Raw genomic sequence first — 56,548 nt, 5'->3', positions numbered from 1 at the left:
CGTTGTCGCCGACCAGAATTTCCGTCAACGCGTTGGTGAAATTCACCTGGGCGTGTTCGTCGGAGCCGTAGTGCTCAACAACGGTAGCATCCGCACCGGTTTCCATCACCAGCAATATACGGGCGGTTACCGCAAACGGGTTAGCATTCTGCGTGGTCAGGTAGCTGATCTGCAGTGGTTGCTGCAGACGCTCATTTTTACCGACATGAATTAACACGCCTTCGTTCACGTTGGCATTGTTCAGGTCGTTAAACAGATGCTCAGAACCTTGTGCCTGAGTCAGTACGCTGTTCAGTTTTTCGCTGATCAGCGCCTGCTGGCCATCGTTTGCCTGACTGAACAGCGTGACTTGTTGCAGTGCTAAAGCATCGGATAACTCATTGCTCAGCTGGCCGTTAACGAATACCAGACGCGCGGCATCCAGACCATTAATGGTTGCTGCTGCAGTCAGTTGTTCATTGCTGCCAGCTACTGCCGGAGCGCCGTACTCATTGGCCAGCAGAGCGGTTAGCGAGGTGTATTTCCACGCTTCGGTTTTACGCGTTGGCATAGCGGCTTCTGCAAAAGCCTCGCGGCCCTGAGCATTGAGGGTGGTCAGCAGTGGCAGCTGCGCGACACTGTTGGCCAGTGCCAGCTGTTGTGTCTGAAATTGCTCTGCCATCTTACGCTGCTCCGTTATCGGAATTTTCCAGCCAGCCGTAGCCTTTTTCTTCCAGCTCCAGAGCCAGCTCTTTACCGCCGGATTTCACGATGCGGCCATTGGCCAGAACGTGAACGTAATCAGGCACGATGTAGTCAAGCAGACGCTGATAGTGGGTAACCACAATAAAGCTGCGCTTAGGATCACGCATAGCGTTAACGCCTTCAGCAACCACCTGCAGCGCATCGATATCCAGACCTGAGTCGGTTTCATCGAGGATGCACAGCTCAGGCTCGAGCAGCATCATCTGCATCAGCTCGTTGCGCTTTTTCTCACCACCGGAGAAACCTTCGTTTACGCCACGCTTAAGGAAGCTGGCATCCAGATTCACGGCTTTGCACTTTTCACGCGCCAGTTTCAGGAACTGCACGGAATCCAGTGCGTCTTTACCCTGATGTGCGCGTACGGCGTCAACTGATGCTTTCAGGAATTCGAGGTTAGATACCCCCGGAATTTCTACCGGATACTGGAACGCCAGAAACAGACCTTCGCGAGCACGTTCTTCCGGCTCCATTTCCAGAATGTCTTTACCGTTCAGTACTACAGAACCTTCGGTCACTTCGTAGCCATCACGGCCAGACAGTACGTTACCCAGCGTACTTTTACCCGCACCGTTCGGACCCATAATGGCGTGCACTTCACCTGGACCAATTTCCAGATTCAGGCCTTTCAGAATTTGTTTGTCTTCTACGTTAGCGTGCAGGTTTTTAATGCTGATCATGGTTGTATCTCGTTTAATCTGGCGCCCGGTGTCTGGCGTCGGGCGCTTTCGTTTAATTCTGGTCGGACGACTGAAGTCAGGCGTCTGGCGCTGATTCGATATGTGTTCCGTTGAAGCGCAGTAGCTTCAAATTAACCAACAGAGCCTTCCAATGAAACTTCCAATAATTTGCCCGCTTCTACGGCAAATTCCATCGGCAGCTCTTTAAACACCTCTTTACAGAAACCGTTAACGATCATGGATACAGCTTTTTCTGTATCGATACCGCGCTGACGGCAGAGGAATAACTGATCGTCGCTGACGGTAGAGGTGGTGGCTTCGTGCTCAACAACCGCAGAAGGGTGCTTACTTTCAATGTACGGGAAGGTATGCGCGCCACACTGGTCGCCAATTAACAGCGAGTCACACTGGGTGTAGTTACGGGCGCCTTCGGCGTTCGGATTCATACGCACCAGGCCACGGTAGGCGTTCTGACTTTTACCGGCAGAAATACCCTTGGAAATAATGGTCGAGCGTGTGTTTTTGCCCAGGTGAACCATCTTGGTGCCGGTGTCAGCCTGTTGGAAATTATTGGTCAGAGCAACGGAATAAAACTCGCCAACCGAGTTGTCGCCTTTAAGAATACAACTTGGATACTTCCAGGTAACGGCAGAGCCGGTTTCAACCTGAGTCCAGCTGACTTTCGCATTGGTGTGTGCGACTGCGCGTTTGGTCACGAAGTTATAAATGCCGCCTTTACCTTCTTTATCACCCGGATACCAGTTCTGCACGGTGCTGTATTTAATTTCAGCATTGTCCATGGCGACCAGCTCTACCACCGCGGCGTGCAGCTGGTTTTCGTCGCGCATTGGTGCGGTGCAGCCCTCAAGATAGGACACATGAGAACCTTCGTCGGCAACAATCAGAGTACGTTCGAACTGGCCGGTCTTAGCTTCGTTGATACGGAAGTAAGTCGACAGTTCCATCGGGCAGCGAACGCCTTTTGGAATGTAAACAAAGGAGCCGTCGGAGAATACGGCAGAGTTCAGTGCCGCATAGAAGTTGTCGCGCTGTGGCACGACACTGCCCAGATATTTCTTAACCAGTTCCGGATGTTCGTGTACTGCTTCGGAAATCGGCATAAAAATAACGCCAGCTTCAGCCAGTTTTTCGCGGAATGTGGTGGCAACGGATACCGAATCGAATACTGCATCCACAGCAACACCGGCCAGTGCCATTTGTTCGTGCAGTGGGATACCCAGCTTTTCGTAGGTGGCCAGCAGTTCCGGGTCGACTTCGTCGAGACTTTTAGGCTTGTCAGCCATGCTCTTCGGCGCAGAGTAGTAGGACAGTGCCTGAAAGTCCGGCTTAGGATAGGTGACGTGAGCCCAGTCAGGCTCAACCATTTCCTGCCATGCACGGAAAGCCTTCAGACGCCATTCGGTCAGCCATTCAGGCTCACCTTTCTTGGCGGAAATAAAGCGCACAACATCTTCGTCCAGGCCTGGCGCAAGGGTGTCGGATTCGATGTTGGTGACAAAACCAGCCTGGTAGTCATTACCAATGCGGCGTTCAATTTCAGCGTTGCTGCTCATAGCGAAGTCTCTCTTCGAAGGGCCCGGCGGCGTCCTGCCTGCTCTGGCGGCCTTGCGCTGTCTGCCTGAGCAGGTGTCTTTCCTGCAGCAGTCCAGTCGCTTGATTCATTCCGGATACGCCGATTATAACCGATTCTGAAGTAATATCAGAGTGTTTTACTCGGGTATATTGTTAATCAATACCGGATTAGTATGCTTTAATGGTTGGGCATTCTAGCAAAGTGGATGAAATCTGACCAATTGCGACAGATTCTCATTATGATGGACGGGCCTCATGCTTAAAATCAGCAAGCTCACTGACTACGGTGTAGTGGTTCTGAACGTACTGGCAGAAGCCGGTGCGGTAAAACTCTCGGGAGAGGAGATTGCGGGCAAAACCGGTCTGGCGATGCCCACCGTGCGTAAGGTTATGAAAGCACTGGCCGATAGTGGTCTGGTGATTGCTCAGCGTGGAGCACGTGGAGGATATCGTATCGCCCGGGCGCCAGCGCAGATTCGTATGCTGGATGTTGTGCAGGCTTTCGAAGGGCCGGTGGCGCTGACCGACTGCGCGGCAGAAGAGGATGCCTGCGATATCACGCACAGCTGTTCTCTGTCCTCTAACTGGGGGGGCGTAAATCAGTTGATTACTCAGGTTCTTGCCCGGGTAACCCTTAACGATATCCGCCAACCTGAGCGCCAGCAGCAGCTGGTGCGGGATTCGATACCACATACTTCATTCATTGATCTGATTGATCTCTCCTGACCTGATATCCGTATACAGTGCTATTGAGGTTCTGTTTTTAACCAAATGGTCAAGTGTGAATTGAGGGTTTATTGAGCTGGGTGACAAAAATTGTCAACCAGTTATCAAAATTGTCACCATGGCGTAAAGCGTCGTTGTAAAGAAAGGGTGATTTGCCAGAATGGCCCCAACGAACAACAACTCTACGCTTTGGAGTCATCTGTGAGATTGTTAACGCCGTTACTGCTGTTGCTGTCTTTTTCGTGTTCTGCCCTGAGTCAGTCGACTGAACTGAAAGGGGTGGGGCGCTTTGAAACGCTGGATAACCCCTGGTTTCTGGTGGCTCTTTACGGAGAAACTAATCAACAGGACAAGCTGGTTGCCGACAAGCTTGAACTGAAGGTGGTTGAGGAAAAGGTCAGTGTTCGTCGTTTTCGCCAGTTGTGGCAGGACGTGTTTGCGGTCGGTGCTGACCGCCAGCAGTGGCTCAAACATTCCGATGATCTCAGTCGTTTCCTGGAACTGACGCGTGGCCCTCTGAAGACTAACGACTACGTCGTAATCGAGCGTCAGGGAGATGAAGCAGTGGTCAGTATCAATTACCGGGAACACGCCCGTCTGTCTGCTGAGTTCCTGACGTTGATGGTAGATACCCTCACTGCGCGTATAGCTCCGATTCCTGAACTGCGTGAAGGGTTATTGGGTATGCTGCCGGATGCCGAGCAGGATCAGTTGGTACGTCAGTTTATCCGTGGCGAACCAAGCCTTGGTCGTATCAGTGAAACAGCTCGCTGGCTGCGTCGTATGCCTGCCTCTGACAAGCAGGAACAGGTTACTCAGCTCTGATATAATTCTGCGCCTTAGCCCGCGGTGATGTCCGCAGAGTACAGAGGTTTGCAGTTGAGTCCGGAATACACAGATCGTTTTGGCGGTATTGGCCGCTTATATGGCGTACAGGGCCTGAGCCGATTACAGGCGGCACATGTATGTGTCGTTGGCATTGGTGGTGTTGGAACCTGGGCTGCAGAGGCGCTGGCGCGTTCCGGTATCGGTGAAATCACTCTGATTGATATGGATGATATCTGCGTCACCAATACTAATCGTCAGATTCACGCAATGGACGGCGAAATTGGCAAGCTGAAGGTTGAAGCGGTTGCTGAACGTATTCGTCGCATTAACCCTGAATGTCAGGTACATGCGATTATGGATTTCGTTACCGAAAAGAATCAAACAACTCTGATTCACACCGGCCTGGATTACGTTATTGATTGCATTGATAGCGTAAAAAGTAAGGCCGCGTTAATTGCTCACTGCAAGCGTAATAAAATCCGCATTGTCACAACCGGAGCTGCGGGCGGCCAGATCGATCCGACTCAGATTCAGGTGGCGGATCTGAATAAAACATTCAATGATCCTCTGGCGCGCAAAGTACGTTCTTTGCTGCGTCGGGAATACAACTTCTCGCGTAATCCTTCGCGCAATTATTCGATTCCCTGCGTTTTCTCCACTGAGCAGCTGGTCTATCCACAACCGGATGGCAGCGTGTGTCAGGCGAAGCCAAGTGAAGGAGAGAGCACCCGCCTGGATTGCGCTTCAGGTTTTGGTTCCGCCACCATGGTGACCGGTACGTTCGGTTTTGTTGCTGCTGCACGGGTTGTGAAGCGCATTGCTGAAGGTGCCGGCAAAAAAAGCTGACACCTTGCTCGCAGTTTACAGGGGGAAGGGCTTATTTGAGGTGAGCAGGGCCATTCCCTTGACGATGCGGTACACCGACCAGATAAATACGCCCAACAGTATAAAGTAGCCGATAATAAACGGGCTCAGCACAAAGCCGATGATGGTGAGTCCAAGCCCCCACCAGAAAATACTGATCAGATTATTCAGGTGCCCGGCGTAGCGACTGCCATCAGCATCGCTGCGTTTGACCATGCACCAGATTCCACCAATCAGCCAGAAAATGCCGGTGAAGTAGCCAGCAATCATGCACAGGTAACCAACCAGTGCGGCGGTGCGTACGGCATCGTTCTGGTCAGAGTCCGGTTCCGGGAGTTGTGCAGGGTTCTGTTCGCTCATAAGGTCACTCAGAGTGATGCGCCATCAAACACTTCGACTGGCAAAGAGAATGGGTCAGTACCTTCAAGACAACCAATGTTGATGCGGTAATGATCTTTTTTTCTCAGTGTCTGGTGGAAAGGGTAGATGCCGCATTGTTTGCAGAAGTAGTGTGCCGCAATCCCACTACCGAAGCGGTAGACCTGAAGTGCGTCGTTTCTGACCTCCAGCTGCAGGGATTCCGGTGCGATGACATAGGGAGTCATCAGTGCTCCTTTGCGTCGGCATACCGAGCAATTACAGCGCACACCTGAGGTAATCTCGTCTGCATCAAACTGAAATGAAACAGACCCGCAGTGACAGCTTCCCTGATACTTCATCGACAATCTCCTTATGACTTCTGGTTAACCGGACAATCGGGTTCCAGACAGGTATTCACCTCGATGGTGACGTGTGCCAGTTGACGATAACCGCTTAGCAGCTGTTTGTAATGCGACACGTCCTGAGGCGTGTGTGTCATCAACGATATCATGGCTGCGTAGTGATTGCCGCTGACGCGCCAGATATGGATGTCTGTGACAATATTATCGGCATCCTGTTCCAGGGTTTTGCGAATAGCGGTTCGTTTTTCTTCGGCAAGACTGGCATCCAGCAGCACCGGAGCGCTTTCCTTCACCAGCCCAACTGCCCAGCGAGCAATAATCACCGCACCAACAATGCCCATCAATGGATCCAGCCAGTTCAGCCCCATATATTTACCTGCCAGCAATGCAGCAATGGCAAGCACTGACGTCAAAGCATCCGCCAGCACATGCATGTAGGCCGCGTATAAATTCATATCATGATGATGGTCGTGGTCATGCTTGTGATGATTGTCGTGGTCGTGGTCGTGGTCGTGGTCGTGATGGTGATCATGACCGTGATGATGATCATGACCCAGCAACATGGCGCTGATCAGATTAATCGCCAAACCCAGAACGGCTACCCAGATGGCCTGGGTAAACTGAATGGTCTGAGGTTCAAACAGACGCACAACGGATTCAACTGCCATAACCAGCGCAACCACTGCCAGAGCGACCGCGCTGGCAAAGCCACCCAGCACATTCACTTTACCAGTACCAAAACTGAATTCCGGATTGCTGGCATGACGACGGGCATAGCGATAGGCAAACAGGGTGATAAGGAAGGCCGCAACGTGGGTGCCCATATGCCAACCGTCCGCCAGCAAGGCCATAGAGCCATACCAGGCTCCGGCAACGATTTCCGCCACCATGGTAATGGCGGTCAGAATCAGTACCCAAAGCGTACGCTTTTCGCCTTCATTGTTCGTTGAGTTGAAGTCATGGCTGTGTTGCCACTTCTTTATGGAATGTGTATTCGCCATTGTGCTGATAATACTGCGTTGGATCGGAGGTCATCTGAAAGTATCAGGGTTGGCCGTGTTGTATCACAGGGGCTGACAGCTGGCCAGCAGACGCCCGTCTGTCAGTTGCGGTCATTTACCGACAGAGGCAATCGACTACTGGTACTGGCATCGTATTTTTCGTATGGTCAGAGGATAAATAAGAGCCGGGCACGAGTGATGCCGTACAGGCCATAAATTCTCACCATTAACCTGTATTTCTTTGGGGGATACCGCTTTGAAAATTGTGACATTTCTGCTGTTGTTATGTTTTGGCGGCTCTGCGATTGCGTCGGTGGCTGACGATGCGCAGCGTAAACGAGAATTGCTCGAGACTTATGCGCATCGCGTGACAACGGAAATGTGTCTGATTACCCGTAACGGGGGCGATAAGGCTGCCAGTCAGCGTTTGCAGGACGTTTTGTCTGAGGCAACAGTACTGAGTCGCGATATCGCAGGAATCTGGCCGGACATAAACAGTGAATGGCAAAAGACCGCGCAGTTTGTTGCTGATAATAAAGCCGCTGCTGACAGCGGTGACGTGGTCAATGTGTTACCTAACCTGCAGATCCGCCAGGAAGCTTTGTATCAGGCGTTTGATCAGGATCGCCCGGCCAGTCGCAGTGGAGCTGATGAGCAGGCAGTGATGGTGATGCTCGACAGTCTTGAGCGCATGCTGGCCAGCTATGTGATGTTTCAGACCAGTATGTTTGGTGGCCACGGCTTTACTGAGGTCGGGATTGAAAGCCAGAGCAAGCGTTTCGATGAAGCGCTGGCCTCTCTGCATGATGAAAAACTGAAAACCGATATTGCCGGTAAGTGGAAGTTCGTGAAGGGAGCCTTGCTGGCTTACAACGAAAAGGCCGCCGTGTTTATTGTTGACCGTACTGGCCGCTCAATCCGTGATCTCCTGGTGAATAACCTGCAAATGCCGCAGGTGGCAGCGGAATAATGATGCTTCGGGCCAGGCAGCAGCATCTGACTGACCCGTATACTTGCTCAGGACTGTTTTAACTGTTTCAGCAGGGACTCCGGTACCTTCGTGATACGCAATTCGTTACTGACGCCATCAAAAACAATTTCCTGTTTTTCCAGCATACTGGCCGAGAAACTCAGGCTGAGGTCTTTGTTCTTGCCACTGTAGCGGATAAAGCCTTTCAGTTTTTTACGGTCCGGAATCAGTTCTGTTTTTATCGCTTCTGCCACGACTTCCGTACTCGCACCCTGTGCGGCCAGTTGTTCCGGCGACAACGATTGCCGGGCTTCAGCCTGACGTTCTTTCTGTTTGTCGATGATGTAATGGGAAAACGCCTTGGCCGGCTCTGCCTTGATTTCGTTCGACAGATAATCGGCCAGCTCTTCGAATACCACGGGTTCGCCGCGCATATCCTGTTCCATGCAGTAATCCACAACCTTGGCCTTGCATTCGAAGCCCTGCTCCGGCGGCAGAGTGTGGCTGAACTGGTCAACAATTTCGAGGAAAGCTTCAGTCTCGGCTGCCGTATTCAATGTATCGGTAAAGCCAATACATTCGGCAAAGTGATTCTGCACTGGCTTATCGCCGCGCCCGAAACTGAAGGTCAGGTATTTGCTGTCATCATCGGCCAGCCAGTCTGTCAGGTTGAGCATCACGCCGAAGCCGGTGTTTGAGAAGTCGAGGTAGTGCGTTTCTGTCAGCGTCATATCCGGATTGATGGAGACACTGGTTTTGCGGCGCAGGTGAAAAATATACAGGCGATCGCTGTCGGCCAGCTGTTCCAGAAAGAACGCAAGATAGCCCTCGATGGCCAGTTCACTGTTGTCGAGGCTGTTGGCAAACTGCTTACTGATACGCCGGGTCAGAGCGATAAAGGTCTGGCGATCTGCCTGCCAGTCCTGAATCAGGGCTCTGACCTGGGTGATCTCCGGATGAAACACGCCGTAGCGTTTCCCTGAGCGCTGGGTAAAAACCCCTTTCAGCTGAGCGCTGGTCTGCGCATAGAAGTGCGCCAGGCTGTCATGCTCAAGATCGGCTTCCTGTTCACTGCTGACCAGGGTGGCGGCCGGATCTTTGCTTTCCTTGCTGATTTGATGCGTTACGAAGTGTTTCAGGCTCATAGTGGCGATCTCAATTCCGGGTTGTATCAGTGACCGTCGAATTCACAGATGGCGTAGACATCAAAACCAGCCTGCTTCAGGCGCTGGCTACCGTTCAGATCAGGCAGATCGATAATGGCGGCAACTTCGACCACTTCGGCCTGCAGGCGCTTAACCAGCTCACAAGCGGCCAGCATGGTGCCTCCGGTGGCAATGAGGTCGTCCATCACCAGAACACGATCGCCTGGAGCAAATGCATCGGTGTGCAGCTCAATGGTGGCGCTACAGTATTCCAGGTCGTAGCTTTGAGTGACGGTTTCGAACGGTAGTTTACCTTTCTTGCGTACCGGTACCAGGCTGATGCCCAGTTCGTAGGCCAATGGTGCTCCGAGAATGAAGCCACGCGCATCGATGGCGGCAATGGCATCCAGCTTCTGGTTCTGGTAACGATGAACAAAGCTGTCGATCAGCTTGCGAAAGACCGCCGCATCCTGCAGCAAGGGCATGATGTCGCGGAACATAACGCCTTTCTCAGGCCAGTCTGCTACGGTTCGGATGGCATTCCGGATATCGTCTGAATAAGCGCTCATAGTCTTCTCTGCGGTCAAAAGCGCCGCATTATAAACGCAAGGAGGCTAAACAGCATGGGGCTGGCTGTATCTTTTCGTTGCCTGATGTCCGGGGCGTTCATACAATCCGGCCTTTGATATCTACCAGGCCCGGATGGGATCCTCTCTCATGACATATGCGCTATCCCGTAGCGAGCACCTCGCGACTCTCAAATTGTCAAATCATCAGCGTTATCAGCACTTTATTGCCAAAGTGGTGGCTAATGGCGAAATCTGGAGCCTGGCAAACTCAGACGGTTGGGTGACATTGACGTCAGATGGCGACAATTGTCTGCCCGTTTGGCCACACGCCGACTATGCTTCAGAGTGGGCTAACGGAGATTGGGCAGATTGTGCTCCCAAAGCGGTGGCTCTCGATGTCTGGCTGGAACGCTGGACTAAAGGTCTTACAGACGATGAAACCTGGTTAGTGGTCTTCCCGAATCTGAAGGAAGAGGCTTTGCTGGTGGAACCGTCTGAGCTGGATGATGACCTGCGAGATGCGCTGTAAGGGGGTTGCCGTAAAACGGTAACACTCTGTCTGTACGCTTGGCCCATTCATCCAATTTGAGTGGAGACGGATCATGCGTACAGGGATTCAGATATCGCTATTCAGTGCAGTAATGACAGCCAGCGCGTTTGTTAGTGCGGAATGTCCTGCAATTTTTCAGCAGCCTATCAAGGCGCTGAATAATGAGGCCAGCATCGACCTCTGTGCTGTGACGGCCGGTAAGCCGGTGTTGCTGGTGAATACTGCCAGTCGGGGTGGTTTCGTCGAGCAACTGGCTGAACTTGAAGCCATTCATGAACGCTACAAAGATCACGGGCTGGTCGTGATCGGTGTTTCATCCGATAGCTTTGATGGCAAAGCTGATGAAAATGCTGCCGCTGACATCTATTTCCACAATTACGGTGTGACCTTCACTATGGCTGGCAATGTCGATGTCGCCGGAGATAACGCGCATCCTTTGTATCAGGAAGTCGCCCGGCAGTACTACGCACCGAAATGGAGTTTCTATAAGTATCTGGTAACAGCAGAAGGGCAGGTTGTGGCTACCAACAGCAGCTTTACCATGCCCAGTACTGAAACGCTTGATGCTCTGATCCGTGGCGAACTGCAGGCACCTCTGCAAATCGGATATCTTTCGGCTCGTTAATCAACGGGCTGGTGCTCATGCAGTGACTTTTCTATAGTTAGGGATATTCTCTTTCTATCGTGGAGTCACTCATGCTTCGTGTCTTGGTTACCCTGCTTTTTTCTACGCACATCGGCTTTGCGGCAGCAGCTGAATGCCCAGCCGTTTTTCAGCATGAAATGAAACAGTTACACAGCTCTAAAATACTGAATCTGTGTGACGTTGTGGATGGCCATCCGGTGATGCTGGTTAACACTGCCAGTCATTGCGGTTTCACTGACCAATTCTCGGACCTCGAAGCCATTCATGAGAAATACAAAGATCAGGGACTGGTGGTGATTGGCGTGTCATCGGATTCATTTAATCAGGAAGCTGATGATGAGGCCGAAGCCGCAGATGTGTGTTTCAAAAACTTTGGCGTGACTTTCACCATGCTGGCGACCGTGCCGGTGAAAGGGAAAGAAGCGCACCCATTGTTTAAGGAAATTGCGCGTCAGGACGTTGCTCCTAAGTGGAACTTCTATAAGTACCTGATCGATCGCAATGGCAAGGTTGTCAGTTCCAACAGCAGCTTTGGTATGCCGTCGGACGACGATATTAAGGCATTGCTGAAACCCTGACTGGCGCCTGAATTAACCATGACATTATCTGAATTACTGTCAATTGAGCCGCTGGACTGGTGGCACATCAGCTCCGCATTGATCTGCGGCACAGTCGTAGGGCTAGAGCGCCAGTTACGTGGTAAACCGGTCGGTATCCGCACGTCATCGCTGATCGTGCTGGGAACCTATGTGTTTGTGACACTGGCCCAGTCGGTTTCCAATGATGCCACTGATGCCTCGCGTATTATCGGTCAGGTGGTTACCGGCGTTGGTTTTCTTGGAGCTGGTGTGATGCTGGCAAAGGATGGCATCGTACTGGGTGTCACCTCTGCGGCTACCATCTGGGCGCTGGCTTCAGTGGGAGTTGCCTTGTCGTTGGCAGAGCCGAGAGTAGCAATCAAGTTGTCTTTTCTGATTGTAGTGATTCTGGTGGGAGTGGACCTGCTGGAGAACTACTCGTCTGCCTTCACCCGAGGCGTGCATTCACGCTACAGCAACTGGCGTTCACGTCGCTGAATCTGCAATTCTCTGTGCCGCTGAAGGTGGTTTTGTAACCTCGCCAGCTTGTGGTACCTTGCGCGGCTTTTTTCAGTGGTAAGAGAGACTGCGTTATGATCTGCGGCTTTGACTACGGCACTTCCAATTGTGCCATCGGTGTAAAAGACGGTGGCGCCATTCGCCTGGCACAGGTCGATGGTGATAAGACCTTTATGCCATCCGCATTGTACTCTCTGGGGCGTGAGCTGATCTGCGAACAGGTCGCCCATCATTTACCGCCATCACTCAAAGATGAGTTTGTTGCTATTCGTCGTGGCCAGCTGCAGTCTGCTCTGCGAGTGCGGCGTGAGCTGGATATTGCCACTGACGAGCAGGTGATGTTTGTCGGTCACCAGGCTTTTGCCCATTATTTTGCCGACCCGGAAGAAGGCTATTTCGTTAAGTCTCCGAAATCGTTTCTCGGTGCCAGTGGCCTGCGTCCCGAGTTTATGCACTTCTTCGAAGATATCGTCACTGCCATGATGCTGTCGGTTAAACAGCGTGCTGAGCTATCACTTGGACGTGAGTTGAAGCAGACCGTCATCGGCCGTCCGGTGAATTTTCAGGGGGCTCCAGCCAACGACACGGGTGCTGAGCTGAGTAACCAGCAAGCGCTGGATATTCTTGGTCGGGCAGCGACGCGTGCAGGTTTCACCGATGTTGAGTTTCTCTATGAACCGATCGCAGCGGGTTTAAGTTTTGAGCGTAGTCTGGATAAAAACCAGACCGTATTGGTGGTGGATATCGGCGGTGGTACCAGTGACTGTGCCATGGTACGCATGGGCCCGCAGCACCGGGTTAAAGATGACCGCCGTGATGATTTTCTCGGCCATAGTGGTGAGCGGGTGGGCGGTAATGATCTGGATATTCAGTTAGCCGGACGTCAGTTAATGCCGCTGTTTGGCATGAACGCCTTACTCAAAACCGGCAAGCCGATGCCAACCAAAACCTTTCTGGACGCCGTGTGTACCAACGACGTTGGTGCTCTGGGACGCTTTGCCAGCCTGGAAACCGGTTTGTATCTGGAACAACTGCAGCGTGATTGTGCCGAGCCGCAGCTTATCGAACGCCTGATCCGACTGCGCGAGAATAAACAGAATCAGCAGCTGGTGCGTAGTGCAGAAGAATGCAAAATTGCCTTATCTGAACAGGATCCGGTTGCTCCGGATCTCAGCTACATAGAGGCGGGACTGACGACGCAGATTTCAGCAGCGCAGCTGGAACAGGCCATTGCCCGCCCGTTAGAGCGAATTACCCGCCTGATGGAAGAAGCCATCGCCCAGGCAGGCGAACAGCCAGATGTGATTTTTGTTACCGGTGGTAGTGCCCGTTCGCCGCTTATTCGCCAGGCGGTAGCGCGTACGCTGGGTGATATTCCTATTCTCGATGGAGACCATTTCGGTAGTGTTACCGCTGGCCTGACTGAATGGGCTGATAAAATTTTTCGCTGAAAAAAGGGCACGCAGTGCGTGCCCGAAAAGTCTACCGACAGATAAGTGCTCTACAGCTGATCGTTGATGGCACGGATACTGCGCCAGTCGACCAGTTTGAAGTTCTGGGTGGTATCCGGCAGCAGATTACGACCATCCTGCACCACCAACATGCCTTCAGGGTAGTTATCGCCTAATGCCTGCGAGCTGACTGTTAAGCCGTCAGTTTCTGAGGCACCATCGATGGCTGAGCTGGCGTTCAGGCCGACGCGAAAACGATCGATATACTGGTAGGGTGCTTCGGCATTAAACAGCACATAGCTGTCATTGCCCTGACTGGAAACGAGCAGGAATGCTTTGCCATCTCGGCGATAGACGTCCATACCTTCGATGTCGTCGACCAGAATGTCAGATACCGCAGCAACCTGGACAAGCTCGGTAGCGTCGCTGGCTTCAGCTCCCAGAGTCCATACAGCGACATCCTCTTCTCCGATAAATAAACGCTTCATCTGGTCGTCGGCAGCACAACCTTCCGGCTGACTTTGTACGGCAAATTCGCGCACTTTGCGGCCGCTCCAGCCGTTCGCGCTGTCGATGATCTGATACTGCTCAAAGCGGCCATCTTTATCGTTGATAAAGACATAGACCTGGGACGACGGGCTGCGGTACATACAGAGTCCGTATACATCATTTAGCGATGTTTCGATTTCATTAACCGCAGTGACGATGCCGTTGTCCGGGTGAATATGGAACAGGGAAATCGCATGGCGGTCACGCTGGCTGGCGGCGGCGATATCCGCTTTTTTCCCTTTAAAAGTAAACCCCTGGCGTACATCAACATTGTTGACTCGACCAACCAGCAGTTCCTGTTTTTCCTCACCGAGCAGGTCATAAACATACAGACCACGCTTTTTATTGGTACCGAGAATCCGGCTCTCTTCTGGAGCGTGAGTATTTACCCATATCGCCGGATCATCGGCGGCATCACCACGATCAGCGACAGGAGTAGTTTCGCCAGTGGCTGGCACCTGAGCGATAGGTTGATGTGTCACTGGTGCTTGCGGTAACGGGAGTTCGGCGCTGAACAGAATGCCGCTGTCATCATCCAGCAGACTAACCCAGACGTTATCGGCAATGGCGCTTGCCGTCAGACTATCGCTGGCAATCTGTGCCGGTAAGTCCCACTGTTTGTGGGATGCGGTGTCGCTACCGTGCAGGTTGTAACTGTGCAGCCGGTGTGTACCGGCTTCGGCGATCAGTAAATGGCCGTTGGCCAGCGCCAGTGGGCCGGCATTTTTATGCAGATTTCCATGCGGAGCGATCAGGTCGACCACGCTGCGCGCGACTTCGCTTTCTGCCCGGGCGTTGTAGCTCCACACGCCGATATTTTCTTCACTGACAAATAATTGTTCAGTGACATCATCGACGATGCAGTACTCGCTGTTGGGTGGCAGTGGGAACTGACGGATTTCACTATGCAGCAAGGTGTTTTGCTGACCATCCGTTAGCAGCAGCTGGTGGGCCATTTGCTGCTCGTCCATTGCGAACAGATTTAACTCTGTTGCGCTCGGTTGATACAGACACATACCTTCAACCGGATAGGGCAGCGCCTGGCTGTAGCGGACATCGATAAACTTTCCCTGGGCTATGCGATAGCTGATCAGGCGGTTGTTTTTTGTGTCCAGACTGACGTAGCGATCTCCCTGCGGGTCTCGGCGCTGGTCGATGAATTCGGCTGCGGTAGCCAGTGTTGAAGTCACATCGCTGTGGCTGATCAACTGAATGCCCTGCTCAGCGTCAGGCACGAGCCATTGATTTTCATTGAGTGCCAGTGATTGTTCGCCAGCAAAAGGCAGTGGCTGCAGTGCAACCGTATTGCTGCCTTCATAGGAAGTGACACTGCTACAGCCAGTAATCAGGGTGCTGCCTGCCAGAGCGATGCTGATAAATAGTTTTTGCATAACGTTGTTAATACCTGATGCAGCTGTAAAACAGCTGCTGATAAATTCGCTTAAGTACGCCGGGCTGATGCCCGGCAAAGAAAGTTATCTGCTCTGAATCAGAAGCTGCTAAAGGTCACACCCAGACGATAGGTCGGACCGTAATCTTCGTACTGAGCGTTGTACTTCTCTTTATTCTGGTAGGTGTAATAAGGCTCATCGGTGATGTTGGCGATTTCGAAATTCACCTTAACCTGCGGGTTAATTTCGTAGGCAGCACTCAGGTCCAGTTGCGTCTGAGCGGCCTGATAAATGTCACCGTCCTGTGAAGCAAGGTCATTCACTTCGAGCAGGTATTCCGACTTATAGTTGGTTGCCAGACGCAGCATCAATCCGTCTTTCTCATAGCCAATGACCAGGTTGCCGGTAATATCCGACTGATTGGGCAGATCAATCGTTCGTTCACTGGCTACTCCGTCAGCCCCTTCACCGTAGCTGCGGATATTCGCTTCGGAATCACTGTAGGTGAGGTTGGCAGACAGCAATAAACCATCGAACGGAGCAGGTAGCATCTCCAGGCGTTGTGATGCGGCCAGTTCAATGCCGCTAATGCTGGCGTCGTCGCCGTTGCTGTAGGTGGCAACTTCTTCGTAGTCAATAAAATCACCGCTGCCGGCGAGATCCGTTTCAAAAATAAAATCACTGATATCTTTGCGGAACACAAACGCTGACAGAGCACCGGCGGTACCGGTGAAGTGTTCAATGCCGAGGTCGAAGTTGGCTGATGTCATGGCATCCAGTGCCGGATTGCCCATTTCGGCTTCAGCGCTGCCATCGTCAGTGAAGCTTGGCGCCATTTGTTCAAATGTCGGACGCACAACAGAGTTCGTCCAGGCCGCGCGCAACTGGGTACTGTCATTCAGGCGATAGCGGGCCTGTACGGAAGGCAGTACATGGCTGTACTGGTTGTCATTTCTGTAAACGGAAAATACTTCGGCGTCGGCATCGTAGCTGAAGCCTTTAAAGTGGTGCTCTGTATCTTCATAGCGTACACCGGCTAACAGCAGCAACTCATCGATTTCAATATTGGCCATCAGATAAGCGGCGCTGATATCTTCAGTGATACGGTAGTCGGCGATCTGTGAAGCCTCGTCATCCAGCGCATCCGCTTTGTCCTGCACGCTGATCAGTTCATATATGGCATCAGCTGAAATTGCCGGCCCAAAACGGCCGAGTCCATAGTCTGGTTCTGCCGCAGCGACGTCGGCCAGGGTTTCATCGTTAAAGTCTTTAAATTTCCAGGCGTCTTCATTCTGGATTTTTTCCCGGCTGGCGTATTTACCCCCGAATTTAAACTGCGCCGGATAATCTTTCACAAACAGATCCCGGGTGATATCGAAGCGCAGACTGTTCTGTTCGTCTTCGGTATAGGCTTCGGTGTATTTCACTTTATCGATGTCGTAATTACTGGCGGCAAAGTATTCCGCCGGCGCCTGCAGCTTCGGCTTGCGGGTATTAGTGAAGCCCATATCATCGAAGGAGGACTCGAACACCGCGCCACTGATGCCACCAGGCTCATCTTCGTTTGCTTTGCTGTAACCCAGTGCGTACTCGATTGTCCAGTCGTCGATGAAATGTTCACCGCCGAAGGTGGTGGAAACGATTTCCTGCGTCTCTTCGCGGGCTTTCAGTTCACGTGCAACATCGGCGCTGCCGGTACTGCCGGCGGTGAGAGCATCTTCAAATTCAATGACGCTGGCCTGACGTTGTTCGTCGTCAGTGAAGCTGCTGTACAGGGTACGCAGATAGAGGTGGTTATTGGCGTTAACTTCGTAGTCAAAGTTCAGAGCCGCGCCGAGGCGTTCGCGTTCGATGCTGTAGTCGCGGATCTCGAAGGACTCCAGGGCGTCTTCATCCCAGGCACCACCGGTTTCGACATTGTCGGAGCCGAACTTACGTTTGTCGTAACTTAATGCGCCGGCGATGCCCAGACGCTGTCCGTTGTCGAAGGTCAGCGTGTTGCCGCCTGACAGACCCAGGGCCGGGCTGGATTGTTCAGTCAGCTCATCGTAGCTGCCTTCGACACGCATGGTGTAAAAAGAGCCTTCCCGGTCCAGCGCAGAAAGACTTTCCACTTCAATGCTGCCGCCAATGGCGTTGGCATCCATGTCAGGTGTCAGTGTCTTGGTAACCACCAGAGCGCTGATTAATTCAGAGGGCATAACATCGAGGGCAACGGCGCGACGACCCGCTTCCGGCGCCGGTAGCTGGGTGCCGTTAACACTGACAGAGTTAAGATCCGGACTGATACCCCGTACGCGCACGAAACGGCCTTCGCCCTGATCACGTTCAATAGATAAGCCAGGTACCCGCTGTAAGGCTTCAGCGGCGTTAGCATCCGGTAACTGGCCGATGGCGTCGGCCGTGATCACGCTGATGGTGTTGTCGGCGAAACGCTGGCGGTCCAGTGCCCGTTGTAACTGAGCGGCCTGACCAACCACCAGAACTTCTTCCACATCCTGAGTTTCCTGGTTCAGAGTAATGTCGATACTTTTGTTCTGATTGTCTTCGATGGTGATGCTACGGCGCTCAATTTCCTTACCGCCGATGGTAACCGTCAGGGTATATCTTCCGGCTTTCAGTTGCGGCATGCGGAAGCGTCCGGCTTTACCGGTCAGTACTTCACGGTTCAGCTCTTCAATGCGTATCACGGCATCACTGTAGACGGCGATATTCTTGCCATCGGCAACACGTCCTTCGAGGTTACCATCAGCGCAGACAGCAGGGCTGGTTGCTGCACCAGCCAGGGCGATAACAGCGGCCAATGGTTTCAGGCGGAAATTCATGGGTTTACTCCGGGATTTATTTTGAATCGCTGCGGACGCTAAAAAGAGAATATGTCGTTTATGTGACAGTCGTTTGCCAGCCGCGGTTTTTCACGGGCAAAGTGTGCTGATTTTCCAGCGTTTGATCTCAACTGACCTGTTTACTCTGATGACAGGTGGAAGTGCTGTCCCCGTATGGCTGAGATCATGGGGCTAAAGCCAGAATTTATATGCTTTTTCTGCACATTATGTGAGCCGATCTGACCCCTGGCTGAAATTTTCATTAACGCGGCCTTTGTCATATATGTGTCATTTATCCCTGATATTACCCGGGTCATATTTCGTCACGAGACATCCCAATGCTGACTACCCTGCGCTTACATCAGCACAAGCTGCTGCTTATTTTTGGTCTGGCTGTCAGTTCCCTGCTGGCCTGTGTTGTTATCGGCGACGCCAAACAATGGCGTGAAATCGATTGGCTGGATGTGCTGGGGGAAGGTGGTAGTGCAGTGGCCATTGCTGTGTGGATGGTACTGATTCTGGGCAGTCGACCGGCAGGGCGGGTAACGGATTTACTGACGCTGGGGCTGGGGCTGATGTTTCTGGCTATGTGGCAGGATAACCTTGATGAGTTTATTCGTCTGCCATCGGAGCAATGGTGGGATCACTGGCTGGAATCGGTCGCCATGCCGGTTGGTATCGGCCTGTTAACCTACGGATTATTTCACTGGCACCGTGAGCAATTAAGCATTAACCGCCAGTTGCAGAAGCGCGAAGCATTGTTCCGGGAACATCGTTTCATTGATGGTCTGACACAACTGGGGCGTGCTGATTATCTTAAACGTCAGCTGCAGCTGCAGTTCAATAAAAATCCGCAGCAACCACTGACGCTGGCGATGGTTGAGGTTGCCGGATACCGCAACTGTTTGCGCCGTATTGGTCATCGCGAAGGCGATCGTCTGCTGCGTGAAATTGCCGAAATTATGTTGCTGAATGTGCGTCCTCAGGATGTTATCTGTCGTTACTCGGGAGAACGCTTTGCCATTGTTATGCCATCGACCAGTGAAGCGCAGGCTGATCGCCTGCTACAGGAAGTCGCTGCGGCGGTGCGACACTTTGCTTTTAAAACCGGCAGTCCGTCGGTAACGCATTTTCAGCAGCTGGTTCTGTCGAGCGCGGAGTGCGGGCAGGCAATGGATGCAGATCATCTGATTGCCCGCGTTAATCGTGGCTTGCAGTCACAACCGGACGGCCTGGCGGTCAACCGTGTCGCGTGATTTGGTGCAGCCATGGTATGAGGCAGACGAAAAATATCTGCCGGCCCATTACCAGCCTGCCTTACTGATGGATCTGCTGCTGGCCCGGGATATCAGTAGCCACCGTTTTCTGCGTGCGACAGGTTTGTTTTATGACGACGTACTGGACGGCAGGCAAATAGTGTCACTGCAGCAGCTCAGTCAGCTGATCCAGAACGGAGACAGGCTGGTGGCTGATGGCGATCTGAGCTTCCGCTGGGGGGCCAATCTGTGGCCGGGTCATTATGGCACTGCCAGTCAGTTGCTGAGTCAGGCGCCGGATCTGCGTCGTGCGTTGAAGGTATTGGTCAGTTATCGGCGTGTTCTTTGTCCATTGCTGGTGCCCAGAGTGTATGAAGATGAACGCTACTGCTATATACAGTGGCTCGATGCTGCCGGTATGCAAAGCGAGCACCGCTTTATGGTGGAAGCCTGCATGACTGGCCTGAGTGCGATGACGGCCTGGCTGTCAGGGCGGGCATTGCCCTGGCGCTATGGCTTTCACTACCGGCGTCCGCAGGCCGACGAGCACTATCAGGTGAACTTGCCGGGTAACCATTTCTTTGAACTGGGAACCGATGTCATGATCATTGATCGGGTGTGGCTTGATCGTCCGTGGCCAAGAGCTTCTGTGACGGCTTTTCAGGCAGCCTGGCAAGGGGCAGCGGTCAGTGAGGAGCTGTTAAAACCAGCATTTTGTGAGCGCGTTTATGAACTTATCCGCAACACGGCAGATCACGAGATGTCGCTGACACAGGTCGCCGATGTGCTGGCCATGAGCCCTGCAACCTTTAAACGAAAGTTGAAAAAACACCACCGTACCTTTCAGCAGATCCAGGATCAGGTAAAACTGGATATCAGCCTGTATCTTCTGCATATGCGTGGCTATAACAATGAGCAGGTGGCGCGTCATCTGCAGTTCAATGATACAACCAATTTCCGTCGTGCATTTAAACGCTGGACAGGTCTGACGCCCAGCGATGTACGTATGCAGTTCCGCTTAGCGGATATCTGAAATCAACGATTTTCCAGCCGGTTATAGTCAAGCAGACCATAGTTCAGCGGATCGTGCTGGCGAAACCAGCGGTGTATGTCATCGCTGTGCTGCCAGAAAGCGTGGTCTGTACGGCGTACGGCAAAGCGATCAGCCATCGCTTCGTAGTCATCCTCATCTTCCATCGCCTCCAGCGTTGCCACAAAATCGCCCAGGCGAAAGGCAGACAAACGATAGTAGGCGGCGGGATAGGAGCCAAGTACACCGGGCACAATGGTGAGATAATCTTCTTGCGGTAAACGGTTGTCTTCTTCGTACAGAAGCCCCGTCAGATTGCTGTGGGCACTGTTACGAATCAGGGTAAACACGCGCGCGTCACCATGCATATCGTCAAGCATAAGCAAAGACAGTTCAGGCATTATTGTAGCGGCTTCTCCCCGGATACGATTTACCCGGCTCAGCGTGTTCAGCTCCGCTGGCAAGGTGTGCTCAGCGAGATCATATTTTGTATCCATAGCCTGCTTCAGTTGCTGTTCAATCAGCGTCAGCAGTTCTGTTTTCGGATGTTGGCTGCGGAACTGAATGCCAGGGTCAGACAGTACATGCTCTTCATAATTAACCAGATGTTCACGCACTCGCTCACTTGTGTCGCGATACCAGTAGTCGGCCAGTTTAATCCGCTCGGACTGCGGCAGTAGTGTCAGGAAATTGTATTCACCCTCCATGCGCAGAAAATCCATATACAGGCGAGTCATCAGCTGGTGGCCGATGTTGCCGTAAACATCGAATTCCGCGACCAGTAAATAATGGATACGCTCCAGCAGAGAGTAGTCAATTAACCAGGCGGTTTTCGGCTCCTGCCCAACCAGACCTCTGACGACGGTTGAACTGTCAAAATGGCGGAAAATAGTCAGTGCCGCGTTCGGATTGTGGCCGTCACCATCCCAGACCAGCTGAGTATTCAGTTCCCGACCGTCGGGAAAGGCTTTGACCAGAACCTGATTTTTGGCATCCAGATACTGATTATGTAGCCAGGAATACTCGATCCAGTTGGTGACGATTCCGGAATTACTTTCAGCTTCACCGGGCAGGCGCAGATGTTCACTTTGTTGTTTCAGAAATTGTGCGTAACTGTCGGTGCTTAAACGTTTGGGGTCGACGAACAAGGTCCAGAAGTGATCATCAATCACGTTCAGAGCCACCTGACCGCGACATACAGGACCTTTAATGAAGCCGGTGATGGTGAATTCCGCTTCCTGTAGCATAAAGCGATAGCGCGCCTCTACGGGCAGGTCGACAAATGCCACAAACGGATTAGCGGCGGTTTGTGGCGTGTAATCCGGCAGGGTCGCCACCTCATAGTCGGGCTGCAGGAAAAGGGTGCGGATCCAGTCCATCCGCTCTGCACTCAGCTGATAGGGCATATGGGTTTTGGCGACAATACTGGCGCTATTACGCATTAAGCGGTAATACACCTGCTTCACCTTTGGGTCATCGTAGGGGCGACGACTGGCGATCGGTTTTACCGGCAACCCGGGTGGGGTCGATGAGCGTACTATACGGAACCAGTGTTGTGGGCGAAGGCTGTGGCCGGTACCGTAGCTATCCCTGTTAAACAACGGTTCATCTGAAAAATACAGGCTGGCCAAAAACAAATGCTCGTACAGGTAGCGGCTGGTCAGCTGGCTCTTATTATCCTGCTGGTTGAGCAACGTTTCCCACTGGTTTATCTGCCGTTGAATATCGCTGGGCAGAGGTGCTTCATCTGCAAGAGGGGCACCGCTGGCAATCCAGCTGGTTAAGGTTTCAAACTCTTTTTCCTTTAATCCGGGAAGCGCGTAGGGCATGCCCCACAAGGGGTTTTCTGTTGCGTAGTGGTCAAATTCGGCGCTATCCGGGCACTGCTGCGGACGGTTAAGGCCCAGTGTGAATTCATCATCATCCAGTAATTTCCCGGCCGGTAGGGGGTGGCTGGCTTTCAGTGCCAGCATTCGGTAGAGAACGCTGTTCTGCAGGTTAATCGCTTCCGTCTGACTGCGCTCATTCAGTACGGTAGAGAACCCCTTATCACGCCACTCGGCGGTGGATTGCGCGTCGATTCCCAGACGACTTGGCTCAGCCGCCAGAATACGTGTGCCATCATAGACCTTCGCTTTGGAGGCGCCTCGCATGATGCCTTCAGCAGATGACAATTTGAGCTGACAGGGGGCATCGTAACAGCCGTGACAGACCACGCAGCGGTTTTCCAATATCGGGCGAACCTGATTGGTGTAGTGCCGGGCACTGTCTGATTCTGACGGCATGCGCCGATCGAAGATCTGAGTGTTACCGAATAGCTGATTAAAATCGGGCGCCATAACCGCACTGGCGCACCCGGCCAGAAGCAGCGAAACGATGAAAAGGCGAAAGCGCATGATCAGTTACCACTCAGAAAACGTGAACGATGATCGGTGATTATAGCGGTCATGCTGCACATTCAGTGCAGGCATAACCGCAACAGTCTGTTAACCGCATTCAGCCATCAGGCAGCTCAGGCGTAATCGTAGGGTCCGCCTTTCTGCAATGCCGTCTGGTAGGCCGGCAGGGTTTGCACCCGCTTCACAAAGGCGGCGATGTTCGGGAACTCTTCGGCCTTTATGCCCCGGTGCAGAGACGCTTCCAGTGGAAAAATCAGCTGGAAGTCGGCGCCGGTTAATTGATCGCCGGCAAACCAGTGATTGTTACCCAGATGTGATTCGATATAACGCATATTGTTGGCGAGGTTCGGCCCGACGTAGCTGTTCATTACCTTGTCGGCGATACCTTTGGCGATCGGCCGGATAAAGAAAGGCATAGGTGCTGTTTTGACCTTGTTAAATACCAGTGACATAACCAGTAAGGGCATCAGAGAACCTTCGGCGTAGTGTAGCCAGTACAGGTATTGCCAGTATTCTGCAGAGTCTTTTGCAGGCATAAAGCCTTTATTGTCGTATTTCTGCAGCAGATACTCGATGATCAGTCCGGACTCCGCAATGACCTGATCGCCATCGGTAATAACCGGCGACTTCCCCAGTGGGTGAATGGCTTTGAGGCTTGCAGGGGCCAGTGATGTTTTTGTATCGCGTTCGTAGTGTTTGATCTGATAGTCAACGCCCAGTTCTTCGAGAAGCCAGATGATGCGCTGCGAGCGGGAGTTATTAAGATGGTGAAGAGTAATCATGCTTGCCTCCTGTAAAGTGACGACAAGCATGAAGGACATTTTCACACCATGGCAGTGCCATTTGTGCCAGCGCAACCTGTGGTGTTATTTAAACTGAAATACTTTCAGTTGCTCCTGAATTTCATCAGCAATCTGGCTGAGAGACTGGCTGGCTTTTTCGATGTCAGCGCTGGTACCCAGTACCTCGTTGGATAAATCCCGTACTTCATTAACGTTTTTATCAATTTCCCGGGTTACCGAGCTTTGCTGGTCGGCAGCCACGGCAATACGCTCGCTCATACCTCCGACCTCATCGGTCAGTGTTGAAATCTCCCGCATCAGCTCAGCCGCAGCAGTTACTTTTTCCAGGCTTTTTTCCGTTGCCTGTTGTGACGCACTGGTGGATTGCTGAACGTCGTTCACACAGCTCTGCAGCGACTGAATTTTATTACGGATATCCTCGGTACTTTCCGCTGTACGTTGCGCGAGTGTACGTACCTCATCCGCCACAACGGCAAAGCCGCGACCTTGCTCTCCGGCCCGTGCAGCTTCAATGGCAGCGTTCAGGGCCAGCAGATTTGTCTGATCGGCAATGGTTCGTATAACCTCAAGTACGTCGCCAATGCCCTGGCTTTCAGCTTCCAGTTGTTGCATACGCGTCAATACCTGACTCATATTGGCAGACAACTCATTGATTCCCTGACGGACCTCAGTCGATACGGCGTCGCTGTCTCTTACCCGACGCAGAGTGTGGCGAATCTTTTCGGCTGCGAGTTCGGCATTCTGTGATACATCCTGAACCGATACGCTGACTTCGGTTGTTGCCGTTGCAGCGGAACTGACTTCTTCTGCCTGGCGGGTTATGCGTTGCCGCGTTTCTGCGGTTGTTTTATTCAGAGAATCTGAACTCATATTCAGCGCATAAACAGTGGTTTCCAGTGAGCCGAGAAACTCCCTGATCTGCATAAATAAGCCGTTCAGTGCTGCGCCTAATTCTGAAAATTCTGAGGTACCACTATCGTGAAAGGATGCACGCAGATCACGACTCTGTGCCAGTTTGCGTACCTGCCCGGTGAAGGTTTCAATCGGACCGGTAATACGCATGGCCATCCAGAAACCGGCAGCCAGGAAAGCACCGCCGAGCAGCAGGGCAATGATGAGCGTTGCCTTCAGCATACTGGACAACAGCAGGGTCAGACTTTCATAAGCTTCGTCTTTATTAACTTTACTGATCAGACCCCAGCGGCTACCGAGGAAATCAACGTAGGTATAAGCCGCGAGTACTTCGTTTCCAAGGTAGTCAGTTACTTCTGTGATGCCTTCCTGACCGTTCAGAGCGGCGCTATCAGCAGAGGTTCTGCTTGAAATCAGCCCTATAGCATTGCCACTCACCGCCAGTTCTTCGAGCGTAGTGTCATCACTGCCAAGGGTTTTCATTCTCTCAATAAAGGTTTGAGTATTTTCACTCAGGGCCCGACTCTGACTGCGTAACAGTTGATCAGACCCGACCAGATAGCTTTCTCCGGTGGTGCCATAGCCGGAATCGAGCCACTTACCGCCCTTGGTCATGATGCTGTTAATTTCGTCGACAGGCATCTGGAAAATCAGCACTCCGACGAGATTTGTGCCGGAATAGATCGGACTGGAAATAAATGATGCAGCGTCATGGTAGGACGGCACATAGGGTTCAAAATCCGTAAACGCAGCCTCTCCATGAGCCAATGGCAAGGCGGCTTTGAAGGCTTTAGCCAATCCGGAATCTTTGTAGGGACCCGTGAGCAGGGAGGTGGCAAAGTCGAGCTCTTTGAATACGGTGTAGATGACGTAGCCATTATCCGGTTCAACAATGAAAACGTCGTAGTACCCGAACTCACGCTGGAATTCAGATAAATACGGGTGAATCGTCTGGTGCAGTTCATCGTATTCAGTGCCGTTCATGGCACCGTTGAAATTATTTTTTTCACCGAGAGGATTGGGGTTGCGAGCGATGAAGTCGTTCTGCAGGTAACGGCTGTTGTCACTCAATTGTGCGTACAGGGCATCCGGCCCTGAGGATTTGCCTGCGTTCTTTTGCTGGTAGCGAGTGTCAAATTCACTGCGGTAGTAGGCTTTCAGAGCTGTTTCGTCCAGTTCTTCCCCAAGCTGAAGAGGATAATCAAAGAATGCATTGCGCAGCAGTGAAGATACTTCACGGATTGCCGGACTACTGGACAGGTTTACCACCTGATTCCTGATAAACGAAAGGTAGCGTTCAAGACTGTCTTTGCTCAGATTACGCTGGCTGATCAGGCTTTGCTGTACCTGCTTAACGACATTGTCTGAAGCGATGGATCGTGCTGACTGACTTATCCCCAGTGCCGTCAGACCGATCGCCGCAACGGTGATCAGCATCACACCAGCGATAACCTGATGTTTGATCTTCATAAAATGGTCCAACTTATTCGCAGTAATGAATACAATGCTAGTTCATATTGCGGAGTGCCTGTGTAAGTGACAGGTATTTCTGATCAATTTTAGCTATTAAATGTTTGATAGAGATTAGTTTATGGAACGTGTAGAACGTGATTTCTTCGCCCGTGATGAAGATGATCAGGAGGCTTTCCTGACCCAGACCTGGTGCAATAACTGTATGGAAGCCGATCTGGGAATGGTTGAACCGGTTGAGTTTGAGGTTGAAGGCGTTGTCTTTATCGAAGGTAAATGCGCTAAATGTGGTGAGCCCGTCGTAACTGAGATTGCCGACGAGACCACCGATGGTGAATGGGACGACGAATAAGCCGTTGTTCAGCAGCGGAAACTGCTGGTCAGCTCTTTAAGGCTGGCCGCAACCCCCTCGATATGGGCGCTGTTCTTTAATGAATGCTCTGCGCGTTCTCGTGACGCCTGGCTGAGCATCAGATTCTTGTCCATGGCTGTTTTAACGGCCTGGGCCTGTTGATCCTGGTCGGCGGCATTGCTGACCAGAGTCTCTACCGATGCTGCGGTATCCAGCATTGCTGTTGCAATCTCGCCCAGCCTTTGTGTTGCTTCCTCGGTTTGTGTCAGGCTGCCGGCTGTTTTTTCGCGGGTGAGCTGGGCACTGCGGATCATTCGCTCCGACGACTGGCGCAGCGCGTTGATCAGGCCCTGAATATCGACCGTTGCCTCCTGAGTTCTTTGTGCCAGCGTACGAACCTCATCGGCGACGACGGCAAATCCTCTTCCCTGTTCGCCTGCGCGCGCGGCTTCAATGGCTGCATTCAGCGCCAGCAGATTCGTTTGCTCGGAAATATCTTCAATCACCTGAACCATGGCCGCAATCGACTGGCTGCTGTTCTGTACCTCACTGACGGTTGTCGCAGACTGAGCAGCCGTGTCATCGAGATCACGTAACGTCTGCAGGGCAATGCCCAGATTGCGTCTCCCTTCCTGGGCTTTCTGGCTGGTACTGTTAATCTGGCTAGCAGTGTCGTCTGCGATGTGACTGACGGTGTTGGCAAGGCCGGTTAATTCTGTAATTGCCTGTGTGGCTGAGCGAATACCGTCCTGCTGCTGGACCATAGACTGGGTGTTGGCATGAATGTTCGACGTAATGACGTTGACGCCATCTGCAAGGCTTTGGCTGTCCCCCTGCAACTTACGGATAACCTGACACAGGGTATCGCTCATCAGATTGAAACTGGCGATGATTTCGCCAATAACATCATCACTCTGGATATCGCAGCGCTGGCTGAGGTCGCGCCGGTTCACGCTGTTGACGACCTGTGCGATCTGCTGCAAACGGCGGATCAGCAGTCGTTTCAGCAGCAGATAGTTAATAATTCCGATGCTGGTGCCGGCCACCAGGCAGCCAATAATAAACCAGCCTTTCATGCCCGGAAGGAAATCGACGAAAAAAGCGGCGTAAAGGGGAAAGATTGCCCCCATAGCAATGCCAAAGCCAAGGAAGGCGAATAGCAGATTGCGCAGAATACTCTGAGTCATTGCAGGTTCCTTTGCGGAGCAGGTCTTAAGTAAGACTAGCTGATCCGCAAAGAGCTGCGTTGAGGCTTAGCTTTGTTCTTTCAGATCGGCCTTGCGCCAGCGGGTGTAAAGCATGGTGGCAATGAACAGAACCATGGTGGACGCGGCCATAGCCCAGCCCCAGACATTGGCACCAGGAGTGAACGCCAGCAGGATGGCCAGCACGAAGTACAGCATCGACATGTACGAGAGCCACGCAGTTGTTGAATGCTTGCGCTTAATCAGGCCGGGAATGAACAGAAGCAGTGGCAGAATCTTGAACAGCCAGATACCGATGCCGGAGGCAAGATACAGCCACAGTTCCATATCGTTGTCAGGCGCACTGGCGAAGGTGGAAATTAACAGAATCAGCAGGGTGATCAGGTAGCTGGAGAGGGTAGCAATATACGCCTTCTCGGTTTTCATTTCGGTACTCCGTCATTCAGGCTGGTCAGGGCTTCGGCAAGACGTGCAACACGTTCACCCTGGGCCTGGCACAGGTTGGTTTCTGCTTCTGATAAAGCATTCTGGTTATTGTTGCCACTCCAGTGGCTGGCACCGTATGGCGTACCGCCGGACTGGGTTTGCAGCAAGCCGGCTTCGCTGTATGGAATACCGGCGAATACCATGCCGTGATGCAACAGTGGCAACGCCATACTCATCAGTGTGGTTTCCTGACCGCCATGCAACGACGAGCTGGAGGTGAATACACCGGCGGGCTTGTCGATCAGAGCACCGGTCAGCCACAGTGGACTGGTGCTGTCCAGGAAGTACTTCAGTGGTGCAGCCATATTGCCGAAGCGCACTGGCGAGCCCAGGATCAGGCCGGCACAGTGCTTCAGATCATCGCTGCTGCAGTACAGCGCGCCGCTGTCGGGAATAGTCGCTGCGCTGGCTTCGCAATCAGCCGATACCGCCGGTACTGTTCGCAGGCGGGCTTCCATGCCGCTGATGCGTTCAACACCACGGGCAATATGGCGTGCCATGGCTTCCGTTTTTCCATGACGGCTGTAGTACAGAACAAGAACATAAGGCTGAGCCATTACAGGATCTCCAGAACCTGCTGTGGCGGACGACCGATACGCGCCTGATCTCCGTTGATTACAATCGGACGTTCAATCAGCTTAGGAAAACGACACATAGCCGCGATGATGTCATCATCACTCAGAGACTGATCATCGAGACCTGCTTCTTTGAATTCAGCTTCTTTGGTACGCAGTAACGCCCGTGCGTTGATGCCGAGCTTGCTCAGTACAGCTTTAATGTCCGCAGCAGAAGGGATGTCTTTCAGGTATTCAACCACCTCAGGCTCAATGCCTTGTTCCTGGAGCAGCGCCAGAGTCTCGCGGGATTTAGAGCAGCGTGGATTGTGATAGATCTGAATTTCGCTCATGCTTGCGTATATCCTCAGAATGAACAGGGTGGCTTTCTGAGCAGAGGTGACTCGCTCAGAGGTTAGTTTTCCCGGCATTGTATCAAAGGAATGGCTGTATCAGATGATAAACCCGCAACCAACCCCGGAATCCACGCAAACGTTGCCGCGCTGGCGCATGACGCTGGACGTCATCTGGTGGACATTACGTCGTTTCGAGGGCGAACAGCGCCGGCGGGATGCTGCGGCGCTGACCTACACCACGCTGTTTGCTCTGGTTCCCATGATTACTGTGACTTATGCCATTCTCAGTGCGATTCCATCGCTACAGAGCTGGGGAGCGGATGTACACAGTGAATTGCTGAGTTACCTGATGCCCGAGGGCAGTGGGGCTGTATCGGAATATCTGGTGCAATTCAGCCAGCAGGCACGCAAGCTCACCTGGGTGGGGGTGCTGTTTCTTTTTATTACTGCATTTATGCTGCTGCGTACCATTGAGATGCAGTTTAATCGCATATGGCATGTCGATAAGCCGCGTTCCGGTCTGCAGACCTTTCTGCGCTACTGGGCAGTGCTCAGCCTTGGCCCGCTATTGTTCGGCGCCGCCCTGGCTGCCAGCTCACTGGTAGCATCGCTGCCATTGTGGAGCAATTTTTCCAGTGTACCGATGCCGGTAAAAGTGGTGCCATGGTTACTCAGCAGCAGTGCCATTACCGCTATTTATCTGCTGGTTCCAAACTGCAGAGTGCCCTGGAAAGACGCGCTGATAGCGGGTCTGATCGTGTCGACGGTATTTGAAATCGGTAAGTTTCTGTTTGCCCGCATGGTCGGGTTATTTCCCTCTTATCAACTGATTTACGGCGCCTTCGCCGCGGTACCACTGTTTCTGTTGTGGGTGTATCTGGCGTGGACCATTCTGCTGTTTGGCGCAGAGTTAACCTTCAGCCTCAGCCATTATTCACCGCGACGCATTACGGTACCGCTACTCTGGCAGCGGCTGCGGGTCATTCAGACTGTGTGCTCCCGCCAGCTGCAAGGCGTCGCCAATGACGAGGCATCGCTGGCCGTCGCTATGCCCGATTTGTCGGCTGATATGGTCAGTGAGCAGCTCGAAGCCTGTCGTCGTGTCGGCGTTCTGACAATGTCCGCCGATGGCAACTGGTACTGGTTGCTGGACAGTCATTCCACGCCGATGCGACGCATCGTTTCTGACCTGCCGCTGGAGGCCTTCGCCGAGCAATTACCGCCTGCAGTCTTACTTGCGGAAGATCTGCGTTCGCATTGGTTGCAGTGGCAGCAGCGCTGGTCTGAGGCGTTGGATACGCCGGTAGCGGAACTGCTGACGATTTCTCAGTCTGGCGACTGAAAGCGATTCTGTAACCCGGCACTGCCATGACATCAGGCAAGGTTGCCGGGTCGCATTCATCATCTGCCTTGGTTAGAATCGCCGCCTTGTTGACCAGGAGGTTGCCCTTTTATGAAAGCGTCATTGCAGGATTCTTCACCGGATATTTCAGCACCATCGGTATCGCTGAAAGTGCATCCGTGGCGCTCGTCTCTGTATGAAGAACTGCACAACCGGCCATCTCCGGTGATTGAGGGTAATTGCCACGTAACCCATTTTACAGTGCTGATTGATAACAACCGCGAAGACCTCTACCAGCATGTTGCAGATCTTTGCCGTCGTTACAGTGTGCCGCCACCGGCACCCGAATCCTCCTGTCTGTATCAGGATTTTGGTGGTTTTGAGATGCGTTGGGAACGTCATACAGAATTTGCCAACTTCACATTCATCAGCCCCAATACCGAACCTTTCGATCCTGATGCGCTGAGCTTTGTTCCACGCGACTGGCTGGCGACTATGCCCGGTGAACTGGTTGTTGCGGTTAATCTGGCACTGGTGGATCAGGCACCGGACGACAAGCAATTGCATCGCTGGTTTGAAGGGCAGCGTATTTCCGGAGCCTGGGTTGCGGATGAAAAAGCGCAGGTCTGGACAGCGTTCAAGCTGCACAGTGATGGCCTGGGGCGGATTGTTGCCTGCAATCACGGATTAACGGCCTACCAGGCGGGGCGCCTGGTACAGCGATTGTTTGAACTGGAAACCTATCGCCTGATGTCGCTGCTGGCACTGCCGGTGGCGCGACAGATGGGTGGTGAGCTGAGCCGCATTGAAGACAACCTGGCGACGCTTAATCAGAGCATCTCCGATATCGAAGCGGATAAAGATGAACGTATTCTGTTGCAGGAGCTGTCGCAGCTGGCAGCGGAAGTGGAACGCCATCGGTCGAACACGAATTTCCGATTCTCAGCGGCGGTTGCCTATCATGATCTGGTGCGTGACCGCTTACGTCAGCTGCGCGAAGGTCCGATAGATGGCATGCAGAGCCTGCGTGAGTTTCTTGAACGTCGACTGACACCCGGGATCAAAACCTGTAACTCAGTGCGTGACCGTCTGGAAGATCTGTCGCGTCGTATTCACCGTACGACCAGTCTGTTGCGCACCCGTGTGGACTTGTCTATTCAGGAGCAGAACCAGCACCTGTTATCGTCCATGAATCGTCGCAGTCAGCTGCAGTTGCGCTTGCAACAAACCGTAGAAGGCTTGTCGGTTGTGGCGATTGGTTACTACGTACTGTCGCTGCTGGAAATCGCTTTTATGGGGCTGAAATCGGCGGGTATTCCCATTAATTCGGATATGGCCAAAGGCATTGCCTTGCCCGTGGTGTTGGGGGCCGTGTACTGGGGCGTTCACAGTATACGACAGCACATCACTCGACGTTCTCGTGGTGGTGCCGGGGATACGGCGGAAACCGAGCCGGATGCGGCGGCAAAAAAATGACGGTGAGCGGCCATTTATGGCCGCTTTGCTTTTTAAGTTATTGAAAAATATAGAAATACCCGTGCTGGCTTAGTAATTGCTGTATTCACTGCAGACATTGACAGTGAAGCAGAGGTTGGCGTGGATATTAATAATTCCTCCGGTGGTTATCAGAGTCTGTTGAGCATGCTGGGCCTGCAGAGCCAGGCAGATAGCAGTGCCACAACGACCACCACATCACCATCCTACGGTGCCGTTGACTACAGTGACGGCGATCGGGTTTCAGTCTCTTTGCGCGCCGAAAAGTTAAGTCGTATCAGCGCAGAATTTTTCTCCGGTGCGATTAATTCCAGCCAGATTCCGGCGCTGACCGAGCGGCTGTATGAAAATGGTTTTCTCTCTGCGGATGAATTTCAGATGCTGGGAGGGCAGACGCAGACGGTATCGGCGATAACGGAAGCTTCGAATTTTCTCAATCGTTTTATTCTGGATGAGTCCGTTGATGGCGATAGCGATGCCGCACGTGCGCTGTTATGCGTGGTCGCCGTCATTGATGGTATGGATGAACCCACAACGGGTGTTAAGCGTCGCCAGGAAAGCGACGCATATGACTATGTGGCCAACTATACTGATTTGCTTAAGGAAGCCGAGGCTCCTGCCGATATTATTGCTGGCTTTGAAAATGTGCTCGATGTTTTGTCAGCGCTGGATAAAGTCCGGAAAACAGAACAGTCGACAGGTGCACTGGCGAGTTACGCCAGCGTTCAGGAAGCATACGATGAGTTGTATAAAAATGCGTAAATTATTGCCAGCGGTCATGGTTTCTTGCCTGCTCACGGCACAGGCCAGTGCTGATGGCTTTTACTGGGCCCAGGAAGGAGCAGGTACACCGGATTCAGGCTCAGGGACATCGTTCCGGCGTAGCCAGATGTCGCTTACGCTGCCACTGGAAAATAAAAAGCGTCAGACAGAATCTTTTAAAAGTAGTGTTCATCTGGATATTACGGAATTTGACTGGGAAGGCACGACGGCCTTAATGAGCGAGTATTACTGGCTCTCTGTGCCGATGGAATATCGGCAGAAACGCGGTCGGAATGGAGAGTTTATAATCCGTGCGGAGCCCGGATTTATGACGGATCTGAACGTTCTTGATGGTGATAGCCTGGCTATGAATGTGGATCTGATCGGTCGTATTCACCAGCGTTCCGGAGCGTATTGGGAACTGGGTCTGACCGTCAATCGTGAGTTCGGTAACTTCAGTCCGCGACCGGTTATCGGCCTGGCCTGGAAACCTACCCGCGCTACCGAAATGTTGCTTGGTTTTCCGCGTACCCTGATTCAGACGCGCTGGTCACAGGAAGTGAATACCTTCCTGCACATTCGTCCGGAAGGTGGTGCGTGGCAGGAAGAAATTGTCGGGCAGACAGGTACCTATCGGGCAACCTATACCAACTGGAAGCTGGGTGTGGGCGGGGAGTTTCACTGGCGCGGCGCTATGTGGCTGCGGGGGGAAATCGGTCAGTTACGAAATCGTCGGGTGAAGGCCACAGATGACACAGGAACCTCGGTTGCTGCCAGCCCGGGTGCAGACCGTTTCTGGCAGCTTGGCGTAGAGTTCCGTTACTGATTGCTCTTAATATCGCGTGCCCACTGACGCATGGAGGTCTCAAGCGTTTCCATCGGTAGTGGGCCACCTGTCAGCAACGCAGAGTGAAAGGCTGCCAGATCAAAACGGGCGCCCAGACGATCTTCCATTTCCTGGCGCAGGGCACTGATGCGGAATTGACCCATCTTTGCCGACACTGACTTCCCGGGATTCAGAATGCATTCCTCCAGCAACGCCTCACTCTCTGCAACAGACAGCGGAGTCTCGCTGGTCATCCAGGCCAGAGCCTGCTCCCGACTCCAGTTTTTAGCGTGAATACCGGTATCCACAACCAGCGCAGCTGAGTCGCGTAACTCGTTCAGCAGCTGTCCCAGCAGTTCTTCCGTGCTGTTGTGCATTCCCATTTCAACGGCGAGCTTGTCGGCATAAAGCGCCCAGCCCTGACTGAATGCTGGTGCTGCACTGATGCGGCGGAAATCAGGCAAGGATTCATTCTCCCTGGCGACAGCGGTGCTCATATGCAATCCGGGCAGGGCGTTGCGATACGCCAGTGAAGCCTGACGCTGCTGGCTGATATCGTTCATTTTCTCCGGGTTCAACACCAGTAGTCCGGGACGCGAGCCATCCAGATATTGGGCTTCATAGTGTATTGCAGGGTCCAGCCAGGCCTGATTGTCAGGAACAATTTTGATGCCAAGTGGTGTCGCAGGAATGTCGACAAAAAAGTACGGTATACGCGCAGCCATATCGGCGATCAGTTTTTTCTGATAACCAATAAATTCGTCACGCCCGGCATCGTTATCTGTGTAGTGTTTCTGCTGACTGTTGATCCAGTCAAAAATCACATTGTTTGGATTTTCAGAAGGAATGGTCAGACCGGATTTAGCAGCATGTCTTTTCAGTAACTGCTGCACCCGACTGACTTCCGCCAGACCAATCTGATGGATGTCGTTGGCATCCATCTGGCCTCCACTGTAGTGCCCGAGCAGCAACTGGTAGTAGCGCAGCCCCTCGGGTTGCTCTCCAAGGGCGACGCGGTTCTCGCTGAGTTTATGCTGCTCATCCAGCAAGGTAAGCAGTGAGCGGTAGGCAGGTGCAACGTCATCCTGCAGTGCATTACGCGCTTTTCGTTCTAACAGTCTGGCCGTCGACGGGTAGAGGTGGAGGGCATCCAGTTTTTGCTTGAAATCGGACCACAGCGGAGAAAGTTTGCTCCCGCTGGTGAAAGGTTCGCCATCAAGAATCGCTTCGATGGTGGCGCGAACATCATCGTAAACAAAATCCGGTGCGACAAATCCTTCGTCGGACGCGCTGCGGATATTCTCTTCCCAGCGTTTGAACAGTTGCGGAATCTCCTCTAATCGGCTGATGTAGTCGTGCGCTTCCGGAATACTACTGATCGGATGATGCAGAACGAGCGTGCGGGCCACTTCTTTGTGCCAACCGTTCTGGTCGTTCAGGCGGATAACATACTGACTGAATGGTACCTGCAGCAGGCGATATTCCAGTGTATGCAACAGCGCCTGGTAGCTGGCTTTATCGCTATCACTGAGCGCATCCTCGCGTACGCTGCTGAGATCGTTACGTAGTGACTGCCAGCGGGCGACCTGATTTTCATACGCCTCGGGGGAGATGTCATCCCAGTCAAACTGGCCTGATAAGCCCAGCTGACTGCGCAGCACCGGACTATGGTCCAGCTCCGTCTGATAAAAGCGTTCAAATACATCCGTTACCGTTTGTCTGGCCTGATCGGTTTCGGCCTCAGTTGGTGGCGGCGGCAAACCATCGGTTGTCACCGGTACCTGACTGCAGGCAGAAAGAAAACCGCTTAAATGGATGATGACCAGAGCCGGAATCAGGTAACGATGAAGCATGAACAACCTATGCGGAGCAAAGAAAGGTGCGGCAGTGTAGCAGCCATAAAACTTGTTGGAAAACGACCGTATGCTCTTGCGGGGGCGTCTGCATCTGTTAACAATGGTGGGATAAACCTTGAAGGAGGGAATCATGCTCAGGCTTTTGCTGTTGTTGTCGCTTTTAATTCCGGGAGTGTCCTTTGCGGCTGTGCTGGAAGGATATGCGGGAGCCCGATTGCAGGATGAACAGAGTCGGCCCGGCGTAAATTATCGCCTGGTCCTGTCTGAACTTAAACGCAGCCAGGCCACGACCTTTGGCGAGCATGAACTGCGAGTGAAAGGCGATCTGACACGACGGGTGTGGGCATTGCCTGAACACATTCCTCTGGAGGACGTGACGCAGTTTTTTTCTGAACAGTTAAGCGGCGCAGAAACGCTGTATGCCTGTGACGGACTCGACTGTGGTAGCAGCCATTTCTGGGCCAACGAGATTTTTTCCAACAGTCGTCTGGTCGGGCGTGATCCACAACAGCAGTACCGGGTGTTTAAACAGCCGGATGCGCAGGGAGGTACCCGGGTATTTGTGCTGTACGTGGTGCAGCGTGCCACCCGACAGGTGCTGGTGAATCTGGACGAACTCACGACCCGCGATGCGGTATCGGTAGAGCGCGATCTGGCGGAACAGATTAACCAGGCTCTGACGGCCAGTCATGGTTGGCTGCCAGGTTTCAGCGTGAGCCGTGGGCAGTTGAATAAGACGGCCAGTGAACCTCTTATTCGCGTGCTGCAGGAACTGACTCCCAGCCTGAAGCGACGTCTGTATCTGGTGGTACATTGCTACGAAGCCAGTCATATGGCTGACAATATTGCCTGTTCTGAACAACTCGCCGAGCAATTACGGCAGGCAACAGCTGCTGGCGAACAACAACTGAATATCAGTGGGCACGGAGCATTGACGGCTGCTCCACATGATGGTCTGCAGCCTGCACTGCGTTTTATCTTCTGGCCGGGACGTTAATTATGACCAAAACAGTGGCTCTGGCATTGGGCAGTGGTGGTGCGCGCGGTTATGCCCATATCGGTGTGATTGATGCCCTGGAAGCGCGGGGCTATGACATCGTTTCAATTTCCGGTTGCTCGATGGGAGCAATCGTTGGCGGCTTCTACTGTGCGGGCATCCTTGAAGAGTATCGTCAGTGGGTTTCCGGATTGCGTTATCTGGATGTGCTTAAAATGGTGGATGTCAGTCTCTTGTCGTCGGGGGTAATCAAGGGTGACAAACTCTACAACCGGATAGCTGAGATGCTGAATGGCCAGCGTATTGAAGACCTGCGTATTCCGTTTACGGCGGTGGCGACGGATATTACCAATCACAAAGAAGTGTGGTTTCAACGCGGCTCCCTGCAGGAAGCTGTGAGGGCGTCGGCGGCTATTCCCAGCTTGTTTACACCGGTAAACCACAATGGTCGCTTGCTGGTTGATGGCGCAGTGCTCAATCCGTTGCCGATTACGCCCTGTGTATCCGCTCATGCCGACTGCATTATTGCGGTCGACCTGAATGCCGATGTTCCGATGCCCGAGGAAGTACAGGACCCGGCAGACCAGCAAGAGCAAAGTGAGGAGCGCAACGCCTGGTTTAATAACGTACTGGATCGCGCCAGTCAGTGGCTTGAAAACAAAACCGCAGCACGTGATCAGGCGGATGAGAACCTCGGTAAACTGGAGATGCTCAACGAAGTGTTTGACGTGATGTCGGCTTCGCTTACACGCTACAAGATAGCCGGATATCCACCGGACCTGCTGATCAATATGCCGGCTAACAGCTGCGGTATGTACGAGTTTTACCGGGCGGAGCAGGTAATTGCCATGGGACGGATAATTGCGGATAAGGCACTGGATGCCTTTGAAGCGGGAGAGACCAGCATCTACGGGGTGTCTAAAGGGTAAAATGGATGCCCCGTGGCGTCGAATTGGGTAAACTATCGCCCCTTTGTAATCAGCCTCTTAAGGTCCACATGACAGATCTATCCGCTCAGGCAACCGAAGCCGCCGAACAGCTCCGCACCATCGGAGACCTGATTCGCTGGTCTGTCAGCCGCATGAATGAAACCGGCGTCTATCTGGGTCATGGTACCGATAATCCCTGGGATGAAGCCCTGCAGCTGGTGACCCATGCCCTGAACCTGCCGTGGAACATCGCCCCGGAATGGCATAGCGCCAGTCTGACCCGCAGTGAACGTGAGGCCGTGATAGAGCTGGTGATGACCCGTATTACCGAGCGTGTACCAGCTCCGTATCTTACTGGTGTTGGCTGGTTCTGCGGTTTGCCGTTTGTGGTAGACGAACGAGTGTTGATTCCTCGGTCGCCGATTGGCCAGATGATTGAGCAGAAATTTGCCCCATGGTGGCAAGGCAAACGTGAGCAGAACCTCCCTGCGCCAGAACGTATTCTCGATCTGTGCACGGGCAGTGGTTGTATCGGAATCGCCTGCGCTGAGCAGTTCCCGCAAGCTGAGGTTGAACTGCTCGACCTGTCATTTGAAGCACTGGAAGTCGCTGATGAGAATATTCAGCGTCATATGCTGCAGGATCGGGTGGTCGCGTTACAGTCCGATCTGTTTGCGTCGGCCAGTGGTCGATACGATCTCATTGTGTCTAACCCGCCCTACGTTGATGCCGATGACATGAGCTGTCTGCCGGATGAATACCATCATGAGCCGGAGATGGCGCTGGCGGCGGGTGATGATGGACTGGATCTGGTTCGTATCATGCTGGCGGAAGCCCGCAACTATCTGACTGACGATGGTCTGCTGGTGGTTGAGGTAGGTAACTCCTGGCCAGCCCTGGCTGAGGCCTATCCGCAGCTGCCGTTTGTGTGGCCGGAATTTAAGCGCGGTGGGCATGGTGTTTTTGTCCTGCAGGCGCGCGACCTTGATGCTTTGGCATTAAACTGATTTTTATGCGGGGCGATGCCCGGCTGAACGACGGATAACGAGTGAAGTTATGTCTGGAAATACTTTTGGTAAGAGTTTTACGGTTACCACCTTTGGTGAGAGTCATGGCCTGGCACTGGGCGCTATTGTTGATGGTTGCCCGCCGGGGATCGAGCTGACGGAAGAAGATCTGCAGCTGGATCTGGACCGCCGCAAGCCAGGTACCTCAAAATTCACCACTCAGCGTCGTGAGCCGGACCAGGTAAAAATCCTGTCAGGCGTTTTTGAAGGTAAAACAACGGGTACGCCGATTGGTTTGCTGATTGAAAATACCGACCAGCGTTCCAAAGACTATTCCAACATTGCCAAAACCTTCCGTCCTGCACATGCGGACTACGCCTACACCCAGAAATACGGCATCCGTGATTACCGTGGTGGCGGCCGTTCTTCCGCTCGTGAGACCGCGATGCGTGTAGCTGCCGGAGCGATTGCCAAGAAAGTACTGGCAGCGAAAGGTATTGAAGTGCGTGGTTATCTGTCACAGCTGGGGCCGATTGCTATTGATATGGCAAACTTCGATTGGAATGAAGTGGGTAATAACCCTTTCTTCTGCCCGGATGCCAGCAAGGTTGAAGCGATGGAAGACTACATGAATGCACTGCGTAAAGAGTGCAACTCCGTCGGTGCCAAAATCTCAGTTGTGGCCAGTGGTCTGATGCCGGGACTGGGAGAGCCTATCTTTGACCGCCTGGATGCCGAGCTGGCCCACGCGCTGATGAGCATCAATGCCGTGAAAGGTGTTGAAATCGGTGATGGCTTTGAGAGCGTTGTGCAAAAAGGTACTGAGCATCGCGATGAGATGACGCCGGAAGGTTTCCTGAGCAACCACGCTGGTGGCATTGTTGGTGGTATTTCCACCGGACAGGACATCATTGCTCATATGGCACTTAAGCCAACTTCCAGTATTACCATTCCTGGTCGCTCAATCGATGCCGATGGCAATCCTATTGAGGTGGTAACCAAAGGGCGTCATGACCCTTGTGTCGGGATACGCGCCACGCCGATCGCAGAAGCTATGATGGCTATCGTATTGTGTGATCATCTGCTGAGGCATCGTGGACAGAATGCTGACGTTGAGTGTTCAACGCCGGTGATTGCACCGCAGGCCTGAAGCTAAAGGAAATGCCACCCAGCGGGTGGCATTTTTGTATGAACCAGCCGCTGGAGAACAGAACATTGAATCCGGCTGTTCCCTACAAGCGTTTATCGCTTTTTTACCTGCTCTATTTCTCCCTGCTCGGCTGTATTGCGCCGTTCTGGGGGCTGTATCTGCAACATAAGTCGTTCTCTGCCGAGGACATAGGCCTGCTGATGGCCAGCTTTGGTCTGGTACGTATTCTGGCCCCTAATCTGTGGGCAGCGATGGGTCATCGCTTTACTTCTCCCTTGCATATGGTTCGCCTTGCAGGCGTGCTGACTCTTGGATGTTTTTCTTTAATATTTGTTGCTGATTCAATTGTCAGTATGGCTGTGGTGATGGTCAGCTACGGTTTTTTCTGGGCGGCCATGTTGCCACAATACGAAGCCATCACCATGCAGGCGTTAAAAAACCGTATTGAGGAATATAGTCGTATTCGTTTGTGGGGCTCGCTTGGTTTCATCCTTATTGTGCTCGTGGCAGGCGCACTTCTGGATGTTGTTTCCATTTCATATTTGCCCTGGTTAATGCTGTTGCTGATGTTGTGTATTGTTATTAACAGCTGGGCAATCCGCAGTGGCAGTTTTCGTTTTCGTGAGCAGCCATCTGACAGCAATTCTTTTTTAAGGCGGGTTGTCAGAAAGCCAGTGATGGCTTTTTTAATCATGAGTATTCTTTTGCAAATCAGTCATGGACCTTTCTACACATTTTTCAGTATTTTTCTGGAAGAAAATCAGTACAGTGGTACAGAAATAGGGCTGCTCTGGTCTGCAGGTGTTGCTGCAGAAGTTATTTTGTTCTGGCAGTTTAAGCGAGTACTCAACTGGTTCAGCTGGGCCGACTGGTGTCTGGTGAGCTTTGCTTTAACAGTAGTTCGCTGGACGCTGGTAGCCCTGTATCCGCAGAGTTCGGTGCTGATGTTTGTGGCGCAGTCTATGCATGCGCTGAGCTTTGGCGCTATGCACATTATTGCCATGCAGTACGTACAGTACTTCTTTCCCGGGCGTTTACATGGGCAGGGACAGGCGTTGTACTCCAGTATTGGCTTTGGCCTGGGAACGGCAATCGGTGCATACTGCAGTGGCCTGCTGTGGAACACGGTAGGGCACGCCAATGTTTTTTTGCTGGCAGCTGTGGCAGCGTTAGCAGGATTTGGGGTTGTCTGGTTTGGTTTGAGGCCGGAAATTCCTGAGCGATAATTGGCAATAATGTTTATAAGCTAAGTTCTCACTTTTACAGGGAAGCCGTTCCATGAAAATTAATGTGACGTTTGATATGACACCGGAAGAGTTCCGTAAGGTAATGGGACTGCCGGACGTGCAGGAATTTCAGCAGGAGTTCTTTAATACCGTGCTGGAAAAAATGCGAGCGGGTGAGGAAGGCTACGATCCGATGACACTGTACAAGCCGATGTTTAACGAAAGCATGAATGCCATGGGGCAATTTCAGAAAATGATGTTTTCGATGATGTCGGGCAATGGTAATAACGGTAGCTGATAGGTCAGATCATGCCACCATTGGCGTGATTGTACGTCCGTCGCAAAAAGCTTCATGCTTAAGATTGATAAAACGCAGGAATTTATGTCAAACATGGCGTAGTGTCATTTAAGTGTAAGACTCTTTGCACTACTATGAGCAGGCCTTAACTGCTATTAGACTTTTGAAGGAGCAAGACTATGCAAGAAAGTATTCTGAACGCATTCACAGAGCAGGCTAAAACCATGTATGCGCCTATGGCCAAGTTCAACTCTCTGTTTGTTGAAAACATGGAAAAGATGACTGAGTTCCAACTGAACGCGATCAAGTCGTATTCAGAAATGGGTCTCGAGCAAATGAAGAAAGCTGCGGACATTAAAGACGCAGACTCCATGCGCTCCTTCACCGCTACTCAGGCGGAGTCAGCTTCAGCTCTGAACAAAAAGATCATGGAAGATGCTAAGGCACTGTCTGACATGGCTATGGATTTCAAAACTCAGGTTGAGACTATCATGGAAGAAGCCCGCTCTACTGCAGCAGCGACCGCTACTACCGCGAAGCCAGCAACCAAAGCTAAGTCAGCGGCCTGAGTGCAACTGACTATTGAGGCCACCTAAGGGTGGCCTTTTTTAATCCTACGTTTCTCTTGCAGGTGAGTTATGAGTATGCCAACGGAAAGCATAGAAACTGCGGTGCGTGATTTTTATGACGCAGCCGGCCATTTGACAGAACACTACGGCCAGGCCATGGCCAAATTCATCGAACAGCCAACCTCCGCTGAAGACCCTTCTGCGTCGGTCATGAGCGACTTTATGGGCGCTATGACAGAGTTTGGTAAAGCTCTGATGCAGCATCCGGATAAGCTGGTTGCCAAGCAGATGGAGCTGATGAAAAAGCAGCAGGAGCTGTTTCAGCACACTGCATTGCGTTTCCTGGGTCAGGAAGCAGAGCCGGTGGCGACGCCTGATCGCAGTGATAAACGCTTTAAGGACGAGCAGTGGAGCGAGAACCCGCTGTTTGACTACATCAAGCAGCTGTATCTGCTGCAATCAAACTCGATGATGGATGTTATTCACGACACGGATGATATGAGTGATAACGCCCGCAAGAAGGTCGAGTATCTGGTTCGTCAGTACGTAAATGCACTGGCACCGACGAATTTTGCCTCTCTGAACCCGGAAGTGATCCGTAAAACACTGGAAAGTGGTGGTGCTAATCTGCTGAAAGGGCAGGCGCAGCTGATGAAGGATCTCGAAGAAAGTGTTCAGGGTGCACTGAACATCGCCATGACGGATACCAGTGCCTTTCAGGTGGGCCGCAATGTTGCGGTAACGCCGGGAGCTGTGGTTTATCAGAACGATCTGATTCAGCTGATTCAGTACACGCCAACCACAGCCAAGACCTATAAGCGTCCTCTGCTGGTGGTTCCGCCGTTTATCAATAAGTACTACATCCTGGATCTGCGCGAGAGTAACTCTTTCCTCAAGTGGCTGACAGATCAGGGGCACACTGTATTCTGTATCTCCTGGGTAAATGCTGGCCCGTCACTACGTGATAAAGGCTTCGATAATTTCGTCGAAGAAGGTGTTGTTGCAGCACTGGATGCCATTGAGCAGGCTACAGGTGAGAAAGAAGTGAATGCCATTGGCTATTGTGTTGGCGGTACGCTGCTGGCCACAACCATGGCATACCTGAATAAGAAGAAGCAGGGTGATCGTATCGCCAGCGCGACCTTTATGGCGACTTTGCTGGACTTCTCCATGCCGGGTGAAATAGGCGTTTTCATTAACGAAACGGCCATTTCGGCACTGGAAAAACAGATGAACCTGCTTGGCTACTACGATGGTCGCCAGATGTCATTCAGCTTTAACACCCTGCGCGAAAATGATCTGTTCTGGTCGTTCTTCATTAACAACTACCTGAAGGGTGAGCGCCCTGCAGCATTTGACCTGCTGTACTGGAATACTGACAGCACCAACCTGCCAGCGCGTATGCATTCTTACTATCTGCGCAATATGTACCTTGAGAACAAGCTGGTTGAGAAAGACGGCATTGAGATTGATGGCACTGCCATTGATCTGGCGGCAGTTAAGAGCCCTTGCTACTTTATCTCAACAGCTCAGGATCATATCGCTCTGTGGGAAGCGACCTATAAGGGCGCGAAAGTACTGGGTGGCGGTAAAAATACCCGCTTCGTGCTGGGTGGTTCTGGTCATATCGCCGGTATTGTTAATCCGCCAGTGGCCAATAAATACGGCTACTGGACCAATGACAAGCTGGCAGCAAGCCCGGACGAGTGGTTTAAGGCAACTGAGAACCATGACGGTTCCTGGTGGCTCGACTGGCAGTCCTGGGTTCTGCAAAAAGGTGGTATGGATGAGGTGGAAGCCCGTCAGCCTGGTTCAGGCAAGTTACCTGTGATAGAAGAGGCCCCGGGTCGCTTCGTTAAGCAGCGCATTATTGACGTACTGAATAAGTAAGTTCAAAGTGACCTGCATCGGCAAAAACGGCGCAATTGCGCCGTTTTTGTTTTCAGGTAATTCCGTTATGATTCTGCCAGCAATCAGTTGTAAGGAAATTGCGTGTCATCATTCGATCAGGAATCCATCGTCTACGGCGTTATCCGGCATTGCCCGGCTGCCGATGAGTTTACTGCCCGCCTGCAACGACGCAGCAACTGGAGTGCGGTTCAGGCATTGCCGACCGGTATCGACGACGAGTGGTCACTGCTGTGCCGCGAAATGTTCTCTATGCCAGGTGATGATCAGTTCAGTGGCACCTTTCAGACCCAGTTGATTCACTTTGCTGCATCTTATCGTGCTGTTGAGTATGAATGGGAACACTGGCTGGCGCAGTTTGAGGCGCTGCTGAAAGGCATGTACTGGGTATCGGCGACGGTTCATCTGGAAACCGAATTATCGGGCAAGCATACCTTTAACTGGAATGCTGATCAGGGCCATATGCCTTCTGATGCTGAACTGCGTATGAATTGCGAATGGGAGCGCGAAGCCGGCTTCGCGATCTGATATGGATACTCCGTTCGATGATGCGCCAGAGCAGGGTGTTCTGGCCATTCCCTATGAGCGTCTGAGCGCGGAAGCGCTGGATGCGATCCTCGAAGAGTTTGTTACCCGTGAAGGTACAGACTACGGTGATTACGACTATTCTCTCGACGATAAGAAGGCTCATGTTCAGCAGCAGCTTCGTCGCGGGGATGCCATTCTTTTATTTGACCCTGTCTCCCAGAGCTGCCACATTGAACTTAAGCAGGTTCTTAATGTTCATGGTTGGTCGGGTGACGAAGATGGACGATATTAAACAGCAGCAGGTTAAACGCCAGATACGACGGGCGCTGACGGACATCGAAGAGATGAAGCAGCAGCTTGCCGGTGTTCGTCAGTGCTGCCAGGAACTGGCTCAGACCATGCGCCAGATTCGCGAAGAGTCGGAAAAAGCCCGCGAGAATGCCCGCCGCCGTCAGCAGATGAAACGCGTTATCTGATCTCTGGTCAATCTTGCGCAATCTTTCTGCGCACCATATCCCTCAGTAAAAATCTCCCCGGCCACAGGGCTTCAGCGATGTCCTGAGACAACGGCAGCGCATCGCCAGTGATGCGTGCGGCAAGCAGCTCGGCACACAATGGGGCGGAAGCCAGTCCGCGAGAGCCAAGGCCAATATTCAGCCACAGCCCGGGCAGGTTTGGTGCTGCCAGCGCTGGAATGCGTTTGGCGTTGCGCACCATGGGGCTGAACGCTTGCAGGAAGGCCTGAGTGTCCGGTACTTCACCAACCATCGGCAGATAGTCCGGAGTGGTGCAGCGGAAGCCAACACGACCACCTCTAACGGCCGTTAGTCCAATGTCCTGCGCCAGAGCATGCCACTGCGGGCCGAAATCCTGCAGGTGGTCAATATTGTTCTGATGATCACTGTCACGCAGGCCGGTCTCATCATCTTTCAGATTATAGGTCGCACCCAGACACAGCTTGCCGTTACGGGCGGGGGCCATATAGCTGCGGCCACAAAGCACGGTATTCAGCTCTGGCGTCTGCTGCGGGTCCAGATAACTGAGCTGGCCACGGATCTGTTTAACCGGCAGATAAGCGTCTGGTAACAGTTGGGCCGCATCGTGGGCGGTGGCGATGACCAGTGCAGGCGTATTCAGGCTGGAACCGTCAGAACACTGTAGCGACCATTGTGCATTCTCGTTGCGGCTGATGGCTGCGACTTCCTGTTGCTGAATGCTGATAGCGGGGTGGCTAAGTAGTTGCTGGCAGGTTTCTGCCGGGCTGGCCCAACCGGCGGCCGGGAAGAACACACCGCCACTGTTCTGCGGGCTGCCGGCGATCTCTGATGCCTGTTGCTGATCCACTAGTCTGACCAGAGCTTCTGGCAGGCTGCGGCTGTTGGCGAATTTCTGCTGACGCTGGGCTTCCTTGTCATCGTATGCGAGCTGCAGGACACCACATTGCTGCCAGTAGGGAGAGGAGCCATCGCCGGCTCCCAGATAATGTTTCATGTAGGGCAGGGCAAACAGATAAGCGGCAAGATAGAAGTCGGTATGAATGGCCTGATCGGATGCTGCCAGTTTCACGTACAGACCGCCCTGGGGATTACCCGAGCCACCCTGGGCGATACCGTTACGATCAATAACCGTGACCTGATAGCCGCGCTCTGCCAGAGCACGGGCAGTGGTGGCGCCGGCTATACCCGCACCAATAACACAGATTTGCTTGTGCTGCTGTGCTGGCGGATTCAGCAGCCAGGGCTTGTTCAGATTATGGGGTGGTAGTTCCGGGCCGCAGCGCTGATTGAAACTGCCGGCCAGCATTTCGCGTTTACGCCCGTAGCCCGGAACGCGGCTGACGCTGAAGCCGGCGCCGAGTAAACCACGTCTGACCAGACCGGCAGCGGTAAAGGTGGCAATGCTGGCGCAGTGTTCGCCACGGTACTGTTGCGGTGCTTGCTGACTGAGGCGGCGCATATTGCGGAACAGCGCTTCGCTCCACATATCCGGGTTCTTGGCGGGGGCAAAACCATCCAGATACCAGGCATGTACCGGGCCAGACAACTGCGGCATGGCCTCGTGCACGTCGGCAAATACCAGAGTCAGGGAAATCCGTTCCTGCGGCCAGCTGAGGTGATGAAAGCCTGCGACGGGCAGCGGGTACTGTTCGGCCAGCTGTTCGGCCAGGTCTTCCAGTTCAGGCCAGAGCTTCAATGCTTTGATCAGTTGTTCCCGCGTCATCGGGTACTTTTCGATGCTGGTAAAGTGCAGCCAGCGATTCGGGTCCGCCGTGTTCTGCTGCTGCCGCCAGCTTTGCCAGGTCATGAGAAAGTTCAGGCCCGTGCCGAAGCCGGTTTCAATGATGGTAAATGGCCCTTGCCATTGCTGCCAGCGCTCGGGTAGTCCGTTGTTGTGTAAGAACACATAGCGGCTTTCTTCCAGTCCGTTATCGACAGAAAAATAAGGGTCGTCAAACTGACTGGAGACCGGCTGGCCATCGTCACGCCAGGTAAGTTCCGGTGCGGATGGTGAGTGATTACTGACAGACACTGGTGTTATCCGGATAAAGCAGGTTAATGGGCAGAGCACTTATGGTGACGCAGACAAGTCCTTATCTGCTCACGTATGATGCGCGCATGATAACCGAAATTTTCCCTGTTATGGCCCCGGTTCTCGCCTGTGCGGCCATTGGCTACTTCTGGGCTCGTCAGGGCTACCAGTTTGATCCCGAGTTTGTCTCTCGTCTGGTGCTCAACGTTGCAGCGCCCTGTCTTATGTTATCGGTGCTAGGAAGTGTGCAAATTGATCTGATCACCTTTCGTGAAACGGCACTGGCCTGTGTGTTGGTGGCCATTCTGATGGCCGTGATTGGAATAATTGTGCCGCGAGTGCTCGGACACGATGTGCGCGCCTATCTGCCCTCGTTCGTATTCCCCAACGTTGGCAATATGGGGTTGCCTGTCTGTTTACTGGCGTTTGGTGAGGAGGGACTGGCACTGGCGCTGGCGTTCTTTATGATGCTGTCGGTTGCTCACTTTCCGGCTGGCATTCTGCTCGCTGGTGGCCGTCAGGCGGGTGGTATCAGTGGCTTGCTGAAAATGCCGATTCTGTACGCCATTGTGCTGGCATTGTTGCTGTTATGGCAGGATTGGCGCTTACCGGCTGCGTTGCAGAATTCACTGCAGTTAATCGGTGGAATGACCATTCCACTGATGCTGATTACGCTTGGGGTATCGCTGCAGCGCTTGCAGGTACGGCAGTTTAAAACTGCGTTGCTTTACAGCGTGTTAAGAATAGGTGGTGGCTTCGGAGCCGGATTGCTGGTGGTGTGGATGCTCGATCTGCAAGGTGTCGCACGCGGGGTCGTGCTGATTCAGGCATCAATGCCGGTTGCGGTGTTTAATTACTTGTTTGCCGAGCGCTTCGGGCGTGAACCCGAAGCGGTTGCTGGCATGGTCGTGACATCGACACTGTTGTCGTTTGTCACCGTGCCATTACTTCTCGGCTGGTTGCTCTGAAGGCTCGTCGTTGATGACTTCAACGGTCTGAATAACGATCGGGGTGATCGGCACGTCGCGTGGGCCGGTTTTTGTGGCAGCAATAGCATCCACAACGTCCATACCGGACGTTACTTTACCGAACACCGCGTAGCCGAAGTCACGTTGGCCATGATCGAGAAATTTATTGTCGACGACGTTGATAAAAAACTGGCTGGTGGCACTGTCTACGGAACGGGTTCTTGCCATAGCGATGGTGCCTCGTTCATTTTTCAGGCCGTTTTCGGCTTCGTTTTTAATCGGTGGCAGCGTTGCTTTCTGACGCATATCTTCGCTGAAACCACCGCCCTGAATCATAAAGTTTTTAATCACCCGATGATAAATCGTACCGTTGTAATGACCGCTTTCAACGTAGGTGATGAAGTTTTCCACCGACAGCGGTGCTTTTTCACGGTCCAGAGCCAGCTCAATAACGCCCTCTGATGTCGTCATTTTAATTCCGACCAGATCTTCTGCCAGGGCCTGGCCTGTAACCAGCAGAGCAGTGCTCAGTGTTGCTGTGGTCAGTAGCTTGTTAATCAGTGTCATGTACCCTCCATGGGTGTGTGCGAAACAAATAAAAAAAGGTGAGTTATAACTCACCTTTTCTGTCGATCAGGACCAGCCTGAGCTGCGCTTAGGTCGGATATTTGGCAGGATCAGGCCAGCCAGAATACCGATAATGACCAGAGCACCACCATACAGGATGTAAGTTTGCTGGCGGTTATCAGAAAGCTGGGTATTTTCGGCGGTCAGAGCTTCCACCTGAATTTCCAGTTCCTGATTACGCTGGGTCAGCTTTTTCACTTTTTCGTCCAGCGCCAGAGCGTTGGATGAAATGGTTTTAATTCGCTCCAGTTCTTTTTCAAGATCTGTGTTCTCGCGACCTAGTCCGGAGCGCTCGCTCTTCAGCTTTTCCACTTCACTTTTGTATTCGTCTTTCTGAGCCTTGGTGGTGTCCAGCTCTGCTTTTACTTTATCCAGTTCACGGTTGGCCAGAATCAGTTTCTCTTTGGCCACGGGTTCCATTTCCAGAAAACGGGTAAGCACCCAGCCTTCAAGATCTTTATCGGTTTTGACTCTGGTGTAGCCGCTGTCTTCATCTTCCTCGAGGAATATCAGATGCTCTCCACTTGGCAGTGCCTTCAGAATACGAAATTCCTGACTGGGACCAGAACGCAGCTGCAGCCACAGGGTATCGGTAACGTAACGTTTTTCTACGGCGCTGGCACCAACGGCCATCAGCAGCAGGGAAAAGGCCAGTACAATTTTTTTCACAGTCTTGTCCTTATCTTTTTGTTTTAAGGCAGTACTTTGCGGAAAGGCTTAACAGTCACCTGCTGATAAACGCCAGCGGCGACATAGGGATCGGCGTCGGCCCAGGTCTGAGCTGCTTCCAGTGAGCTGAACTCTGCGACCACCAGACTACCGGTGAAACCTGCGCTACCCGGATCTTCGGAGTCAATGGCCGGATGAGGACCTGCAATCAGCAAGCGGCCCTCTTCTTTGAGCGACTGCAGTCGTTCAATATGAGCCGGACGGGCGCCAAGTCGTTTTTCCAGGCTGTCAGGCACATCCTGACTGATAATGGCGTACCACATGCTTACTGCTCCTCATGATTCATGTAGCGATACAAAAACAGTGACTGACCAATGATGAAAAGAACGGTCAGCCCCAGTAAACCAAACAGTTTGAAGTCTACCCAGATTTCTTCCGAAAACTGATAGGCAACGTACAGATTTGCGAGGCCGCTCACGACAAAAAAGGCCACCCACGCATAGTTCAGGCGTGTCCAGACAATTTCGGGTAACTGAATCGCCTGATCCATCATGCGCTGCAGCAGGGATTTACTGGTAAACCACTGGCTTCCCAGAAATGCTGCGGCAAACAACCAGTTCACCACGGTTGGCTTCCACATGATGAAGGTTTTGTCCTGCAGAATGACGGTGGCGCCGCCCAGCACGATAAGCAGGCCAAGGGTAATCAGGTGCATCTTTTCAATCTTACCTGTGCTGATACGCAGGTATGCGACCTGAATGACGGTTGCCGGTATCAGTACGATGGTTGCCAGTATCAATGGCATTTCGCGGAACAATGCTGCGCTGTCGGCAGACAGGTAAGGTTCCAGCAGTAGGATCAGTTCCGGCGCCCACTTGTAGACGAGGAAAAAAATGACAATCGGGAGGAAATCGAGAATTAACTTCATTCGCTAACTGGCTTCAGTCTCATTACAATGGTGGGAGATTATGTCTTATGCAGGGGTAAGCGTCCACGTGCTATCCGAGATCGACCTTCATTGTCACAGTACAGCCTCCGACGGCAAGTTGCCTGCAGCCGAGCTGGTGCAGCGGGCGGCCGAACGCGGCATACGTACTCTGGCAATCACTGACCACGATACCGCCGAAGGGTTCCGTCAGGGGCAGGCTAAGGCCGGTGAACTGGGGGTTACGCTGATCCCGGGCATCGAGCTGTCCTGTGTCTGGGGCGGTATCACCATTCATATTGTTGGTCTGAATTTCGATCCGCAAAGTGACGCCATGCGTGCTGCAGAACAGGCGCAGAGTGATGCCAGAGCATCACGCTCAGAAATCATTGCCGAACGCCTCAGCAAGCGTCTGAAAACAGACATTAACCTGGCCGATGTGCAGGCGCTGGCCGGTGGCGATCAGGTTGGACGACCGCATTTTGCCCAGTATTTGCTTGATCGTGGTCTGGTGCCCTCGATGAATACCGCATTCGGTAAGTATCTTGGTGCTGGTAAACCGGGCGATGTAAAAGCCAGTTGGCCCGAAATGGCACAAGCTGTGCGCTGGATTGCTGACGCTGGCGGTATACCGGTGATGGCGCATGCTCACCTTTATAAGATGACCCGTACTAAACTGAAGGCTTGTATCAGCGATTTTATTGACGCCGGCGGTCGCGCCATTGAAGTTGCCTATGGTCAGATGGACAGTAACCAGCGTGGTCAGATGAGTGCGCTGGCACGTGAGTTCGAATTGATGGGTTCCTGTGGCAGTGATTTCCACGGCCCCAACCGTTATGGTCTTGATTTGGGTGTGATGCCGCCGTTTCCGGCTGACGTTACCCCGGTTTGGCACAGCTGGCAGAAACCTGCCTGATAGTGTGCCCTTAGGAGTTCTCTGTGAGCCAGTTTTTCCAGATTCACCCTGATAATCCCCAGCAGCGCCTGATCAAACAGGCTGCTGAAATTCTGCGTAACGGTGGTCTGGGAGTCATTCCTACCGACTGTGCTTACGCTCTGGTCTGCCGCTTAGGCGACAAGAAGGCGACCGAACGCGTTCAGCGTATGCGTCAGCTCGGGCCGAAACACAACTTCACGTTGCTGTGCCGCGATCTGTCTGAGTTGTCGACCTTTGCGAAAGTCGACAACACCAAGTATCGCCTGCTGAAAGCCCATACTCCGGGTGCTTTTACTTTTATTCTGGAAGCTACGCGCGAAGTCCCGCGTCTGCTGATGAACCCGAAGAAGCGCACCATTGGTATTCGTGTTCCTGAAAATAGTATCTCGATGGCTTTGCTCGAAGAAATGGGTGAGCCACTGATGAGCAGCTCACTGATTCTGCCGGGCGAAGACTTCCCGTTGTCGGATCCATATGAAATCCGTGAGCGCCTGGAGCATGAGCTGGACTTGGTGATCGATGGCGGCCATTGCGGCTTTGAGGCAACCACCGTGATTGATATGACGGATGAAGTGCCGGATGTGCAGCGCCAGGGTGTCGGAGATGCTTCTGCCTTTGTCTGACGAGTGCTGCCATTGCGACCACTGAAAGACTGAAACCCGGCGTTAAAACCGGTATCATGCGCGGCTTACTGTATAACTGTCTGAGTATTAGAGTCGTATGAGCAAGCAGCGCGTTTTAACCGGTATCACCACCACCGGCACACCGCACCTGGGTAACTACGTAGGTGCGATTCGCCCGGCAATCGAAGCCAGCCGTGATACCAGCAACGAGACTTTCTATTTTCTTGCCGATTTGCATGCCCTGATTAAGTGTCAGGATCCTGCTGCTGTGCATCAGTCCGGTATGGAAATCGCTGCAACCTGGCTTGCTCTGGGGCTGGATACCGATAACTCCGTGTTCTACCGCCAGTCAGATATTCGTGAAATTACCGAACTGACCTGGATTCTGAACTGCGTTTGCGCCAAGGGCCTGATGAACCGCGCCCACGCTTATAAAGCTGCGGTAGATGCCAACGTGGCAGAAGGTGAAGATGCCGATAAAGCAGTGACCATGGGGCTGTTCAGTTACCCGGTACTGATGGCAGCGGATATTCTGATGTTTAATGCCAATGTGGTTCCGGTTGGTAAAGACCAGATTCAGCACGTTGAAATGGCACGTGATATTGCCGGCCGCTTCAATCATATTTATTGCAAGAAAGAGCCATTGCTGACGCTTCCGGATTATCAGGTAGACGACAATGTTGCCGTTCTGCAAGGTCTGGATGGCCGCAAGATGAGTAAGAGCTACGGCAATACCATCCCGCTGTTCCTACCGGAAAAACAGCTGAAAAAGCACATCAACAAAATTAAAACCAACCTGCTGGAGCCGGGTGAGCCGAAAGATCCGGATACCTCAACGGTGTTTCAGGTATGGCAGGCATTTGCGACAGCAGAGCAGACGGCTGAAATGCGTCAGGCATTTGCTGAAGGTATCGGCTGGGGTGATGCCAAGAAGAAACTGTTTGAGTTGGTCAATGCAGAGCTAGCCGAAGCGCGTGAACGTTACAACGACCTGCTGAATCGTCCGGCGGATATTGAGGCGGAACTGCAGAAAGGCGCCGAAAAAGCGCGTGCCATCAGCAAACCGCTGATTGAGCAAATCCGCGAAGCCGTTGGTATTTACGGTCTGGCCTGAGAGCAGAGACAAGCACAGTGAGTCAGGTTGAACCGCACAGGCGGGTTGTTTCCGGCATGCGCCCGACGGGCGCATTGCATCTGGGGCACTATCACGGCGTACTGAAAAACTGGGTACGCCTGCAGCACGAGTACGAGTGTTTTTTCTTTGTTGCCGACTGGCATGCGCTGACTACTGATTACGAATCTACCTCGGGTATTCGTGCTTCGTCGCAGCGCATGCTGGTGGACTGGCTGGCGGCGGGAGTGAATCCGGGATCTGCGACTTTGTTTGTACAGAGTCAGGTTCCGGAAATCGCGGAATTGCATCTGTTGCTGTCGATGATCACGCCGAATGCCTGGCTGGAACGTGTTCCCGCCTACAAAGATATGCAGGAGCGTTTGCAGGAACGCAGCGCCAGTACCTATGGACTGCTGGGCTATCCGTTACTGCAGAGCGCTGACATTCTGGCGTATCGGGCCGGCCTGGTTCCGGTGGGTGCAGATCAGGAACCACACGTTGAAATCGCGCGCGAAATCGCCCGTCGCTTCAATTTTCTTTATGGTCGGGACGAAGGCTTTGAGCAGCAGGCAGAAGCGGCTATTCGTAAGCTGGGTAAAAAGAATGCAGCGCTCTATAAACTGCTGCATTCGGCGCATCGCACACATGGCGATGAAGGAGCGTTGGAAACTGCTCGTGCACTGGTACGTGAGCAGGCACAGCTGACGCTGGCGGATAAAGAACGCCTGCTGGGGTATCTGGAGGGGTTAGGTAAAAGTATTCTCGCCGAACCTCGGTCCCTGCTGACAGAGACGGCCAGAATGCCGGGGCTGGATGGGCAGAAAATGTCAAAGTCCGGCAGCAATCTCATTCCGTTGCGGGCAGAGCCGGAAGACGTTGAAAAACGTGTCCGCACCATGCACACCGATCCGGCCCGGATACGACTGACGGATCCGGGCGAGCCTGAGCGCTGCCCGGTGTGGCAGTTGCATCAGTTGTATTCGGATGAATCTGTGCGTGATACGGTTCAGCTTCAGTGCCGAAGTGCAGGCTGGGGATGTCTTGAGTGTAAGCAGCCGGTGATTGATGCCATCATTGCTGAACAGGCTCCGATCAGAGAGCGAGCTGAGCAGTTTGAGAACAATCCGGATTTATTGAAACGATTGCTGTCTGAAGGTACTGAAAAGGCACGCGATGAGGTGCGCAGTACGTTGCAGGATGTGCGAGAAGTCATGGGACTGACGGGTATCTGAAGCAATGAGTGAACAGGATTCAGCACAACAGGCAGAGAATGCGCCGACAGAATACGATGTACCTGTTCGGGGACGCGGGCTGAGCGGCCAGCAGGAGATGCCTTTTGCGCTGGTGCAGGGGCAGCCGATGACGCAGCTGCCGCTGGATCTGTATATTCCACCCGATGCGCTGGAAGTGATTCTCGAGCAGTTTGAAGGGCCACTGGACCTGCTGCTGTATCTGATCCGCAAGCAAAACCTCGACATCCTTGAGGTGAACGTGTCGGAGATCGTCGAGCAGTATCTGGAATACATTGATCTGATGCAGGCGCTGCAGCTTGAACTGGCAGGCGAGTATCTGGTCATGGCGGCAATGTTGGCTGAAATCAAAAGTCGGGTGCTGTTACCGCGTAATCGCGAGGATGGTGCTGAGGACGATGAAGAAGATCCGAGAGCTGAACTGATCCGGCGTTTGCAGGAATACGAGCGCTTTAAGACTGCAGCGGAAAACCTCGACGAATTGCCGAGACTGGAGCGGGATACCTGGCTTGCCGATGTCGATGCCCCTGATCGCATTCAGGAAAAGGTGCATCCAGAAGTGGATATGAAGGAGTTGATGCTCGCCTTCGCTGCAGTGTTAAGGCGTGCTGAGCGCTTTGAGCATCATGAAATTCAGCGTGAGCAGCTGTCGACTCGTGAGCGTATGAGCGATGTGCTTGAGTGTCTGAAAGGAGGCAATTTTGTTGCATTCCGTTCTCTGTTTGACGATGCAGAAGGTAAACTCGGTGTTGTGGTAACCTTCCTCGCCATTCTGGAGCTGGTTAAAGAAGCGACGATTGATATTGTTCAGCAGGAAATTTTTGGCCCGATTCATGTCCGGATGCGGACTTCGAAGCCGGTCGATGGCCCGTCTTATCATGAGTTCAGTGGGGATGCGCAATAATGCCAGCGCTTAAGAACATTATTGAAGCGGTATTAATGGCGGCAGGCGGGCCTGTGTCGCTGGAGCGTATACAGAGCTTGTTTGAAGAGCATCAGATTCCTAAACCACAGGAGATTCGTCAGGCCGTTACCGAACTGAAGAATGACTTGCTGGGGCGTGGTATTGAGCTGATTGAAGTGGCCTCCGGATTTCGTCTGCAGGTGCGCACAGAGGTAGCCCCCTGGGTGGCGCGACTGTGGGATGAGCGTCCGCAGCGATACTCGCGCGCGTTGCTGGAAACGCTGGCTTTGATCGCCTATCGCCAGCCGATTACCCGCGGGGACATTGAGGATGTGCGCGGGGTTGTTGTCAGCTCCAGTATTATGAAAACGCTGCTGGAACGAGAGTGGGTAAGGGTTGTCGGGTATCGTGATGTTCCCGGGAGACCAGCTATGTATGCCACCACCAGAGAGTTTCTCGATTACTTCGGATTACAGAGTCTGGAAGACCTGCCAAGCTTAATGGAAATCAAAGAGCTTGATGACGCCAATCGCAAGCTTGAGCTTGGTGACGAGGCTGAGGCACGTAAAGAAACGCCGCGAGAGTACGACTTCAGCTCGGAAGATGACATTGCGCAGCGTGGTGCTGATGTACTGGCCTCGACAGAGGATGATCTGGCCGCCGCCGCCGAGCTGGTTGCCAGGGTGGAGCTGAATGTCTTCACTCGCGATGATGAGGATGAAGCAGGCTCGCAAGCAGAGGAGAGCGATGCTGAGCCGAGTGAATTCAGTGCGCTGGTGGCGAAACTCGCCGCCAGGGAACCGCAGGATAATGACGAATCCGCAGCTGCGGACGTTGATGCAGAAAATACTACTATGGAGATCCGTCGGGATGCGCCGGGTCTGTTTAATGATAACTCTGATGAAGGTGTGCCAGATGGCGCCGGCTCAGAGACGGGCAAAGAAGACTAATCAGAGATGAATGAACGTATTCAGAAATTACTGGCGCTGGCCGGTGCAGGCTCTCGCCGTGAAGTGGAACGCTGGATCACTGAAGGCCGGGTAACGGTAAATGGTGAAAAGGCACAGTTGGGCGGCCGTGCTGGTCGTCACGATGACGTACGCGTCGATGGTCGTCGTATTAACCTTGAAGATGCCGGGCGTACCCGTCGTGTGCTGGCGTATAACAAACCGGTTGGTGAAGTGTGTACTCGTAATGATACGGATGGTCGCCCAACCGTGTTTGATCATCTGCCAAAAACCAAGGGTGAGCGCTGGGTAAATATTGGCCGTCTTGATATCAATACCAGCGGTCTGCTGCTGTTTACTACCGATGGTGAGCTGGCCAATAAACTGATGCATCCGTCGACCGGCGTGGACCGTGAATATGCGGTGCGTGTTCGTGGTGACGTTGATGAAGCCATGATCGAGCGCCTGAAAGAGGGTGTTCTGCTGGAAGATGGCATGGCGCGCTTCACCGATGTTAAATTCTTCGATGGTGAAGGTCAGAATAAGTGGTTCCACGTGGTGCTCATGGAAGGTAAAAACCGAGAGGTCCGCCGTCTGTGGGAAAGCCAGGGGGTTGAGGTCAGCCGTCTGAAACGCGTACGTTACGGCTGTATCTTCCTGCCATCCAATGTGCCTGTTGGTACCTGGGTGGAACTGGGACAGCGAGAGCTGAATGACCTGGCGGATATGGTTGGTCTGGAGCGTAAGCGGGCCAAGCGTATGATTGGTCGTGAAAAGGAACAGTTTCAGCGTGCAGCCAAGCGTCAGAAAGTTCGTCAGCAAGCCAACAGTCGTAAGCGTGTTCCCAAGGTTCGCCAGAAGAAGCAGTCTGAACTGTAAATTGTCAGACATAAAAAAGCCGGTATTCACCCACTGCTGTCCCACAGTTTTAAAGATATCTGTTTTCTATAAACGACTTTTAAATCTGCAATGCCTACTGCCTACCAGGGGAA

General features: G+C 52.8%; 58 protein-coding genes (1 of these 58 cut by a window edge). 35 read left to right on the top strand and 23 right to left on the bottom strand.

Going from position 1 to position 56,548, the window contains the following annotated elements:
• The 3 genes from sufD to sufB all read right to left on the bottom strand — a co-directional run.
• Positions 1-661, bottom strand: partial view of a Fe-S cluster assembly protein SufD gene (gene sufD, locus I9W95_RS06915; protein WP_225673237.1) — the 5' end (the start) only. The gene continues 695 nt to the left of window position 1, outside the view; only the first 661 of its 1,356 coding nucleotides appear in the window; it begins with the start codon at positions 659-661; the stop codon falls past the left edge of the window.
• Position 662: 1 nt separating this feature from the next.
• On the bottom strand, positions 663-1,421 hold the full coding sequence (gene sufC / locus I9W95_RS06910) for a Fe-S cluster assembly ATPase SufC (RefSeq protein WP_225673235.1): 759 nt from the start codon (positions 1,419-1,421) through the stop codon (positions 663-665).
• 131 nt (positions 1,422-1,552) lie between these two features.
• Positions 1,553-2,995 (bottom strand): Fe-S cluster assembly protein SufB, encoded by a 1,443-nt coding sequence (gene sufB, locus I9W95_RS06905; RefSeq protein WP_225673233.1) that lies wholly within the window; start codon positions 2,993-2,995, stop codon positions 1,553-1,555.
• 274 nt (positions 2,996-3,269) lie between these two features.
• Here sufB and I9W95_RS06900 point away from each other — a divergent pair, with 274 nt between their 5' ends.
• The 3 genes from I9W95_RS06900 (at position 3,270) to tcdA (ending at position 5,414) form a co-directional block, all read left to right on the top strand.
• Positions 3,270-3,740: an SUF system Fe-S cluster assembly regulator gene (locus tag I9W95_RS06900; RefSeq protein ID WP_225673231.1), complete on the top strand. Its 471-nt coding sequence runs from the start codon at positions 3,270-3,272 to the stop codon at positions 3,738-3,740.
• 201 nt (positions 3,741-3,941) lie between these two features.
• Positions 3,942-4,565: a hypothetical protein gene (locus tag I9W95_RS06895; RefSeq protein WP_225673228.1), complete on the top strand. Its 624-nt coding sequence runs from the start codon at positions 3,942-3,944 to the stop codon at positions 4,563-4,565.
• Between the two features lie 54 nt (positions 4,566-4,619).
• The gene (tcdA, locus tag I9W95_RS06890; protein WP_263866125.1) at positions 4,620-5,414 is read left to right on the top strand and encodes a tRNA cyclic N6-threonylcarbamoyladenosine(37) synthase TcdA; all 795 of its coding nucleotides are present in this window, start codon (positions 4,620-4,622) and stop codon (positions 5,412-5,414) included.
• Between the two features lie 15 nt (positions 5,415-5,429).
• On the opposite strand, the gene I9W95_RS06885 is transcribed toward tcdA, so the two are convergent.
• From I9W95_RS06885 to dmeF, 3 genes are read right to left on the bottom strand one after another with little or no spacing between them, the layout of a single operon-like run.
• Positions 5,430-5,792, bottom strand: a complete 363-nt coding sequence (locus tag I9W95_RS06885) for a DUF4870 family protein (RefSeq protein WP_225673224.1) — start codon at positions 5,790-5,792, stop codon at positions 5,430-5,432.
• Positions 5,793-5,800: 8 nt separating this feature from the next.
• Positions 5,801-6,151: a GFA family protein gene (locus I9W95_RS06880; protein ID WP_225673222.1), complete on the bottom strand. Its 351-nt coding sequence runs from the start codon at positions 6,149-6,151 to the stop codon at positions 5,801-5,803.
• An 11-nt stretch (positions 6,152-6,162) separates the two neighbouring features.
• A complete protein-coding gene (dmeF, locus tag I9W95_RS06875; RefSeq protein ID WP_225673220.1) occupies positions 6,163-7,155 on the bottom strand; it encodes a CDF family Co(II)/Ni(II) efflux transporter DmeF in 993 nt (330 codons plus the stop codon).
• 256 nt (positions 7,156-7,411) lie between these two features.
• Between dmeF and I9W95_RS06870 the strand changes: the two genes are divergently transcribed.
• Positions 7,412-8,125: a hypothetical protein gene (locus tag I9W95_RS06870; RefSeq protein WP_225673218.1), complete on the top strand. Its 714-nt coding sequence runs from the start codon at positions 7,412-7,414 to the stop codon at positions 8,123-8,125.
• A 47-nt stretch (positions 8,126-8,172) separates the two neighbouring features.
• Here I9W95_RS06870 and I9W95_RS06865 read toward each other — a convergent pair whose 3' ends face one another.
• Positions 8,173-9,270 carry a nucleoid-associated protein gene (locus I9W95_RS06865; RefSeq protein ID WP_225673216.1) on the bottom strand — a complete coding sequence of 366 codons (1,098 nt, stop codon included), beginning with the start codon at positions 9,268-9,270 and terminating at the stop codon, positions 8,173-8,175.
• 26 nt (positions 9,271-9,296) lie between these two features.
• Positions 9,297-9,839, bottom strand: a complete 543-nt coding sequence (locus I9W95_RS06860; RefSeq protein ID WP_225673214.1) for an adenine phosphoribosyltransferase — start codon at positions 9,837-9,839, stop codon at positions 9,297-9,299.
• 148 nt (positions 9,840-9,987) lie between these two features.
• Between I9W95_RS06860 and I9W95_RS06855 the strand changes: the two genes are divergently transcribed.
• The 5 genes from I9W95_RS06855 (at position 9,988) to yegD (ending at position 13,583) form a co-directional block, all read left to right on the top strand.
• Positions 9,988-10,368, top strand: coding sequence for a DUF2750 domain-containing protein (locus I9W95_RS06855; RefSeq protein WP_225673212.1), 381 nt, complete (start codon positions 9,988-9,990; stop codon positions 10,366-10,368).
• Between the two features lie 73 nt (positions 10,369-10,441).
• The gene (locus tag I9W95_RS06850; protein WP_225673210.1) at positions 10,442-11,014 is read left to right on the top strand and encodes a glutathione peroxidase; all 573 of its coding nucleotides are present in this window, start codon (positions 10,442-10,444) and stop codon (positions 11,012-11,014) included.
• Positions 11,015-11,085: 71 nt separating this feature from the next.
• Positions 11,086-11,613 carry a glutathione peroxidase gene (locus I9W95_RS06845; RefSeq protein WP_225673208.1) on the top strand — a complete coding sequence of 176 codons (528 nt, stop codon included), beginning with the start codon at positions 11,086-11,088 and terminating at the stop codon, positions 11,611-11,613.
• Between the two features lie 18 nt (positions 11,614-11,631).
• Complete coding sequence (locus tag I9W95_RS06840; protein ID WP_225673207.1) at positions 11,632-12,111, top strand: MgtC/SapB family protein; 480 nt, start codon at positions 11,632-11,634, stop codon at positions 12,109-12,111.
• A 95-nt stretch (positions 12,112-12,206) separates the two neighbouring features.
• Positions 12,207-13,583 carry a molecular chaperone gene (yegD, locus tag I9W95_RS06835; protein ID WP_225673205.1) on the top strand — a complete coding sequence of 459 codons (1,377 nt, stop codon included), beginning with the start codon at positions 12,207-12,209 and terminating at the stop codon, positions 13,581-13,583.
• A 50-nt stretch (positions 13,584-13,633) separates the two neighbouring features.
• Here the strand turns inward: yegD and I9W95_RS06830 are convergent, their stop codons facing one another.
• Together I9W95_RS06830 and I9W95_RS06825 are read right to left on the bottom strand one after the other, a co-directional pair.
• Positions 13,634-15,523, bottom strand: a complete 1,890-nt coding sequence (locus I9W95_RS06830; protein ID WP_225673203.1) for a phytase — start codon at positions 15,521-15,523, stop codon at positions 13,634-13,636.
• 98 nt (positions 15,524-15,621) lie between these two features.
• On the bottom strand, positions 15,622-18,348 hold the full coding sequence (locus tag I9W95_RS06825; RefSeq protein WP_225673201.1) for a TonB-dependent receptor: 2,727 nt from the start codon (positions 18,346-18,348) through the stop codon (positions 15,622-15,624).
• Positions 18,349-18,686: 338 nt separating this feature from the next.
• On the opposite strand from I9W95_RS06825, the gene I9W95_RS06820 reads away from it, so the two are divergent.
• Both I9W95_RS06820 and I9W95_RS06815 read left to right on the top strand, forming a co-directional pair.
• Positions 18,687-19,604 (top strand): GGDEF domain-containing protein, encoded by a 918-nt coding sequence (locus I9W95_RS06820; RefSeq protein ID WP_225673198.1) that lies wholly within the window; start codon positions 18,687-18,689, stop codon positions 19,602-19,604.
• Positions 19,594-20,637: an AraC family transcriptional regulator ligand-binding domain-containing protein gene (locus I9W95_RS06815; protein WP_225673196.1), complete on the top strand. Its 1,044-nt coding sequence runs from the start codon at positions 19,594-19,596 to the stop codon at positions 20,635-20,637. Before I9W95_RS06820 ends, I9W95_RS06815 begins: the two co-directional genes overlap by 11 nt.
• Positions 20,638-20,639: 2 nt before the next feature.
• Here I9W95_RS06815 and I9W95_RS06810 read toward each other — a convergent pair whose 3' ends face one another.
• The 3 genes from I9W95_RS06810 to I9W95_RS06800 all read right to left on the bottom strand — a co-directional run bounded on the left by I9W95_RS06810 (position 20,640) and on the right by I9W95_RS06800 (position 26,218).
• Positions 20,640-23,030, bottom strand: coding sequence for a fatty acid cis/trans isomerase (locus I9W95_RS06810; RefSeq protein ID WP_225673194.1), 2,391 nt, complete (start codon positions 23,028-23,030; stop codon positions 20,640-20,642).
• A 116-nt stretch (positions 23,031-23,146) separates the two neighbouring features.
• Complete coding sequence (locus tag I9W95_RS06805; RefSeq protein ID WP_225673192.1) at positions 23,147-23,815, bottom strand: glutathione S-transferase family protein; 669 nt, start codon at positions 23,813-23,815, stop codon at positions 23,147-23,149.
• Between the two features lie 84 nt (positions 23,816-23,899).
• On the bottom strand, positions 23,900-26,218 hold the full coding sequence (locus tag I9W95_RS06800) for a methyl-accepting chemotaxis protein (RefSeq protein ID WP_225673190.1): 2,319 nt from the start codon (positions 26,216-26,218) through the stop codon (positions 23,900-23,902).
• Positions 26,219-26,339: 121 nt separating this feature from the next.
• Here I9W95_RS06800 and I9W95_RS06795 point away from each other — a divergent pair, with 121 nt between their 5' ends.
• Positions 26,340-26,570 carry a hypothetical protein gene (locus I9W95_RS06795; RefSeq protein WP_225673188.1) on the top strand — a complete coding sequence of 77 codons (231 nt, stop codon included), beginning with the start codon at positions 26,340-26,342 and terminating at the stop codon, positions 26,568-26,570.
• A gap of 8 nt (positions 26,571-26,578) precedes the next feature.
• Here I9W95_RS06795 and I9W95_RS06790 read toward each other — a convergent pair whose 3' ends face one another.
• From I9W95_RS06790 to arsC, 4 genes are all read right to left on the bottom strand, one after another.
• Positions 26,579-27,757: a methyl-accepting chemotaxis protein gene (locus I9W95_RS06790; RefSeq protein WP_225673185.1), complete on the bottom strand. Its 1,179-nt coding sequence runs from the start codon at positions 27,755-27,757 to the stop codon at positions 26,579-26,581.
• A gap of 66 nt (positions 27,758-27,823) precedes the next feature.
• On the bottom strand, positions 27,824-28,201 hold the full coding sequence (locus tag I9W95_RS06785; protein WP_225673183.1) for a DUF2069 domain-containing protein: 378 nt from the start codon (positions 28,199-28,201) through the stop codon (positions 27,824-27,826).
• A complete protein-coding gene (wrbA, locus tag I9W95_RS06780; protein WP_225673181.1) occupies positions 28,198-28,818 on the bottom strand; it encodes an NAD(P)H:quinone oxidoreductase in 621 nt (206 codons plus the stop codon). Before wrbA ends, I9W95_RS06785 begins: the two co-directional genes overlap by 4 nt.
• Positions 28,818-29,168, bottom strand: a complete 351-nt coding sequence (gene arsC / locus I9W95_RS06775; protein ID WP_225673180.1) for an arsenate reductase (glutaredoxin) — start codon at positions 29,166-29,168, stop codon at positions 28,818-28,820. The genes wrbA and arsC overlap by 1 nt, the downstream gene beginning before the upstream one ends.
• A 103-nt stretch (positions 29,169-29,271) precedes the next feature.
• Here arsC and I9W95_RS06770 point away from each other — a divergent pair, with 103 nt between their 5' ends.
• The 4 genes from I9W95_RS06770 to I9W95_RS06755 all read left to right on the top strand — a co-directional run bounded on the left by I9W95_RS06770 (position 29,272) and on the right by I9W95_RS06755 (position 33,595).
• A complete protein-coding gene (locus tag I9W95_RS06770; protein ID WP_225673178.1) occupies positions 29,272-30,513 on the top strand; it encodes a YihY family inner membrane protein in 1,242 nt (413 codons plus the stop codon).
• 111 nt (positions 30,514-30,624) lie between these two features.
• Entirely contained in the window at positions 30,625-31,989 is a 1,365-nt protein-coding gene (locus I9W95_RS06765) for a DUF3422 family protein (protein ID WP_225673176.1), read from the top strand.
• A gap of 120 nt (positions 31,990-32,109) precedes the next feature.
• The gene (locus I9W95_RS06760) at positions 32,110-32,769 is read left to right on the top strand and encodes a hypothetical protein (protein ID WP_225673173.1); all 660 of its coding nucleotides are present in this window, start codon (positions 32,110-32,112) and stop codon (positions 32,767-32,769) included.
• Positions 32,747-33,595, top strand: a complete 849-nt coding sequence (locus I9W95_RS06755; protein WP_225673171.1) for a DUF6268 family outer membrane beta-barrel protein — start codon at positions 32,747-32,749, stop codon at positions 33,593-33,595. Before I9W95_RS06760 ends, I9W95_RS06755 begins: the two co-directional genes overlap by 23 nt.
• On the opposite strand, the gene I9W95_RS06750 is transcribed toward I9W95_RS06755, so the two are convergent.
• Positions 33,589-35,448: a DUF885 domain-containing protein gene (locus I9W95_RS06750; RefSeq protein ID WP_225673169.1), complete on the bottom strand. Its 1,860-nt coding sequence runs from the start codon at positions 35,446-35,448 to the stop codon at positions 33,589-33,591. The genes I9W95_RS06755 and I9W95_RS06750 overlap by 7 nt on opposite strands.
• 133 nt (positions 35,449-35,581) lie before the next feature.
• On the opposite strand from I9W95_RS06750, the gene I9W95_RS06745 reads away from it, so the two are divergent.
• The 11 genes from I9W95_RS06745 (at position 35,582) to I9W95_RS06695 (ending at position 44,539) form a co-directional block, all read left to right on the top strand.
• Entirely contained in the window at positions 35,582-36,448 is an 867-nt protein-coding gene (locus I9W95_RS06745; protein WP_225673167.1) for a DUF4892 domain-containing protein, read from the top strand.
• Between the two features lie 2 nt (positions 36,449-36,450).
• Positions 36,451-37,377 carry a patatin-like phospholipase family protein gene (locus I9W95_RS06740; protein WP_225673164.1) on the top strand — a complete coding sequence of 309 codons (927 nt, stop codon included), beginning with the start codon at positions 36,451-36,453 and terminating at the stop codon, positions 37,375-37,377.
• A gap of 68 nt (positions 37,378-37,445) precedes the next feature.
• Complete coding sequence (gene prmB / locus I9W95_RS06735; RefSeq protein WP_225673162.1) at positions 37,446-38,384, top strand: 50S ribosomal protein L3 N(5)-glutamine methyltransferase; 939 nt, start codon at positions 37,446-37,448, stop codon at positions 38,382-38,384.
• 49 nt (positions 38,385-38,433) lie between these two features.
• A complete protein-coding gene (aroC, locus tag I9W95_RS06730) occupies positions 38,434-39,534 on the top strand; it encodes a chorismate synthase (RefSeq protein WP_225673160.1) in 1,101 nt (366 codons plus the stop codon).
• Positions 39,535-39,572: 38 nt separating this feature from the next.
• Positions 39,573-40,760 (top strand): MFS transporter, encoded by a 1,188-nt coding sequence (locus I9W95_RS06725; RefSeq protein ID WP_225673158.1) that lies wholly within the window; start codon positions 39,573-39,575, stop codon positions 40,758-40,760.
• A gap of 52 nt (positions 40,761-40,812) precedes the next feature.
• Entirely contained in the window at positions 40,813-41,058 is a 246-nt protein-coding gene (locus I9W95_RS06720) for a hypothetical protein (RefSeq protein ID WP_225673156.1), read from the top strand.
• Between the two features lie 179 nt (positions 41,059-41,237).
• Entirely contained in the window at positions 41,238-41,627 is a 390-nt protein-coding gene (locus I9W95_RS06715) for a phasin family protein (RefSeq protein ID WP_225673154.1), read from the top strand.
• A gap of 69 nt (positions 41,628-41,696) precedes the next feature.
• Positions 41,697-43,517, top strand: coding sequence for a PHA/PHB synthase family protein (locus tag I9W95_RS06710; protein ID WP_225673152.1), 1,821 nt, complete (start codon positions 41,697-41,699; stop codon positions 43,515-43,517).
• Positions 43,518-43,619: 102 nt separating this feature from the next.
• Complete coding sequence (locus I9W95_RS06705) at positions 43,620-44,063, top strand: hypothetical protein (protein WP_225673149.1); 444 nt, start codon at positions 43,620-43,622, stop codon at positions 44,061-44,063.
• Between the two features lies 1 nt (position 44,064).
• Positions 44,065-44,355, top strand: a complete 291-nt coding sequence (locus I9W95_RS06700) for a YheU family protein (protein ID WP_225673147.1) — start codon at positions 44,065-44,067, stop codon at positions 44,353-44,355.
• Positions 44,342-44,539 carry a hypothetical protein gene (locus tag I9W95_RS06695; RefSeq protein ID WP_225673145.1) on the top strand — a complete coding sequence of 66 codons (198 nt, stop codon included), beginning with the start codon at positions 44,342-44,344 and terminating at the stop codon, positions 44,537-44,539. Before I9W95_RS06700 ends, I9W95_RS06695 begins: the two co-directional genes overlap by 14 nt.
• 7 nt (positions 44,540-44,546) lie before the next feature.
• On the opposite strand, the gene mnmC is transcribed toward I9W95_RS06695, so the two are convergent.
• Positions 44,547-46,592 (bottom strand): bifunctional tRNA (5-methylaminomethyl-2-thiouridine)(34)-methyltransferase MnmD/FAD-dependent 5-carboxymethylaminomethyl-2-thiouridine(34) oxidoreductase MnmC, encoded by a 2,046-nt coding sequence (gene mnmC, locus I9W95_RS06690; RefSeq protein ID WP_225673143.1) that lies wholly within the window; start codon positions 46,590-46,592, stop codon positions 44,547-44,549.
• An 86-nt stretch (positions 46,593-46,678) separates the two neighbouring features.
• Between mnmC and I9W95_RS06685 the strand changes: the two genes are divergently transcribed.
• A complete protein-coding gene (locus tag I9W95_RS06685) occupies positions 46,679-47,560 on the top strand; it encodes an AEC family transporter (protein ID WP_225673141.1) in 882 nt (293 codons plus the stop codon).
• Here the strand turns inward: I9W95_RS06685 and I9W95_RS06680 are convergent.
• From I9W95_RS06680 to I9W95_RS06665, 4 genes are all read right to left on the bottom strand, one after another.
• Positions 47,537-48,127 (bottom strand): peptidylprolyl isomerase, encoded by a 591-nt coding sequence (locus tag I9W95_RS06680; protein WP_263866124.1) that lies wholly within the window; start codon positions 48,125-48,127, stop codon positions 47,537-47,539. The genes I9W95_RS06685 and I9W95_RS06680 overlap by 24 nt on opposite strands.
• A 66-nt stretch (positions 48,128-48,193) precedes the next feature.
• Entirely contained in the window at positions 48,194-48,856 is a 663-nt protein-coding gene (locus I9W95_RS06675) for a TIGR04211 family SH3 domain-containing protein (protein WP_225673139.1), read from the bottom strand.
• 23 nt (positions 48,857-48,879) lie between these two features.
• On the bottom strand, positions 48,880-49,179 hold the full coding sequence (locus tag I9W95_RS06670; protein ID WP_225673136.1) for a YciI family protein: 300 nt from the start codon (positions 49,177-49,179) through the stop codon (positions 48,880-48,882).
• Between the two features lie 2 nt (positions 49,180-49,181).
• Positions 49,182-49,784: a septation protein A gene (locus I9W95_RS06665; protein ID WP_225673134.1), complete on the bottom strand. Its 603-nt coding sequence runs from the start codon at positions 49,782-49,784 to the stop codon at positions 49,182-49,184.
• A gap of 67 nt (positions 49,785-49,851) precedes the next feature.
• On the opposite strand from I9W95_RS06665, the gene I9W95_RS06660 reads away from it, so the two are divergent.
• The 7 genes from I9W95_RS06660 (at position 49,852) to rluB (ending at position 56,435) form a co-directional block, all read left to right on the top strand.
• On the top strand, positions 49,852-50,697 hold the full coding sequence (locus I9W95_RS06660; RefSeq protein WP_225673132.1) for a PHP domain-containing protein: 846 nt from the start codon (positions 49,852-49,854) through the stop codon (positions 50,695-50,697).
• Between the two features lie 23 nt (positions 50,698-50,720).
• Positions 50,721-51,341 (top strand): L-threonylcarbamoyladenylate synthase, encoded by a 621-nt coding sequence (locus tag I9W95_RS06655; protein ID WP_225673129.1) that lies wholly within the window; start codon positions 50,721-50,723, stop codon positions 51,339-51,341.
• A 97-nt stretch (positions 51,342-51,438) separates the two neighbouring features.
• Positions 51,439-52,455: a tryptophan--tRNA ligase gene (gene trpS, locus I9W95_RS06650; protein ID WP_225673127.1), complete on the top strand. Its 1,017-nt coding sequence runs from the start codon at positions 51,439-51,441 to the stop codon at positions 52,453-52,455.
• Positions 52,456-52,472: 17 nt separating this feature from the next.
• Positions 52,473-53,687 carry a tryptophan--tRNA ligase gene (locus tag I9W95_RS06645; RefSeq protein WP_225673124.1) on the top strand — a complete coding sequence of 405 codons (1,215 nt, stop codon included), beginning with the start codon at positions 52,473-52,475 and terminating at the stop codon, positions 53,685-53,687.
• 4 nt (positions 53,688-53,691) lie between these two features.
• A complete protein-coding gene (locus I9W95_RS06640) occupies positions 53,692-54,609 on the top strand; it encodes a segregation and condensation protein A (RefSeq protein ID WP_404818747.1) in 918 nt (305 codons plus the stop codon).
• Positions 54,609-55,559, top strand: coding sequence for an SMC-Scp complex subunit ScpB (scpB, locus tag I9W95_RS06635; protein WP_225673122.1), 951 nt, complete (start codon positions 54,609-54,611; stop codon positions 55,557-55,559). The genes I9W95_RS06640 and scpB overlap by 1 nt, the downstream gene beginning before the upstream one ends.
• Before the next feature lie 6 nt (positions 55,560-55,565).
• Positions 55,566-56,435, top strand: coding sequence for a 23S rRNA pseudouridine(2605) synthase RluB (gene rluB, locus I9W95_RS06630; RefSeq protein ID WP_225673120.1), 870 nt, complete (start codon positions 55,566-55,568; stop codon positions 56,433-56,435).
• Positions 56,436-56,548 lie beyond the last annotated feature (113 nt).

This window comes from Thalassolituus marinus (assembly GCF_020320395.1).
In the GTDB taxonomy this organism is placed as follows: Bacteria; Pseudomonadota; Gammaproteobacteria; order Pseudomonadales; family Oceanobacteraceae; genus Venatoribacter; species Venatoribacter marinus.
This window is presented reverse-complemented; position numbering and strand designations above follow the sequence as displayed.

Excerpts from the sequence above, each read along its gene's own strand:
- wrbA (WP_225673181.1), bottom strand. The coding sequence starts at position 28,818 with ATGGCTCAGCCTTATGTTCTTGTTCTGTACTACAGCCGTCATGGAAAA.
- I9W95_RS06850 (WP_225673210.1), top strand. The coding sequence starts at position 10,442 with ATGCGTACAGGGATTCAGATATCGCTATTCAGTGCAGTAATGACAGCC.
- I9W95_RS06740 (WP_225673164.1), top strand. The coding sequence starts at position 36,451 with ATGACCAAAACAGTGGCTCTGGCATTGGGCAGTGGTGGTGCGCGCGGT.
- I9W95_RS06790 (WP_225673185.1), bottom strand. The coding sequence starts at position 27,757 with ATGACTCAGAGTATTCTGCGCAATCTGCTATTCGCCTTCCTTGGCTTT.
- I9W95_RS06855 (WP_225673212.1), top strand. The coding sequence starts at position 9,988 with ATGACATATGCGCTATCCCGTAGCGAGCACCTCGCGACTCTCAAATTG.
- I9W95_RS06840 (WP_225673207.1), top strand. The coding sequence starts at position 11,632 with ATGACATTATCTGAATTACTGTCAATTGAGCCGCTGGACTGGTGGCAC.
- I9W95_RS06810 (WP_225673194.1), bottom strand. The coding sequence starts at position 23,030 with ATGCGCTTTCGCCTTTTCATCGTTTCGCTGCTTCTGGCCGGGTGCGCC.
- I9W95_RS06900 (WP_225673231.1), top strand. The coding sequence starts at position 3,270 with ATGCTTAAAATCAGCAAGCTCACTGACTACGGTGTAGTGGTTCTGAAC.
- I9W95_RS06755 (WP_225673171.1), top strand. The coding sequence starts at position 32,747 with ATGAGTTGTATAAAAATGCGTAAATTATTGCCAGCGGTCATGGTTTCT.
- I9W95_RS06805 (WP_225673192.1), bottom strand. The coding sequence starts at position 23,815 with ATGATTACTCTTCACCATCTTAATAACTCCCGCTCGCAGCGCATCATC.
- I9W95_RS06830 (WP_225673203.1), bottom strand. The coding sequence starts at position 15,523 with ATGCAAAAACTATTTATCAGCATCGCTCTGGCAGGCAGCACCCTGATT.
- yegD (WP_225673205.1), top strand. The coding sequence starts at position 12,207 with ATGATCTGCGGCTTTGACTACGGCACTTCCAATTGTGCCATCGGTGTA.
- dmeF (WP_225673220.1), bottom strand. The coding sequence starts at position 7,155 with ATGGCGAATACACATTCCATAAAGAAGTGGCAACACAGCCATGACTTC.
- sufB (WP_225673233.1), bottom strand. The coding sequence starts at position 2,995 with ATGAGCAGCAACGCTGAAATTGAACGCCGCATTGGTAATGACTACCAG.
- I9W95_RS06785 (WP_225673183.1), bottom strand. The coding sequence starts at position 28,201 with ATGAAAACCGAGAAGGCGTATATTGCTACCCTCTCCAGCTACCTGATC.
- rluB (WP_225673120.1), top strand. The coding sequence starts at position 55,566 with ATGAATGAACGTATTCAGAAATTACTGGCGCTGGCCGGTGCAGGCTCT.
- I9W95_RS06710 (WP_225673152.1), top strand. The coding sequence starts at position 41,697 with ATGAGTATGCCAACGGAAAGCATAGAAACTGCGGTGCGTGATTTTTAT.
- I9W95_RS06820 (WP_225673198.1), top strand. The coding sequence starts at position 18,687 with ATGCTGACTACCCTGCGCTTACATCAGCACAAGCTGCTGCTTATTTTT.
- I9W95_RS06885 (WP_225673224.1), bottom strand. The coding sequence starts at position 5,792 with ATGAGCGAACAGAACCCTGCACAACTCCCGGAACCGGACTCTGACCAG.
- I9W95_RS06715 (WP_225673154.1), top strand. The coding sequence starts at position 41,238 with ATGCAAGAAAGTATTCTGAACGCATTCACAGAGCAGGCTAAAACCATG.
- aroC (WP_225673160.1), top strand. The coding sequence starts at position 38,434 with ATGTCTGGAAATACTTTTGGTAAGAGTTTTACGGTTACCACCTTTGGT.
- sufC (WP_225673235.1), bottom strand. The coding sequence starts at position 1,421 with ATGATCAGCATTAAAAACCTGCACGCTAACGTAGAAGACAAACAAATT.
- I9W95_RS06765 (WP_225673176.1), top strand. The coding sequence starts at position 30,625 with ATGAAAGCGTCATTGCAGGATTCTTCACCGGATATTTCAGCACCATCG.
- I9W95_RS06825 (WP_225673201.1), bottom strand. The coding sequence starts at position 18,348 with ATGAATTTCCGCCTGAAACCATTGGCCGCTGTTATCGCCCTGGCTGGT.
- I9W95_RS06800 (WP_225673190.1), bottom strand. The coding sequence starts at position 26,218 with ATGAAGATCAAACATCAGGTTATCGCTGGTGTGATGCTGATCACCGTT.
- I9W95_RS06770 (WP_225673178.1), top strand. The coding sequence starts at position 29,272 with ATGATAAACCCGCAACCAACCCCGGAATCCACGCAAACGTTGCCGCGC.
- I9W95_RS06750 (WP_225673169.1), bottom strand. The coding sequence starts at position 35,448 with ATGCTTCATCGTTACCTGATTCCGGCTCTGGTCATCATCCATTTAAGC.
- I9W95_RS06720 (WP_225673156.1), top strand. The coding sequence starts at position 40,813 with ATGAAAATTAATGTGACGTTTGATATGACACCGGAAGAGTTCCGTAAG.
- I9W95_RS06860 (WP_225673214.1), bottom strand. The coding sequence starts at position 9,839 with ATGAGCGCTTATTCAGACGATATCCGGAATGCCATCCGAACCGTAGCA.
- I9W95_RS06665 (WP_225673134.1), bottom strand. The coding sequence starts at position 49,784 with ATGAAGTTAATTCTCGATTTCCTCCCGATTGTCATTTTTTTCCTCGTC.
- I9W95_RS06685 (WP_225673141.1), top strand. The coding sequence starts at position 46,679 with ATGATAACCGAAATTTTCCCTGTTATGGCCCCGGTTCTCGCCTGTGCG.
- I9W95_RS06680 (WP_263866124.1), bottom strand. The coding sequence starts at position 48,127 with ATGACACTGATTAACAAGCTACTGACCACAGCAACACTGAGCACTGCT.
- scpB (WP_225673122.1), top strand. The coding sequence starts at position 54,609 with ATGCCAGCGCTTAAGAACATTATTGAAGCGGTATTAATGGCGGCAGGC.
- arsC (WP_225673180.1), bottom strand. The coding sequence starts at position 29,168 with ATGAGCGAAATTCAGATCTATCACAATCCACGCTGCTCTAAATCCCGC.
- I9W95_RS06700 (WP_225673147.1), top strand. The coding sequence starts at position 44,065 with ATGGATACTCCGTTCGATGATGCGCCAGAGCAGGGTGTTCTGGCCATT.
- prmB (WP_225673162.1), top strand. The coding sequence starts at position 37,446 with ATGACAGATCTATCCGCTCAGGCAACCGAAGCCGCCGAACAGCTCCGC.
- I9W95_RS06880 (WP_225673222.1), bottom strand. The coding sequence starts at position 6,151 with ATGAAGTATCAGGGAAGCTGTCACTGCGGGTCTGTTTCATTTCAGTTT.
- I9W95_RS06725 (WP_225673158.1), top strand. The coding sequence starts at position 39,573 with ATGAACCAGCCGCTGGAGAACAGAACATTGAATCCGGCTGTTCCCTAC.
- I9W95_RS06670 (WP_225673136.1), bottom strand. The coding sequence starts at position 49,179 with ATGTGGTACGCCATTATCAGTCAGGATGTGCCTGACAGCCTGGAAAAA.
- I9W95_RS06795 (WP_225673188.1), top strand. The coding sequence starts at position 26,340 with ATGGAACGTGTAGAACGTGATTTCTTCGCCCGTGATGAAGATGATCAG.
- I9W95_RS06845 (WP_225673208.1), top strand. The coding sequence starts at position 11,086 with ATGCTTCGTGTCTTGGTTACCCTGCTTTTTTCTACGCACATCGGCTTT.
- I9W95_RS06695 (WP_225673145.1), top strand. The coding sequence starts at position 44,342 with ATGGACGATATTAAACAGCAGCAGGTTAAACGCCAGATACGACGGGCG.
- I9W95_RS06640 (WP_404818747.1), top strand. The coding sequence starts at position 53,692 with ATGAGTGAACAGGATTCAGCACAACAGGCAGAGAATGCGCCGACAGAA.
- I9W95_RS06745 (WP_225673167.1), top strand. The coding sequence starts at position 35,582 with ATGCTCAGGCTTTTGCTGTTGTTGTCGCTTTTAATTCCGGGAGTGTCC.
- I9W95_RS06865 (WP_225673216.1), bottom strand. The coding sequence starts at position 9,270 with ATGAGCCTGAAACACTTCGTAACGCATCAAATCAGCAAGGAAAGCAAA.
- trpS (WP_225673127.1), top strand. The coding sequence starts at position 51,439 with ATGAGCAAGCAGCGCGTTTTAACCGGTATCACCACCACCGGCACACCG.